Raw genomic sequence first — 57,671 nt, 5'->3', positions numbered from 1 at the left:
CCAGCGCGCGGTCCGCGTCGCCACGGCGCAGCGCGACCATGCCTTCGATGGCACCCAGCTCCGGGCTGTCAGGCTCCACCCGCGCGGCCATGCGGCCGAGGCGCTCGGCCTCGTCGATGTCCTCGCGGGCCAACGCCAGGTGCGCCTGCATCAGGTAGGCGGAGAATTCGTTGGGATTGAGCGCGGTGGTGCGCTCCAGTGCCTGCCCGGCAGCCTCGATGCGGCGCTGGGCCAGCAGCAGGCCGGCATGCTGCAGGTGCAGGTCGGCGTCGTCCGGCGCCAGTGCCAGGGCCCGCTCCAGGCTGGCCTGGGCGGCGGCGGCGTCACCCTGTTGCTGCAGGGCCAGCGCCAGCCAGCGGTGGGCCTGCGGTTGCTGCGGTTCGGCACCGACCCATTGCCGGGCCGCGGCTACGGCTTCGTCGGTGGCGTTGCGGCGCAGGGCGTTGATGATCGTGTCTTGCATGGCAGTCCGGCGTAGGCGCAAAACGCCATTGTAGCCGGGCTCTGCCCGGCACCCGCGCCCGGTCCGCCGTCCGCAGCGTCAGGAGCCGAGTGCGGGCACGGCATCGCCCGGGGCCTGCCGCGCGCCCACAGCGGCAGCCAGCCGTTGCGCCACCCAGCGCTCGGAGAAGCCGTCACCGCGCAGGTTCTCGATGAAGCCGCAGTGGCCGCCCCAGCGCGCGATTTCCAGCCGCGCGTGCACCGGCAGGCGCCAGTGGCGGAAGGAGGTGAACGGGATCACCGGATCGTCGCGCGCCATCAGGATGTCGGCCGGCACTTGCAGCGCGGACAGGCGCTGGCCGGCGATGGAGTAGCCGTCGAAGTAGTCCTGCAGCGTGGCGAAGGCGGTATGCCGTTCGACCAGCCAGCCGGTCAGTGCGCGGATCCCCAGCCTCAACACCGCATCGTCGCAGTCGGCCAGCTCCGGGAACAGTTCGCGCTTGCGGCGCAGCGAGCCGGTCCACTTGCGGCGGAAGTACCAGTCGTACATCGCCGGGCCGCGCTCGATGCTGTCCATCGTCTGCGCCGGGTCCAGCACCGGGCACACCGAGGCCACGTGGCGCAGCGGTACGCCGGCGGCCGGCGCGTGCAGGGCCAGGCGCAGCACGAAGTTGCCACCCAGCGAATACCCCGCAGCGACCAGCGGCAGCCCCGGGAAGCGGCTGGCCAGGTCGCCGGCCGCATGCACCACCTCGCCGATGCGGCAGGAATGGAAGATCCCCGGATTGAGGTGATGGGTGTTGCCGTGGTCGCGGAAGTTCAGCCGCACCACGTCGAAGCCCTGCTCGAGCATGCGCGCGGCGGTCATGCGCATGTAGCTGGACTCGGCGCTGCCCTCCCAGCCGTGCAGCAGCAGCGCCAGGCCAACCGGTGCATTGCCCGTCAGGCGGCTGTGCCAGGCCTGCAGGCGCACGCCGTCGCCGCCGTCGAGGATGAGTTCGCCGGTGACCGCGCCGCTGGACGCCAACAGCTGCTGGCCACGGCGCAGGCGCACGCCGCTGGACGCCAGCATCGACTGCAGGTGCGGGTTGCGCAGCCACGGCGGCGGCTGGTAATGGGCGACGCTCAACATGGTGCTCATGCTGCTCTCCCCCGGCGGGAGAGGGCGTGAACCGGCGCCGTGGGCCGGCAGGCGCTCACGGCTGGCCACAGCTGCGGGGCGCGCGCCACGCAAACACGCCGTTACGGGCCTTCCATCGCGGCGATGATGCGCGCGCGCGAGGTCTCGGCGATGCGCCGGCGCCCTTCAAGGTCGTGACTGGCGATCGGTTCCAGGAAGTGCACTTCGGCACGCCGTGCCGGTTCGCCCAGCAGGCGCAGGAAGTTGCCGAAGAAACTCTCGCCCGGCGCGAATGCGACCCGGGTCTGGGCGTCGCCGCGCACCCCGTAGCGCAATGCCACCGGCTGCACCGGCACGCCGGTTTCCACCGCCGCCTGGAAGATCCGCGCATGGAAGGGGCCGACCTCGTGGCCGCCGCGGGTGCGGCCTTCCGGGAACACCGCGACCGGCCGGCCCTCGCGCAGGCGCTTGGCCATCTCCTCCATCACCCCGCCCAGCGACTCGGTGTTGCCGCGCTGGTGGTAGATGGTGTGGCCACGGGTGGCGAGCCAGCCCACCAGCGGCCAGCCGGCGATCTCGCGCTTGGCCACGAAGCCGACCATCTTCTGGCTGTGGATCATGCTGATGTCGACCCAGCCGACATGGTTGGCGACAAACAGCACCGCACCCGGCAACGGCTGGCCGGTGCGCTGCAGGCGGAAGCCGAAGATCCACATCAGGCCGCCGGACCACCAGCGCACCACCTTGTGTTCGAGCGGATCGCTGGCTGCACCGAGGCGGCCGAACGGCGGCGCCATCAGCAGCAGGATCAGCGGCAGGAAAACCACGACGTGGACCAGCAGCAGCGGCACGCGGTACAGATAGCGGAACGCACGCGCCACGCTGCCCTGGCGGGCGGGACGGGGGGAAGTCATCCGCGCAAGATACCGGATGCGGTCCGGCTTCCGCCAGCACATGGCGGGGGGCCTGCCGGGCTCCTCACCCCGAGTCGCGGGCAACGCGGTATAAATCCGCTCACGCCTACAGGGGAGCGTGGACATGGAGCGGTTATCGCGGTCGCTGGCCGGGGACATGCTGCCGCTGTTGTCGGCGGCGCTGGAGCAGGTCGACAGCGGCGTGATCGTGTTCGATGGCCAGAACCGCATCGTGTACTTCAACAAGGCCATGGAAGCCCTGTCCGGCTGGTCACGCGACGAGGTGGCGGGGCGCAACCTGGGCTTCCTGGCCCCGGAGGTCATGCGCGAACGCTACGACAGCGACCTGCATCCGGGGTCGGCCAACCGCGTGCGCGAACTGGCCAGCCAGCCGCGCGACGTGCAGATGGTGCGCAAGGACGGGCAGACCCGCTGGATCAGCGTGGCGCTAGCGCGGACCCCGGCCGTGGACGGCCAGCTGCACATGGCCTTCATCCGCGACGTGACCACCCGGCGCCAGCGCCAGGAGCGCGAGCGGCTGCTGTCGCTCGGCTTCGACGAAACCCAGAGCGCGGTGCTGATCACCGACGCGCGCGGCCGCGTGGTGCATCTGAACAAGGGCTTCTGCCGCCTGTTCGGCTTCGATGCCAGCCAGGTCCTGCGCCGCCACGTCGCCGCGCTGCTGGTGCCCGACCGCGCGCGGCGCCGCACGACGCTGGCCCAGGCCGCGCGCCTGCTGGCCGGCGAGCCGGTGTGCTGCGACGAGCGCGTGGCCTGCCGCGACGGCCACCCGCTGTGGTGCGCGATCAGCATCAACCCGATCTTCGACGACTACGGCGCGCTGGCCAACCTGGTCATCGTGCTGATGGACATCACCCACACCAAGGTCCACGAGGTATTGCAGCACCGGATGCTGGATGCGCTGGTGCGCGAGGTTCCCACCAGCGAGGTGATGCAGATGATGTGCCGCGACGTCGAGCAGATCGCGCCGCAGGTGCTGTGCTCGGTGCTGCGGGTCGAGGATGGGCGGCTGCGCACGCTGGCCGCGCCCAGCCTGCCGGAGGCCTACACGCGACAGGTGGACGGCATCCCGATCGGGCCCGGCGTGGGCAGCTGCGGTACCGCCGCGCATACCGGGCAGACGGTGGTGGCGCGCGACATCGCGCTGGACCCGAACTGGCAGGGCATCAGCCACATGGCGCTGGCCCACGGCCTGGCGGCGTGCTGGTCCACGCCGATCAAGGCCAGCGACGGCCGCGTGCTGGGCACGTTCGCCTTCTACTACCACCGCCCGCACGATCCCGATGCCTTCCACCGCCGCCTGGTGGACGTCATCGTGCACCTGTGCGCGCTGGCGCTGGAGCGCGAGGAGGCCCGCAACCGCATCCGCCGGCTGGCCTTCTACGACGACCTCACCGGCCTGCCCAACCGCAACCTGCTGCATGCCCAGGCCGACCAGGCGATCGCCGCGGCCGCCGCCTCCGAACAGGCGCTGGCGGTGCTGTTCATCGACCTGGACAGGTTCAAGCAGATCAACGACTCGTTCGGCCACCCCGGGGGCGACCAGCTGCTGCGCGCGGTCTCGCACCGCCTGCAGGAAGAGGCCGGGCCGGCGGACATCGTCGGCCGCCTGTCCGGCGACGAGTTCGTGATGGTGCTCAACCCCTGCGACGCGCAATCCGCCGGCGAACGCGCCGAGCGCATCCTGCGCCGGCTGTCGTTGCCGCTGCAGCTGGACGACGTGCAGATCCGGCCGTCGGCCAGCGTCGGCATCAGCATGTTCCCGCACGACGGCCACGACACCGAGACCCTGCTGCACCACGCCGACGTGGCCATGTACCAGGCCAAGAACAGCGGCCGCAACGGCGCGCGGTTCTATTCGCGCGAGATGGACCACAACGCGCAGGAGCGGCTGGCGCTGGAAACCGCGCTGCGCGAGGCGGTCGAACAGCGCCAGCTGCACCTGCACTACCAGCCGCAGGTCGGCATCGACGACGGCCGCCTGCGCGGGGTGGAGGCGCTGGCGCGCTGGCGGCACCCGCGGCTGGGCGACGTGCCGCCGATGCAGTTCATCCCGCTGGCCGAGGAATGCGGGCTGATCGGCGACATCGGCCACTGGGTGCTGGAGGAGGCCTGCGCGCAGCTGGCGCGGTGGCGGCGTGCTGGGCTGCAGGTGCCTTCGGTGGCGGTGAACCTGTCGCCGACCGACTTCCACGATCTGGAACTGCCGCTGCGCATCGAGCAGGTGCTGCGGCACGAAGCGCTGGCGCCGGACGACCTGAAGGTGGAGATCACCGAGGACGTGCTGCTGGACACCGACCCCAGCACCCTGCGCACGCTGCATGCGGTGCACGCGCTGGGCGTGCGCCTGTCGATGGATGACTTCGGCACCGGCTATTCCAGCCTGAGCTACCTGCGCCTGCTGCCGATCAGCGAACTCAAGCTGGACCGCAGCTTCGTGCGCGGCATCGAGAACGACGAAGTGGCCAGCGCGCTGACCCGCGCCATCGCCCACATCGGCCAGAGCCTGCGGCTGACGGTGGTCGCCGAGGGCGTGGAAAGCGTCGAACAGCTGCGCATGCTCGGCGAGCAGGGCTACGGCATCGCCCAGGGCTACCACTTCACCCCGGCACTGCCCGCGCACGAACTGGAAACGTGGATCCACGAACGCCTGGCGGACACCGCGTTCGTGCACGCGTAGGCCGGCGGCATCGCGCCCGGGGGCGCGTCAGGCCGGCACCACCGCCAGGGTCAGGCGCGAGATGCACACCGGCTTGCCGGCCTCGTTCTCGATGCGGATTTCCCAGACCTGGGTGGTGCGCCCGACGTGCAGCGCGCGCGCGGTGCCGGTGACCACGCCGGTGCGGGCCGCGCGCAGGTGGTTGGCGTTGATCTCCAGCCCCACGCAGACCTGGCTGGCGGTATCCACGCACAGGTTGCCGGCGCTGCTGCCCAGGGTCTCGGCCAGCACCACCGAGGCACCGCCGTGGAGCAGCCCGTAGGGCTGGCGGGTGCGCTCGTCCACCGGCATGGTCGCCTGCAGCCAGTCCTCGCCGGCGCCGGTGAAGACGATGCCGAGGTGCTCGATCAGGGTGCCGCGACTGAGGCGGTTGAGTTCATCCAGCGAAACGGGGGCGCGGAAAGCCATGGCGATGACCGGTGTGGGATGCATCCCATTTTACGGTGCTGCGCGCCGCCCCGAGTCAGGCGAACAGATCGTCCTGCGCCGGCGGATAGCGCAGCCGGCCATCGACCACGCGCGCAGTGGCGGTGAGCACGTGTGCCGGTGCGTGGCCGGCATCGAGGATGTGTCGTACCCCGATGCCGTGCACGCTGAGCTGGTCGGCGATCAGCCGGCGGTGGCAGCGCCACCACAGCGCTTCGGCGCACATCAGCGCGGTGCGGCGGCGCACGGCCAGTTCCAGCAACCGCGCCAGCCCATCGGCGAACTCGGCGCTGTCCAGGTGATCGGCGTAGCCCTGGAAGGCGGCATTGCGCCAGCCACCGTTCGGTGAGCCGGGTTGCACGCGGCGACGCCCGCCCAGCTGCGGCAGCCACAGGTACTCCACGCCCGCCACCGGCAGGGTCTGCGCCAGGGTCTGGCCGGCGAACCACGGATGGCGCCGCGAACCCGGGAAACGACGCACATCGGCCACGGCCTGGATGCCGTAGCCGGCCAGCAGCGCGAGGAAGTCGTCCTGGCTGCGGGTGGAGTGGCCGATGGTCCAGACGGTGACGGCGCCACTCATGTCAGCCGATCTTCTCCAGTGCCGCGCCGCGGTGCATGGCGATGTGGTCGCTGCGGTCACTGCGGATCTCGTACTGCGGGTCGTTTTCGCTGCAACGGCGCACGTGGCCCTTGTACGGCGTGTCGCGGATATGCACCCGGATGACATGGCCGGTGACGTGGCCGGCTTCGGAATTCCAGCGCACGTGGTCGCCGACCTTGAAGGCGTGGTGCATGGTCGTCCTCGGTGCAGGCAGGGGGACGCCCATTGCAACCGAAGCCGCGTCCACGCGCCGTGTGCGCGCTACAGGATCGGCACCAGCCCGGCGCCGAACGCGGTCAACATGCGCACCAGCAGCCATTTCGGGCCGACGTCGACCTCGGGAAAGTCGCCCACCGGCGCGTAGCAGCGGCGGAAATCCGGGTCGTGCCGCGACAGCGGCAGCGGGCATTCCGGTCCGGGCTGGAACGCGTAGTTGGTGGCATAGCGCCACGGCCAGACATCGAGAATCGGCAGCGCCTCGGAGGCCTTGCCCAGGCTGTAGTTCAGGCCCGACAGCACCGGCGCCTTCTCGCGCGGCGCCACTGCCCAGGCGTTGTCCGGCGAAATGTCGCGCAGGATGCTCTGCGCCAGCTGCTCGGCGAATACCGGGTCGTCGATGATCACCGCGCCCTCGGTGTTGTAGTTCTCGCTGCGCGGATCGAAGTTGTGGGTGCCGACCACGCCGATGCGGCGGTCCACCACCAGCGACTTGGCATGCAGGCCCATGCGCGCGCCGCGGCGGGTGACCGGCAGCGGGCGGTTGGCCGCCTTGCTGCCGAGGAACGAGGGCCGGGTCTCGGTGCGCAGCACTTCGCGCTCGACCTCGCTGCCGTCGGCACCGGCGCGCCGCCCGGAGCCGCTGCCGCGCACGTTGCTGCCGGCCGCGCTTGCCCCGATCAGGCGGTGCGGCGGTGGCGGTACCTGCGTGTCGTCCAGCGCCGCGGACAACAGGTTGTCCGGGGCCACCGGCGCATCCAGCGGGAATGGCTTGTACTCGTAGATGTCGAAGCCCAGCACGCGCAGGTTGCGGCGCTTGTACTTGTAGGCCATCGCATAGACGATCGGGTTGTCGGTCGCCGCCAGGCTGTTGGTGGACACCACCACGCGCGGCGGTTGCGGGCGCGCGCGCAGGTCCTTGAACAGTTGCTGCGCCGGCTCGGACAGGACCAGGTACGGGGTCTGCAGCAGCACTTCGGACTGCGCGCCCGCGATCAGCGTGTCCAGCCGCGGTTCGGTGGCGTTTGGCAGCGGGTCGCCGCGGTGCTTGCGCGGCAGGTCGGCGACATAGGCCACCGAGCGCACCGGCAGAGTGGTGTCGACGAACGCCTCGGTGACGAACGCCGGGTCAGCGGCCTCGGCCGCCGCGCGTGCCACCCGCTCCGGGCGCCGGAAACGCGCCGCGGGCATTGCCGGCACGCCGTTCCGCAGCAGGGTGCGGCCGACATCGTTGAGGCGCTCGGCCGGCACGCTGCGGGGCGCGTCCCAGAACGCCTGGAAGTTGGCGGCCATCTCGCGCGCCTCGGGCCCGGCCACCACCACGTCGCGGTCGCGGAAGTTGTACTCGCGGTCCCAGTCGTAATAGTCGTCCTGGTAGTTGCGGCCACCCACCACCCCGACCACCCCGTCGACCACCAGCAACTTGTTGTGCATGCGCTGGTTGAAGCGGCGGAAGCAGCACAGCACGCTGCCGGCGTAGTCGAAGTAATTGAGCTTGGCCTTGCCGAACGCGGGGTTGTAGATGCGCAGCTCGAAGTTGGCGTGCGCGCCGGACAGCGCGGCGAGCATCTGCACGTCGGAGATCGCCGAGAGCTGGTCGATCAGCACCCGCACCCTGACCCCGCGGCGGGCGGCGTCCAGCAGCGCATCGATGATCATGCGGGCGCTGTCGTCGGTATCGAAGATATAGGTCTGCAGGTCGATGCTGCGGCTGGCGCTGTGGATCAGGTTCAGCCGCGCCACCAGCGACAGTTCGCCCTCGTCCAGGATCGTGGCGTAGTGCCGCGGCGCGCCGGCGGCGGCGGAGTCGGCGATGGCCTGGGCGCCAAGCGCGCGCAGCGGCGACCGCAGTGCGCAGCGGTCGGGACGGTCGCAGTCTAGGGCGGTCGGGCGCGCAGATACGGCAATGCCCTGCGCGCGGTCGCGCTGCTGCGCGGACAGCGACGCGCAGCCGCCGGCCAGCAGGGCCATGCCGAGCAGCAGCAGGCGCAGCAGCAGGTTCACGGCTGGGAGGCGCCCAACAGGCGCGTACGCAATATGAAGGTCACACGGTCACCCAGGGCGAACTGCCAGCTGTCCATGCCGTAACGACCGCGCTGGACGGTACCCCGGCTTACCAGGTCGCAATCATAGCCCGGCCTGGCGCATTCAGGCTGTTCCAGGTGCAGCACCTCGCGCCGGCTGATGCCGCGGATGGTCAACCGCCCCTCCACGCTGCCACCGCGCTCGACGATGTCCGGGTCGTAGGGATCGGACTCGAATTCGACCAGCGGGTGGCGCTGCGCGTCGAAGAAATCCTCGCCACGCATCCAGCCGGTGTAGCGCGGCTTGCCGGGAATCTCGACATACTGGGTGAACATGCGCAGGCGCACCTGGTGGCGGCCGTCGGGCAGCACCGTGATCCAGCCGTCGAAGCGCGGGAACTGGCCCTCGATCCGCTGCCCGAAGCGGGTACGGATCTCGAAACCGAAGCGCGAATGGGTGGTATCGAACTGCAGCGGCTGCGGCGCCGCGACCGCCGTGCCCGTCGCCGCCAGCCAGCTCAGCAGCAGTCCGCAACGCACCCACCGCATGCGTTCAGTCCCTGTCCACGGCCCCGGGACGGCGCGCGGCCACGCACGCGCGCCCGGCCGGCTTGCGGCTCATGCCACCGGGCATGCGTCCCGCCCTGGCGGGCGTGGCGTGCCGGCACCGTCGACGCAACGGGATCATCGGCTCACGGCCACCAGAAGGCCGCCAGGCGGGCGATGCCCGGTTCGATGGCCGCGGCCATCGGCAGCGACAGCACCGCGACCGAGGCGGTGGGCATGCCGCGGTAGTCGCCGGACTGGCCGCTGTGCATCAGCGCCACCAGCCGCTCCATGCCCGGGTTGTGGCCGACCAGCAGCAGGCGCTCGACCTCGCGGTGCTCGTCCACCAGCGCGGCCAGGGTGCCGGGGGTGGCGTCGTAGATCCGCTCCTCCAGGCGCTGCTCGACGTAGCCGGTCAGCGACAGCACCGCCTCCAGCGTCTCGCGGGCGCGCCGCGCCGGCGAGCACAGCACCCGGTCCGGCACCAGCCGCTGCTCCAGCAGCCAGCGACCGGCCGCCTCGGCTTCGGCCAGGCCATGCGGGGAAAGCGGGCGATCGATATCGGCCAGGCCATTGTCGGCCGGCTCGGCATGGGCATGTCGCAGCAGGATCAGTTCACGCATGAGGATTCATTAGCTCCGGGTCAGACCTTGTTCAACCATTTCAGAAGCGGCTCCCAGTCCTGCTGGTGTTCGCGGACCTGGGCGGAGTGGTAGTCGAACAGGCTGCGGCCCAGGCCGACCATGACCACGTAACTCTGGCTGTCGCGCAGCTGCGCGACCACCTCGTAGGGCCATTGCGCCAGCATCTGCCGCGCCTGCTGCGAGGTCTGCGTCCACGGCTTGGTGCGGTTGAGCACCAGGCCCACCGGCAGCGCGCGCGAGTGCACGCGCTTGACCCTGGCCAGACTGTTCAGGAAACCGACGATGGCCTCGATGTCCAGCGCCGACGGCAACACCGGCACCACCACCGCATCGGCCACGTCCAGGAAATGCTCGAGATCGTCCGCAAGCGCACCGGCCGGGGCATCGATGATCACCTCCTCGGCGCCATCGGGGATGTGCTTCTCCCAGGACTTCCTGCGGTGGACATCCACCGGCAGCACGGCACTGTCCAGGCCGGCGCGGCGCTCCGCCCAGCGCGTGCTCGACCCCTGCGGGTCGGCATCGGCGATCACCGTCGCCCTGCCCTGCAGCGCCGCATGCGCGGCCAGGTGCGTGGCGATGGTGCTCTTGCCCACACCGCCCTTGGAACCGGCCACCAGGATCGTCTTCATGCACGCCTCGTTTTGCGCGGGACTGCCCGCAGCGTACACCGGCGCGCGACGGCCGCGGTAGTCGGCGCGTGAGGACACCCCTGCCGGGACGGGATGCTTTGCTATCGTGGCGACCCACACCGGAGCCACCATGAGCGAACTGCAGGACCTGACCGCGCTGATCCGCGCCAATACCCCGCTGATCGTCATCGAAACCGCGGACGAGGCCCGCGTGGTGGACCTGTTCCGGCAGGCGCTGATGCACGTGTGGCGGGCGTTGTACCGCTGGTCGATCACCGAGGGCCTGCGCCGCATCGACATGGACCGCGAAGACGACGCCGTCGGGCCGCCCGACGCCAGCTCGGCGCTGCGGATGATCCAGGAGGCCGAGCAGCGGGGCATTTACCTGCTGCTCGATTTCCACCCCTACCTGGGCTACGCCAGCCACCAGCGCCTTCTGCGCGACATCGTGCAGCGCCGGCACAGCCAGCCGCACGTGCTGGTGCTGGTCGGCACCAAGGTCGAGCTGCCGGCCGAACTGGAGGCGCTGGCCACCCGCTTCAATCCGCGCCTGCCCGACGCCAACGCGCTGCTGAAGATGCTGCGCGAGGAAGCGGCCGCCTACGCCGGCGACAACGGCGGCCGCCGCGTGGAGGTGGACCAGGACGCGGTGCGGCAGATCCTGCGCAACCTGCAGGGCCTGAGCCTGCCCGACGCGCGCCGCATCGCCCGCCAGCTGATCTACGCCGACGGCGCGCTGCGTGCCGACGACCTGCCGCAACTGGCCAGGCTGAAGTTCGAACTGCTCAACCGCAGCGGCCACCTGCACTACGAATACGACAGCGCGCGCTTCGGCGAGGTGGCCGGTGCCACGCGGCTCAAGCGCTGGATCGAACAGCGCAGGGCGGTGTTCGTCGCCGGCGATGCGCCGCCCGGGCTGGATCCGCCGCGCGGCATGCTGCTGCTCGGCGTGCAGGGCTGCGGCAAGTCGATGCTGGCCAAGGCCACCGCGGCGGGCTTCGGCGTGCCGCTGCTGCGCCTGGACTTCGCCACGCTGTACAACAAGTACCACGGCGAAACCGAGAAGAACCTGCGCGACGCGCTGGCCTCGGCCGAACAGCTGGCGCCGTGCGTGCTGTGGATCGACGAGGTCGAGAAGGGCCTGGCCAGCAGCGGCGAGGACGGCGGCGTCTCGCGCCGGGTGCTGGGCTACCTGCTGACCTGGATGGCCGAGCGCAAGGCGCCGGTGTTCATCGTCGCCACCGCCAACCAGGTGCACGAGCTGCCGGCCGAACTGCTGCGCAAGGGCCGCTTCGACGAGATCTTCTTCGTCGACCTGCCCACGCCCGACACCCGCGTGGAGCTGCTGCGCCTGCACCTGGACAAACGTGGACTGGACGCCGAGGGCTTCGCCCTGCCCGCCCTGGCCGCCGCTGCCGATGGCTTTTCCGGCGCCGAGATCGAACAGGCGGTGGTCGCCGGCCTGTACGCCGCGTATGCCGAGCGCAGGCCGCTGGACACCGACCTGCTGATGGCCGAGATCCGCAGCACGCGGCCGCTGTCGGTGCTGATGGCCGAGCAGGTGCAGGCGCTGCGCGACTGGGCACGCGGGCGCACGGTACCGGCCGGGTGAGCCGGGCCGCGCTCAGCGCGGCGGCGACCAGGGCACCGACCCGGCCTGGTCCAGATACCTCACGCGCGTGGCACGGCCATGCTGCAGCACCAACCCCTCGCGCGCCGGCGGCAGCAGTACGGCAGTCGCATGGGTGGTGTTGGCCTGGTAGAGCCAGGCCACGCCACCGCGCAGATCGAGCAGCTCGATCTTGCCCTCGATACGGGCGCTGCCACCCGCCACACCGGCCAGTACCAGCCAATCCTCGCCGCGGGTGAAGCCGGCCTGGTGCAGGCCCACAAGCGAACTGGAATAGACATGTTCGCGCTGCCAGCCGGCCAGGTTCCAGCGCACGGTCTCGTGCTGCAGGCCCTGGTACAGGGGCGGCACATCGTCGTGCAGCGCCTGCGCCCGCACGGGTGAGCGCTGTACCGTCACCAGCCGGGTGCCCTTGTCGAGCAACATCACCGCCAGCATGTCGTTGCGCGGCCCCGGCGCATGGGCGGCATGACGGTCCACGACCTCCAGCCGCGGGATGGCCGCGTCGCGCTGCAGGCGCAGGAGCAGCACCACGCCCCTGTCGGTGCCGGCGGCGATCAGGCCCGAGGCCTCGTCCCAGTCCAGGCAGGTCACGCCGCCATCCCCCGGCACCCGCAACGGCGCGCCGACCAGCGCGCGGCTGGCATGGTCATAGATGTGCAGTTCGTCGTAGCTGGCCAGCAGGTACAGGCCGCGCAGTGGCGTGGCCGAAGCCGCGCCCGGCTTCCAGTGCCCCTCGCGGAAGGCGTGCAGCAATTCGCCACTACGGGCGTCCCAGACCTTTGGCCCGTTCTCGTACTGGACGATGTCGCCGACCTCGACGTTGCCGAAGCTGGAGCGGCTGATCACGATCCCGTCGGCAGGCCCGAAGGTGATGTCCTGGGTACGCAGTTCATGGGCCTGCAGCGCGATGCGCACATCCTTCCTGCGCGCATCCCAGAGCTCCAGCCGGCCCGAGTCACGACCGACCGCCAACAGCCCCATCTGCGGCGAATACGCCGCCGACCATGCGTCGTCGTCCAATCCACGGTTGGCGTCCACGAACGATTGGGTGAATTCCGGCCGGATGCCCACCGTGCAGGCTGCCAGCAGGACCGGCAGGAAAAACATCGCCATCCGGTATCTCATCGCCCCGCTCCCTGGTCGATCCAGCACCCGTTGTACCGATCCCGATGCCCGAGTCCCGCGAGGGCGGGGACGCCCGATCGTTCGTGCGGATGCGGGCCGTGCGGGTATCCCGCCGCTCCCCGCACCCTGCCGGCGTGGCTCAGGGCCAGGCCGGCGGATTGGCAGCCCAGGCCCGCTGCACTTCGGCCAGGCGCGCGCGCTCCTCGTCCGTCCATGCCGGCAGCAACTGGGCGAAGCGCGCCGGGTCGTTCCAGAGCTGCGGCTCGGTCCGCACCGCCGCCGCGTACCACTGCACGGCTTCGTCGCGGCGGCCCAGCGTCCACAGCGCCAGGGCCAGCGTTGGCGGCACCCATGCGACGTTGCCGCGGGTGGCCTGCGCAGCGGCGCTCCATTGCTGCAGCGCCGCCTCGGCATCACCGTGGCGGTACAGGCTCCAGCCCTGGTTCCAGCGGATGCCGCGGGCCTGTGACGAACTCTCCGAAACGGCGGCCAATGCCTCCTGGTAGAGCTTCTCGCCGATTTCCACCCGGTTCTCGGCATAGGCGACGCCGGCCAGCTGGATCGTGGCTTCCACGCCCTTGCGGCCGCGCTCGCGCAGTTTCATCAACTGCTCGACCAGCTCCGGCTGATCCGGCGGCAGCGCGTGCACCGGCCTGGCCGCGACATCGTCATCGAAATAGAACTCGGCGATCTTCGGCATCCCTTGTGCCCACGCCGTCGAACAGAACAGGCCGGCCAGCAGCATCAGGCCACCGGCCACGCCCCTTATCACCTGCATGTTGCAATCCCCATCATTCATGTTCCAGCAAGATCCGATCCTAACCGCTCGGCGGCCGCTCCGCGACCCCGGCCCCCGGACCTGGCCGGCCCTGGGAGCGCCTCCAGGGGTCGGCGCAGGGCCCCCGGCAGGGTGGCAAAACCCGCGCTGGTACAATCGCCGGCCGCGTGCGCGCCGCCCTGGCGCGGCAGCCGACGCCAGCCGTTCCTGCAATGGGCCAGCCATGACCAGTACCGCCGAACTCACCTCCCCCGCCTCCGCCAACACGCCGCTGATCGGCGTGCGCGACCGCGATTACACGCTCGAGCACAAGTACACCCGTACCGACGGGCGCATCTACCTGAGCGGCGTGCAGGCGCTGGTGCGACTGCCGTTGATGCAGCAGCAGCGCGACACCGCGGCCGGGCTGAACACCGGCGGCTTCGTCAGCGGCTACCGCGGCTCGCCGCTGGGCGGCTTCGACCTGGAGCTGTGGCGCGCCCGCCGGCACCTGGAGGCGGCCAAGGTGAAGTTCGTGCCCGGGCTCAACGAGGATCTGGGCGCCACCATGGTCTGGGGTACCCAGCAGGCCAACCTGTTCCCCGGCGCCAACGTCGATGGCGTGTTCGGCATGTGGTACGGCAAGGGCCCGGGCGTGGACCGGTGCGGCGACGTGTTCAAGCACGCCAACGCCGCCGGCACGTCCCGGCACGGCGGCGTGCTGGCCCTGGCCGCCGACGACCATGCCTGCCGCAGCTCGACCCTGCCGCACGGCAGCGAGGACGAATTCGTCAGCGCGATGATGCCGGTGCTCAACCCGGCCGGCGTGCAGGACATCCTCGACCTGGGCCTGGTCGGCTGGGCGATGAGCCGCTACACCGGGCGCTGGATCGGCTTCAAGACCATCGCCGAGACGGTCGAATCCTCGGCCTCGGTGGACGTCAACCCGTTCGCCCGCCGGATCATCCTGCCGGAGGATTTCGAGATGCCGGCGGCCGGGCTCAACATCCGCTGGCCGGATCCGCCGCTGGAGCAGGAGATGCGCCTGCACCGCTACGCGGTGAAGGCCGCGCAGGCGTTTGCACGCGCCAACGGCATCGACAGGGTGGTGATGGATTCTCCGCGCGCGCGGCTGGGCATCGTCACCACCGGCAAGAGCTACCTGGACGTGCTGCAGGCGCTGGAATACCTGGGCCTGGACGAGCGCGCCTGCGCCGAGATCGGCATCCGCGTCTACAAGGTCGGCATGACCTGGCCGCTGGAGCCGCAGGGCATCGGCGCGTTCGCGCGCGGCCTGGAAGACATCGTCGTGGTGGAGGAAAAGAAGGCCTTCATCGAGCGGCAGATGAAAGAGTACTTCTACAACTGGCCGGCCGGCTGGGGCGCGCGCCCGTCCATCGTCGGCAAGTACGACGAGCAGGGCGAGTGGATCCTGCCGTCCACCGGCGAACTCACCCCGGCCACCATCGCCGGGGTCATCGGCCGCCGCATCCAGCGTTTCTTCAACACCGAGTCCATCGAACAGCGCCTGCGCTGGATGGACGAGAAGGAAGCGGAGATGGCGCTGCCGCGCGCGCAGTTCCCACGCGTGCCGCACTACTGCTCGGGCTGCCCGCACAACACCTCCACCAACGTGCCGGAAGGGTCGCGGGCGATGGCCGGCATCGGCTGCCACTACATGGTGACGTGGATGGACCGCGACACCGACACCTTCACCCACATGGGCGGCGAAGGCGTCACCTGGGCCGGGCAGGCGGCGTTCACCGACACCGCGCACGTGTTCCAGAACCTCGGCGACGGCACCTATTTCCACAGCGGCTCGCTGGCGATCCGCCAGGCGATCGCCGCCGGCGTCAACATCACCTACAAGATCCTCTACAACGACGCGGTGGCGATGACCGGCGGACAGCCGGTGGACGGCACGCTCACCGTGCCGCAGATCGCCCAGCAGATGCGCGCCGAAGGCGTGCACACCATCGTGCTGCTGTCCGACGACATCGCCAAGTGGAAGCTGCGCCGCCACGAGTTCCCGGCCGACGTGGAGTTCCACGATCGCGCCGAGCTGGACGCGGTGCAGAAGCACCTGCGCACGGTGAAGGGCACCAGCATCCTGATCTACGAACAGACCTGCGCCACCGAGAAGCGCCGCCGCCGCAAGCGCGGCAAGCTGGTCGATCCGCCCAAGCGCACGATGATCAACTCGCTGGTCTGCGAAGGCTGCGGCGACTGCGGGCAGAAGAGCTTCTGCGTGTCGGTGCTGCCGAAGGAGACCGAGTTCGGCCGCAAGCGCGACATCGACCAGTCCAACTGCAACAAGGACTTCTCCTGCACCACCGGCTTCTGCCCGAGCTTCGTCACCGTGCACGGCGGCCAGCTGCGCAAGGGCCGCAGGAGCGATGCCGCCAGCCTGCTCGACAACCTGCCAAGCCCGGCGTTCCGCAGCGACCTGTCCCAGCCCTGGAACATCCTGATCACCGGCGTCGGTGGTACCGGCGTGGTCACCATCGGCGCGCTGCTGGGCATGGCCGGGCACCTGGAGGGCAAGGGCGCGACCGTGCTCGACCAGACCGGGCTGGCGCAGAAGGGCGGCGCGGTGACCACCCACATCCGCATCGCGCGCGCGCCTTCGGACATCCATGCCGTGCGCATCGCCGCCGGCGAGGCCGACCTGGTGCTGGGCTGCGACATGGTTGTGGTCAACGACTACTGGGCGCTGTCCAAGGTGCGCGGCGAACGTTCGCAGGTGGTGCTCAACACCTATGAGGCGATGCCCGGCACCTTCACCACGCACCCGGACATGCAGTTCCCGGCCGCCGACATCATCGCCGGGGTGAAGGTGGCCCTGGGCGGGCGCGACCCGATCCTGCTCGATGCCACCCAGCTGGCCACCGCACTGCTGGGCGATGCCATCGCCTCGAACCTGTTCATCCTCGGCTTCGCCTGGCAGCAGGGGCTGGTGCCGCTGTCGCTGGAAGCGCTGATGCGCGCCATCGAACTCAACGGCGCCGCCATCGAAATGAACCAGCGCGCCTTCGCCTGGGGCCGCCTGGCCGCGATCGACCCGCAGGCGGTGCAGCAGGCCGCCGGGCTGGTGCGCAACGCACCGACCGAAGCCGAGCGCACCCCGGGCACGCTGCGCGAGCTGCCGCCGGGCGAGTGGGAAGGCAGCGAAGCCGGCGCACCGTCGGCGCCGCGCAACCCGGGCAACGAGCCGGAAGTACGCGGCCTGCCCGCCAGCGACCCGCACCCGGGCGACACACCGTTCGCGACCCTGGACGACACCCGCCTGTCGCGCTCGCTGGACGAACTGATCGCACGCCGCAGCGGCTTCCTCGTCGATTACCAGGATGCCGCCTACGCCACCCGCTACCGCCAGCTGGTGGACGCGGTGCGCAAGGCCGAGCAGCGCGTGGCGCCGGGCAGCACCGCGCTGACCGAAGCGGTGGCGCGCTACTTCTTCAAGCTGATGGCCTACAAGGACGAATACGAGGTCGCCCGCCTGTACACCAGCGGCGATTTCCTCAAGCGCGTGGCCCAGCAGTTCGAGGGCGACTACCAGGTGCGTTTCCACCTGGCGCCGCCGCTGTTCGCCAAGCGCGACGAGCAGGGCCGCCTGCAGAAGAAGGAATACGGGCCGTGGATGTTCAAGGCCTTCGGCCTGTTGGCGCGGCTCAAGGGCCTGCGCGGCAGCCGCTTCGACATCTTCGGGCATACCGCCGAGCGCCGCGGCGAACGCCAGCTGATCGCCGATTACGAGCGCACCCTGCAGGAACTGCTGGGCTCGCTCGACGCCGGCCGGCTGGCGCTGGCGGTGGAGATCGCCAGCATTCCCGAGCACATCCGCGGCTACGGCCACGTCAAGGAAGCACACCTGCACGACGCCAGGGCGCGCGAGGCGGCGCTGCTGGCCACGTGGCGCAACCCCAAGGCGCTGCATATCGTGCAGGCGGCCTGAGCACTGCGGCGGCCGCTCGGCCCGGACGCCCCGCAGCGCGGTGCGTCCGGTTGATTGCATCGGCCGGCGTGTGGCCGCGACCGGCTCAACGCCGCGGCGCGAGGATCCTGCCCAGCAGGTCGGCGCGGCCGGGGATGCGGCGCAGGTGCGGGTAGCGCAGGCCGTCGCGGTAGTCGATGCGCACGCTGCGGAAGCTGTCGGCCTGGCGCACGATCAGCTCGATCGGGGTGCCGTCGCTGGCATCGGCCACGGCCTGCTTCAGGCGCCCGCCGGTGTAGGCCAGGCCGTTGACCGCCAGCACGGTGACGTCCTTCGCCAGCCCGGCCTTGAACGCCGGGCTGTCCCAGCCCACCCATTGCAGCACGCCGTCGCTGCCGGCCTTCAGGCCCAGCGAATACTGCAGGTCGACCAGGCCGCCGGCCTCGCCGTCGGCGATCACCGGGTTCGGCGTCTGGCTGTAGTAAAGCTCCCAGCCCGCGGCTTCCAGGCCATCCGGCACGCTGCCGTCGCGCGCCTCCAGGCGCTGGCCGATGAAGGCGTCCCAGGCGCCGGGCTGCACCGCTTCCAGCGCCTGCATCACGTCGCTGCGGTCGTACAGGCGGATCTCGCCCTGCGCACCGCCCTGGTGGAAGCGCCGGGCGAAGTCGTCCAGCGCCACCTTGCCCCTGGACAGCGTGCGCAGCCGCGCATCCACGCCCAGCCACAGCAGCGTGCTCTCGTTGTAGAACTCGAAGGCGCGCTGCCAGTCGGCCCAGGCCTGCGGCTTGGAATTGAAATCGAGGATGCCCTGGTGGACGGTGTCGTGCAGGTCGCGCCACTGCCGCCCCGGCTGGGTCGCATAGTTGGCCTGCAGCTGCGCCAGCATGGCCATGGCGTAGTCCGGCGCCCACAGGCCCGAACGCGCGGCCAGCACCACCGCCCAGTACTGGGTCTGGCCTTCGTACATCCACAACTCGTCGTTGTGCATCGGCGCGTTGTAGTGCGGCACCCAGGTCGGGCGCGGCCGCCACGCCTTGCCGATCCAGGCATGGGCGTATTCGTGCGGCAGCAGGTCGTTGTCGGTGTAGGGACGCTCGCCGCGCAGGTAACCGTCGTGCATGCCGTTCTCGCTGGACTGCGCATGCTCCAGGCCGATGCCGCTGAACACGTCCGACACCGCCAGCAGGAAGTCGTAGCGCGTGTACGGGCGCGCGCCGAACACCTTGTCGGCTTCATGCACCAGTGCACGGTGCGCATCGAGCACCTTCGGCTCGGCCTGCAGTCCCTGCGGGTTCTCGGCGACCACGTCCAGCCACACCGGCTGGGCGGACTTGTCGTCCAGCGCGAAGCGCCGGAACCAGCGCCCGGCGAATACCGGCGAGTCGATCAGCGTCATCAGCGACACCGGCGCATAGTGCTCGGCCGTGCCGTCGCGCCGGACCACGTCCAGCGCGGTGCCGCTGCGCCAGCCCTCGGGCAGGCGCAGGGTCGGCTTGACCTGGATGCCGCGCGCATCGTACCCGGCCGGGTACAGCACCACGCGGTGCCACTGCAGGTCGAGCAGGTTGGGCGTCATCGCCACCCGGCCCTGGTCGGCGGCGGTGGGCGACAGGTACTGGAACTCGACATCGAGCGCGTCCACGCCGGCGGGCACCTGCAGCCGGAAGGCGTACATGTCGCCGGGGTCGCGGCGCCACGGCAGCGGCTGGCCGTTGCCGCGGATCACCAGCCCGGCCATCTGGTTGATCGGCCCGGTCGGTGCATGGTTGCCGGGTATCCACTGCGGGTACCACAGGGTCAGCGGGCCGGGCGACACCGGGATGCGCTGGCGCACGCGCTGGATGCGCCGTTGCAGGTCGCTGGCATCCACCTCCAGTTCGATCACGCCCGGGTAGCTTGCCTGCACCTGCATCGCCGCCTGCCGTGCATCGCCGCCGTGCGCGTGCGCGCACGCCAGCGGCGCCAGCCCCAGCACCATCGCCAACCACCACTTGTGCGCGTACATCCGTCCCCCTGCCCCGTGTTGAAGTTTCCGCATCCTAGCCGTTCGGCAGCGGTGTCCGCTGCCACACAAGGGTGCGGTTGTTGGCCGGCATCGCCGCGTCCTCGCGCAGCTCCAGCCCCTGCGCGCGCGCAAGCGCGTCGATCGCCTCGAAATCGCGGATGCCCGAACGCGGGTCGCGTGCCTTCAGCCAGCCATCGAATACGCGGTTGCTGTCGCTGCTGAAGTCGCCACCGTAGTTGAACGGTCCGTAGGCGATGAACCGCGCCCCCGGCGCCAGCAGCGCCGGCAGCCCGGCGAACAGCGCCTGTACTTGGTCCCAGCCCATGATGTGCAGCGTATTGGCGGTGAACACGGCATCGAAACCGGCCACGCCATCGGCCACCGGCAGCGGCGGCGCCGGCTGCAGCCCGGCGCCGGCCACCGCCTGCAGTTCCAGCGCGGCCGGGGTATTGGCCAGCGCGGCCGCCTCCAGCCATTGGCCGATGCCGGGCAGGTGGTCGCGGTGATCGCTGGCCTGCCAGCGCAGCCACGGCATCGCCGCGGCGAAGTACACCGCGTGCTGGCCGGTGCCGCTGCCGATCTCAAGCACGCTGCGGGCATCGCCCAGGTGGCGCAGCAGCACCGCGAGGATCGGCTCGCGGTTGCGGTCGCAGGACGCGGCGTGGGGCTTGGCGGTCATCGCGGCGGGCGTAATGGGTGATCCGGGCGATTGTGCCGGAGTGCCGGCCCACGCCGCGCATGACCATGGTCACTTGTGCGCGCACCGCATGGCAGCCGAGATTCGGCTGTTATGCGCGGTGCGACCGCATCGCATCACCCAGGGAGTCCCGCATGCAACGCCGCCAGTTCCTCGCGCTTTCCGGCCTCGGCCTCGCCGGCATGATGCTGCCCAACGCGCGCCTGATCGCCGCCGAGGAACTGCTTGCCCCGGCCGACGTGGCGCGCAAGAAGGCACTGGCCGACACCGTGCTGGCACTGGCGCGCAGGGGCGGTGCCAGCTACTGCGACGTGCGCATCGGCCGTTACCTCAACCAGGCCATCATCACCCGCGAGGACAAGGTCCAGAACGTCACCAACAGCGAATCGGCGGGGGTGGGCATCCGCGTGATCGTCGACGGCGCCTGGGGCTTCGCCGCCAGCAACCAGTCCAGCGAACAGGGCGTGGCCGCGGCGGTGACGCAGGCGTTGGCCATCGCCCGCGCCAACGCGAAGATCCAGACCCGGCCGGTGCAGCTGGCGCCCACCCCCGGGGTGGGCGAGGTGCGCTGGCAGACGCCGATCCGCCGCAACGCCATGGCGGTTCCCGTCAAGGACAAGGTGGAACTGCTGCTGGCGGTGAACGCCGCCGCGCTCGACGCCGGTGCCAGCTTCATCAATTCACAGCTGTTCCTGGTCAACGAGCAGAAGTACTTCGCCTCCAGCGACGGCTCGTGGATCGACCAGGACGTGCACCGCATCTGGCTGCCGTTTACCGCTACCGCCATCGACAAGGCCAGCGGCAGGTTCCGCACCCGCAACGGGCTGTCGGCGCCGGCCGGCATGGGCTGGGAATTCCTCGACGGCGACGCCGTGGGCAAGTACCCGCTGCCCGGCGGCGTGATCGGTTACGGCCACTCCTATGACCCGGTGGAGGATGCCATCGCCGCGGCGAAGCAGGCGCGGCAGAAGCTCACCGCGCCGTCGGTGAAGCCGGGCAAGTACGACCTGGTGCTGGACCCGTCCAACCTGTTCCTGACCATCCACGAGAACGTCGGCCACCCGCTGGAGCTGGACCGCGTGCTCGGCTACGAGGCCAACTACGCCGGCACCAGCTTCGCCACCCTGGACAAGCGCGAGGCCGGCTTCCGCTGGGGCAGCGACATCGTCAACTTCACCGCCGACAAGACCGAGCCCTACAGCCTGGGCGCGGTGGGCTACGACGACGAGGGCGTGAAATGCCGGCGCTGGGACCTGGTCAAGGACGGCATCCTGGTCAACTACCAGGCCACCCGCGACGAGGTGCACATCCTCGGCGAGAACGCCTCGCACGGCTGCAGCTATGCCGACTCGTGGAAGAGCGTGCAGTTCCAGCGCATGGCCAACGTGTCGCTGGCACCCGGCAAGACGCCGCTGACCCCGGCGCAGATGGTCAAGGACGTGGAGAACGGCATCTACATCCACGGCCGCGGCTCCTACTCCATCGACCAGCAGCGCTACAACGCGCAGTTCGGCGGCCAGCTCTGCTACCAGATCAGGAACGGCGAGATCACCGGCATGGTCGAGGACGCCGCCTACCAGATCCGCACGCCGGAGTTCTGGAATGCCTGCTCGGCGATCTGCGACGCACGCGATTTCCGCCTGGGCGGCTCGTTCTTCGACGGCAAGGGCCAGCCGGGCCAGGTCTCGGCGGTGTCGCACGGCGCGGCGACGACCCGCTTCGACGGCGTCAACATCATCAACACCGCGCGCAGCCTGGGCTGAGCCGCGCGCGGCATGCCGGCGGGTTGCCATCGGCCGGTCGCATGGGTGCCCGGCCGTCGCACCGGTGAAAGCGGTACCGGTTCCTATGTCTAAAGTCACTACCGCGGCCAACCGCGTCCCGCAAGAATCGAACGGTTCGCGGAGCGCCGCGGAGCCACCGTCGTTCGTTGCCGTACCGCAACCGGAGAACTGCCTTGCAAAGACGTGACTTCCTCGCCCTGACCGGGCTCACCGCCGGCGGCCTGATGGTGCCGTCGTTCTTCGGCAAGGCGATCGCCGCCGAACAACTGCTCACCGCGATGGACCCGGCATTGAAGAAGCGGCTGGCCGACGATGCGATGAACGCCGCGCGCGCCGCCGGCGCCAGCTACTGCGACGTGCGCATCGGCCGCTACCTGCGCCAGTTCGTGATCACCCGCGAGGACAAGGTGCAGAACGTGGTCAACACCGAATCCACCGGTGCCGGCATCCGCGTGATCGCCAACGGCGCCTGGGGCTTCGCCGCGACCAACGACCTGAGCCCGGCCGGCGTGGTCAAGGCCGCGCAGCAGGCCGCCGCCATCGCCAAGGCCAACGCCCGGGTGCAGACCGCGCCGGTGCAGTTCGCCAAGGCGCCGGGCTTCGGCGAAGTGAGCTGGCGCACGCCGATCCGCAAGAACGCGATGGAAGTGCCGATCAAGGACAAGGCCGACCTGCTGCTGGGGGTCAACGCCGCCGCGCTTGCCGCCGGCGCCAGCTTCGTCAACTCGATGCTGTTCCTGGTCAACGAACAGAAGTACTTCGCCTCCACCGACGGCTCCTACATCGACCAGGACGTGCACCGCATCTGGGCGCCGATGTCGGTGACCGCCATCGACAAGACCACCGGCAAGTTCCGCACCCGCGACGGCCTGTCCTCGCCGATGGGCATGGGCTTCGAGTACCTGGACGGCGACGCCGGGCAGAAGTTCGTCTCGCCCAACGGCGTGGTCAACTACGGCCGCTCCTACGACATGCGCGAGGACGCCATCGCCGCGGCCCGGCAGGCGCAGGAGAAGCTCAAGGCGCCGTCGGTCAAGCCGGGCAAGTACGACCTGGTGCTGGACCCGTCGCACACCTGGCTGACCATCCACGAGTCGGTCGGCCACCCGCTGGAACTGGACCGCGTGCTCGGCTACGAGGCCAACTACGCCGGCACCAGCTTCGCCACCCTGGACAAGCGCGAGCAGCATTTCCAGTACGGCAGCGACAAGGTCGACATCTTCGCCGACAAGACCCAGCCCGGCAGCCTCGGCGCGGTCGGTTACGACGACGAAGGCGTGAAGTGCAAGCAGTGGGACCTGATCCGCGAAGGCAGGCTGGTCGACTACCAGACCATCCGCGACCAGGCGCACATCCTCGGCAAGACCGAGTCCGACGGCTGCTGCTATGCCGATTCGTGGTCGAGCGTGCAGTTCCAGCGCATGGCCAACGTGTCGCTGGCGCCGGGCAAGACCCCGCTGAGCGTGGCCGACCTGATCAAGGACGTGGAAAACGGCATCTACATCATCGGCGACGGCTCGTTCTCGATCGACCAGCAGCGCTACAACGCGCAGTTCGGCGGGCAGCTGTTCTACGAGATCAAGAACGGCCAGATCACCCGCATGCTGGAGGACGTGGCCTACCAGATCCGCACGCCGGAGTTCTGGAACGCCTGCAGCGCGGTGGCCGACGAGCGCGACTACCGCCTGGGCGGCTCGTTCTTCGACGGCAAGGGCCAGCCCGGCCAGGTCTCGGCGGTGTCGCACGGCTCGTCCACCGCCCGTTTCGACGGCATCAACGTCATCAATACCGCGCGCAGCCTCGGCTGACCGTCCAAGGAGTTCCTGAGCAATGAGCATCTTCACCGAACAGCAGGCCAAGGCCATCCTGGACAAGGTCATCGCGCTGTCCAAGGCCGACGAATGCACCGCGACCCTGGCCGGCTCCATCGACGGCAACATCCGCTTCGCGCTGAACAACGTCTCCACCAGCGGCATGGTCACCAACGCCGAACTGGCCGTGCAGGTGGCCTTCGGCAAGCGCGTGGGCACCGCCTCGATCAATGAATTCGACGACGCCTCGCTGGAGCGCGTGGTGCGCCGCGCCGAGGACCTGGCGCGACTGGCGCCGGAGAACCCGGAGTTCATGCCCATCATCGGCAAGCAGGACTACAAGCCGAGCCCGACCTTCAGCGAATCCACCGCCGCCATCGACCCGGAGTTCCGCGCCAGGGTCGCCGCCGACTCCATCGCACCGTGCCGCGGCCACGGCCTGGTCGCCGCGGGCTTCCTCGAGGACAGCCGCGGCTTCATCGCCATCGCCAACAGCAAGGGCAACTTCGGCTACCAGCGCACCACCTCGTTCGACTACACCTGCACGGTGCGTACCGAGGACGGCCGCGGCTCGGGCTGGGTCGGGCGCAACCTGAAGGACGCGGCCGATTTCCGCGCCGAGCAGGAGATCGAGATCGCCAAGCGCAAGGCGATCGAGTCGGCCGAGGCCAAGGCGCTGGAGCCGGGCAAGTACACGGTGATCCTGGAGCCGGCCGCCGCCGCCGGCCTGATCAGCTTCATGATGAATTTCTTCGACGCGCGCTCGGCCGACGAGGGCCGCAGCTTCCTGTCCAGGAAGGGCGGCGGCAACAAGCTCGGCGAGCAGGTCTACGACCCGCAGGTGAACATGTTCGCCGACCCGTGGCATCCGGACGCGCCGGTGCTGCCGTGGGACGGCGAAGGCATGCCGCGCGAGCGCATGGCCATCATCGAGAACGGCAAGGTGATGAACCTGAACTACTCGCGCTACTGGGCGCAGAAGCAGGGCAAGACCGCCAGCGCGCGACCGGGCAACCTGCTGATGAGCGGCGGCAGCAAGTCCATCGCCGACCTGGTCAAGGGCACGCAGAAGGGCATCCTGCTCACCCGCACCTGGTACATCCGCCTGGTCGACCCGCAGACCGTGCTGCTGACCGGCCTGACCCGCGACGGTACCTTCTACATCGAGAACGGCCAGATCAAGCACCCGGTGAAGAATTTCCGCTTCAACGAATCGCCGGTGATCATGCTCAACAACATCGACGAACTGGGCAAGCCGGTGCGCGTGGCCGGCGACGAATCCAGCTTCGTGATGATGATCCCGCCGATGCGGCTGCGCGACTTCACCTTCACCTCGCTGTCCGACGCGGTCTAGGCAAGCCCGCCCCTGGTTGCGCCGACGCGAAACCAGGGGTCCCGTGTTCCGGCCCTGCCGATTCCCCGCGGCCGCCGCCGCGCCCCCCTTCGCCAAAGGGGGGCTCCGTTCCCGAGATGTTCCCGCCTTTGTCACCGTCCCGGCTAACGCGTGCGCAATTCCTCCAGCTGCTGCTCGGCGGCGCGGCGGCGGCCGCGTTTCCCCGGCAGGCGCGCGCGCAGGCCAGCCGCTACGACTTCTGGTTCACCCGCCTGCGCTACGACTCCGGCGACTGGGACGTGGATGCGCGCATGCCGTCCAACCTGATCACGTCGCTGATCGACTACACCACGCTGCGCGTGGACCCGAACGAACACGTCGTCGCGCTGTCCGACCCGAAGATGCTGCGCGCGCCGTTCTGCTACCTGGCCGGGCACAAGCTGGTGGAGTTCAACCCCGACGAGCGCCGCAATTTCGAACGCTACGTGCGCAATGGCGGTTTCGTGCTGGTGGACGACTGCAACCACGACATCGACGGCCTGTTCGCCACTTCGTTCGAGGCGCAGATGCGTGCCATCTTCGGCGCCGGCGCGCTGAACAAGCTGCCCAACACGCATCCGCTCTACAGCAGCTTCTTCAGGTTTCCCGAAGGCCCGCCGGCGACCACGTTCGAGCTCAACGGCTGGGGCGACGACCTGGTGCACGACTACCTGAAGGGCATCGAGATCGACGGCCGCCTGGGCGTGCTCTACAGCAACAAGGACTACGGCTGCGAATGGGACTACGACTGGCGCAACAAGCGCTTCCTGGCCGAGGACAACACGAAGTTCTGCGTGAACATCGTGATGTACGCACTGACGCATTGACTCCACTGGTGACCGCATGAACACCCCCGCCCCCGATCTGGATTCCCTGCTGCCCCGCCTGGGCGACCTGCGCGCCGCGCTGGCGCAGGCCGTGGTCGGCCAGCAGGAAGTCGTCGAACAACTGCTGATCGGCCTGCTTGCCGGCGGCCACTGCCTGCTCGAAGGTGCGCCCGGGCTGGGCAAGACGCTGCTGGTGCGGTCGCTCGGCCAGGCCCTGGAACTGCAGTTCCGGCGCGTGCAGTTCACCCCCGACCTGATGCCCAGCGACATCCTCGGCACCGAGCTGCTGGAGGAAGACCACGGCACCGGCAAGCGCGTGTTCCGCTTCCAGCGCGGGCCGGTGTTCACCAACCTGCTGCTGGCCGACGAGCTCAACCGTACCCCGCCCAAGACCCAGGCCGCGCTGCTGGAGGCGATGCAGGAGCACACCGTCAGCTATGCCGGCACCACCTACGCACTGCCCGCGCCGTTCTTCGTGCTGGCCACGCAGAACCCGATCGAGCAGGCCGGCACCTACCCGTTGCCGGAGGCGCAGCTGGACCGTTTCCTGCTGCACGTGCGCGTGGACTACCCCAGCGAGGCCGAGGAGCGCGACATCCTCGCGCAGACCACCGGCCGCGGCGGCGGCACGGTGCCCAGAGTGATGGATGCCGATGCGGTGCAGGCGCTGCAGGCGGCGGTGCGCGACGTCCACGTCGGCGCCGACCTGCTGACCTGGATCACCCGGCTGGTGCGCGCCAGCCGGCCGGGCGATGGCGCGCCGGCCGAGGTGGACAACTGGATCAAATGGGGCGCCGGCCCACGCGCCGGGCAATCGCTGGTGCTGGCGTCCAAGGCGCGTGCGCTGCTGCACGGCCGCTTCGCCGCCACCCGCGAGGACGTGCAGGCGCTGGCCGCACCGGTGATGCGCCACCGCCTGCTGCTGTCCTTCGCCGCCGAGGCCGAGCAGAAGAACGCCGACGACGTGGTCGCCGCGCTGCTGCGCGCGGTGCCGTACCCGGCCTGAGCCAGCCCCGCGTTCGCCTTGGCCGCCGCCCCGCCCCCGCTGATTCCCGCCGACGTGCGCAGCCGCCTGCGCGGCCTGCGGCTGTTGCCGCAACGGGCCAGCGGCCGCCGCGGCATCGGCATGCACGCCAGCCGCAGCCGTGGCGCCGGCCTGGAGTTCGCGCAGTACCGCGCCTACGAGCCCGGCGACGAACCGCGGCAGATCGACTGGAAGCTCTACGCGCGCTCGGACCGCTTTTTCGTGCGCGAATCCGAGCGCGAAAGTCCGCTCACGGTGTGGCTGCTGCTCGACACCACCGCCTCGATGGCGCAGGCCGACCGGGCGCGCAGCGGCTGGACCCGCCTGCACGGCGCCTGTGCGCTGGCCGCATGCGTGGCCGAGCTGGCGCTGCAGCAGGGCGACGGCTTCGGCCTGATCGCGATCGGCGGCGACGGCGTGCGGCTGCTGCCGGCCGGGCATGGCCTGCGCCAGCGCGACCGCCTGCACCTGCAGTTGCATGCGCTGCGTGCGCACGGCCGGTGGCCGCCGCGCGAACGGCTGGCGCCGGTGTGGGAGCGCATCGCCGGCAACGACCTGGTGGTGATGATCGGCGACGGCTTCGACGACGACGCCATCGCCCTGGCCGAACGCCTGGCCAGGGCCGGCCGCGACGTCGTGCACCTGCAGCTGTTGACCGCCGAGGAGCGCGATTTCCCGTTCCGCGACGGCCACCGGTTCCGCGACCCGGAAACCGGCGACGAGCTGCTCGGCGACGGCAACGCGGTACGCGCCGGCTACCTGGCCCGCTTCGCCGAGGCGCGGCGCACGCTCGACGCGCGGCTGCAGGCCGCCGGCATCCGCCATGACACCGGCTTCCTCGACGAGGCCATCGATGCGCCGCTGCAGCGGCTGGCCGGTCACCGTGGGGGTCACCGCGGATGAGCCTGGCATGGCTGTTCCCGGCGGGGCTGGCGGCACTGGCGAGCCTGTTGCTGCCGTTGCTGATCCACCTGGCGCGGCGCGACGAGCAGCGGCTGCTCGACTTCGCCGCGCTGCGCTGGCTGGCGGCCCGGCCGCGCCCACGCCGACGCATCCGCTTCGACGACTGGCCGCTGCTGCTGGTACGGCTGCTGCTGCTGGCGCTGCTGGCACTGCTGCTGGCACGGCCGGCGCTGCACGGCGTCGAGGATGTCGCGCCGCGCGTCGCCGTGGCACCCGGCGTGGACATCGCCAGCGCACGCCGTGCCGTTCCCGGCGAGCAGGCGCAATGGCTGTGGCTGGCACCGGGCTTTCCCGCGCTGGATGCGCCGGCGGTGCCGGCATCGCCGCAGCCGCTGGCCAGCCTGCTGCGCGAACTCGATGCGACGCTGCCACCCACCGTGCCGCTCACGGTGGTGGTGCCATCGGTGCTGGACGGACTGGATGGGCAACGGCCGCGGTTGTCGCGCAGCGTGCGCTGGCAGGTGATCGAAGCCGCGCCGGCGGCTGCCGAGCGCAGCGAACTGGCGCCACCGCGCCTGCACATCCGCCATGACCAGGCCGGTGCCGCCGCGCTGCCATGGTTGCGTGCCGTTGCCCAGGCATGGAACGCCGCCACGCCGCTCGACATCGCCGGCGACGAGCATCCGTTCGCCGACGGCGATGGCATCCGCGTGTGGCTGTCGGCCAGGCCGGTTCCGGCGGCAGTGCAGGCATGGGCCGGCGCTGGCGGTCGGCTGCTGGTCGACGCGCGCACGCCGTTGCCGGCTGCCACGCAGCACCTGCCGCTGTGGCGCGACGATGGCGGCGCGGCGGTGATCGAGCAGGTGACTGGCGACGCCGGGCAATGGCTGCGCTGGGCCGCCCCCCTGCAGCCCGCGGCAATACCGGCGCTGCTCGATGCCGGCTTTCCGCAGCACCTGCGCGGGCTGCTGCAGGCGCCGCCCGCACCGACCCGGGCATGGGCCGCGGCAATGCAGCCGGACACGGGGGCCGCCACGTGCCCGCAGCCGGCCTACGAACCCGTGCCCTGGCTGGTCGCCGCCATCGCCATGCTGTTCCTGCTGGAACGCTGGCTGGCCAGCGCGCGCCGGCGCCGGGGGCAGGCATGAACCCGCTGGCACTGCTGCGCGGCGCGCGGCGCCGGCTGCTGCTGATCACGCTGGCCGGTGGCGTGCCGCTGGCACTGGCGCTGGGCGTGCTGGCGCTGCGCGTGGCCGGGTTCGACGCCGGCAGCGTGGTGCTCACCCTCGCCCTGCTCGCGGTTGCCGCCTTCGCCACCTGGCGCGCACGCCGGCTGGATGCACGCTGGCTGGTCGCGCGCCTGGACCAGCAACCGCGCTTGGAGGACAGCGCCGACCTGCTGTTCGCCGCGCCGCAGGCACTGAACCCGCTGCAGCAGCGCCAGCGCGCGCGCATCGAACAACGCCTGCGCACGGCGCCACCCGACCTGCGCCCACGCTGGCAGTGGCCGCGCCTGCTCGCCTGCATCGGCGCCGCGCTGCTGGTCGCCGGCGGCGCGGTACTGTGGCCGCGCGCCACCGGGGTCGCGCCGCCCGGCCGCCACGACGAGCGCCCGGCAGCGGCCACGGCGGCCAACCCGCCCGCGCTGCGCGGTACCCGGCTGGAAGTGACCCCGCCGGCCTATACCGGCCAGCCCGCCCGCGCCGGCGAGATCCTCGACGCGCGCGCCCTGCAGGGCAGCCACCTGCGCTGGCAGCTGCGCCTGTCGCCGCAACCGCAGCAGGTGTGGCTGCAGTTCCACGACGGCCGCCGGCTGCCGCTGCAGCGCGAGGGCGACTACTGGCAGGCGAGCCAGACGCTGCAGCGTTCCGGCCTGTACCGGATCGTCGCCGAACCCGCGCTGGCCGGTGCCGGACGCGCCTGGCGGCTGCAGGTGGTGCCCGACCGGCCGCCACAGGTGAAGGTGATCGAGCCGGCGCAGACGCTGACCCGGGCCGCGCCACGGCAGCGCCGCTGGGCGCTGCGGTTCGAGGCCAGCGACGACTTCGGCGTCGCCGCCGACGCGGTGCTGGAGCTCACCAGCGCCAAGGGCAGCGGCGAGAACATCGACTTCCAGCAGCGCCGCATCACGCTGGCCGGCAGCGGTCCCGCCAGCGCCCGCCGCTTTGCCTACGACGTCGACCTGGACGCGCTGAGCGTCGGCGCCGGCGATGAAGTGGTCGCGCGCCTGGGCGTGCGCGACAACCGTGCGCCGCAGCCGCAGGAAGCACGCAGCCCCAGCCTGATCCTGCGCCTGCCCAGCGCGCAGGAAGTGCAGACCAGCGACCTGGAAGGCGCGATCAAGAAGGTGATGCCGGCCTACTTCCGCAGCCAGCGCCAGATCATCATCGACGCCGAGGCATTGCTGAAGCAGCGCGGCGCGCTCGACGCCGACACGTTCACCCGGCGGGCGGATGCCATCGGCGTGGACCAGCGCATCCTGCGCCTGCGCTATGGCCAGTTCCTCGGCGAGGAGGCCGAGGGCGGTGCCAAGCCGCCGCCCACCGCCGACGCCCCGGCCGGCGCGCACGCCGACGACGATGGCCACGATCACGACCATGGCGCCGCCGGCAACGAAGGCGACGCCGCGGCCTTCGGCAGCGCCACCGACGTGCTCGCCGAGTACGGCCACACCCACGACCACGCCGAGGCCGCGACCCTGCTCGATCCGCAGACCCGCGCCATCCTCAAGGCGGCGCTCGACCAGATGTGGCAGTCCGAGGGCGCGCTGCGCCAGGGCCATCCCGACAAGGCATTGCCCTACGCCTACAAGGCGCTGGGCTTCATCAAGCAGGTGCAGCAGGCCGAGCGCGTCTACCTGGCGCGGGTCGGTCCCGAGCTGCCGCCGATCGACATGGCGCGGCGCATGGGCGGCAAGCGCGACGGCCTGGGCAACCGCGACCTGCGGCTGCCGCGGCGGGCAGCGGGCGACACCACCCCGGTCGACGCCTGGCGGGCACTGGCGACGGCCGGGGCCGCGGTCGACCTGGACGCAGTGTCGCGCTGGCTGGAGGCGCATCCGCAGGCCGTACCCGACCCGCTCGACATCGCCGCCGCCATCGACGCACTGCGCCAGCAACCCGATTGCGACGCCTGCCGGCAACGCCTGCGCGACCAGCTGTGGCCGGCGCTGCCGCGCGCACCGGGCCCGCCGGCACGGCGCGAGGCGGCCGACGCCATGGGCCGGCGTTATCTGGATGCGCTGGCCGCACCACAGGAAACCGCTCGATGACCGCGTGGCTGCCGCTCGTCCTCATCGCCCTGGCCGTGCTGCTCGCCAGCCTGCGCCTGTGCCTGCCGCCGCGCCCGCCGCTCGCGCGCCTGTCGCTGTTGCTGGCGCTGCAGCTGGCCGCGGCGTTGCTGCTCGGGCTGACCCTGTTCCCGCCACGGCAGCCGGTGCCCGCCGATACGCTGCTGATCGCCAGCGCCGGCACCACCGCGGCGGCGCTGGCCGCCACCCCTGCCGGCATGCGGTTGCGCCTGCCCGAAGCGCCGGCACTGGCGGACGTGGCCCGGGTACCGGATCTGGCCACAGCGCTGCGCCGGCATCCGGGTACCCGCGAACTGGTTGTCGTCGGCCAGGGCCTGCCGGCGCGCGACCGCGATGCCGCACTGCCGCCGCTGCGCTTCCTGCCCGCCGCCGCGCCGCGGGGACTGGTGGAACTGCAGGCGCCGGCGCCGCTCGCCGCCGGCGCACGCTTCGAGGTCGGCACGCGCGTACAGGGCCTGGCACGGGCGCGGGTGGAGCTGCTCGACCCGGCCGGGCATCGTGTCGCCATCGGCGTGCCCGGTGGCGACGGCCGCGTCCGCCTGGCGGCCAGCGCGCGCGAAGCCGGCGACGTCGAGTTCACCCTGCGCGCGCTCGACCGCGACGGCAAGGTGCTCGACCAGTTGCCGGTGCCGGTGCGCGTGCGCCCGCTGCCGGCGCCCGCGCTGCGCCTGCTTGCCGGCGCACCCGGGCCGGAACTGAAGTACCTGCAGCGCTGGGCCACCGATGCAGGCGCGCGCGTACAGACCGGCATCGATGTCGGGGGCGGCGTGCAGCTGGGCGATGCACCGCCGGCGATCGACCCGGCCGGCCTCGCCCGGCTCGACCTGCTGCTGCTCGACGAGCGCCGCCTGGCCGCCTTGTCGGTGGCGCAGCGCGCGGCCATCACCGCGGCGATGCGCGACGGCCTCGGCGTGCTGGTGCGCATGGGCGGCGCGCTGGACGGCAATGCCCGCCGCACCCTGCGCGACTGGGGGCTGGACCTGCGTGGCGGCGAACGGACCGCAACGGTGAAGCTGCGCGACGCCGGTGCCAACATGGGCGCGGGTACGGGTGCGGATGCAGGTACTGGCGGTGAGCGCGCGCCCGCGGCGCCGGCCATCGAGCGCTTCGACCTGGCGTTCGCCGATCCCGGCGTGGTGCCGCTGCTGCGCGCCGCCGACGACAGCGCGATCGGCGGCTGGCGCGCCTTCGGGCGGGGACGCATCGGCCTGCTGCCGATCGCCGACAGCTACACCCTGGTACTCGCCGGTCATGCCGACATCCATGCCGAACTGTGGAACCAGGTGCTGGCGGTGCTGGCGCGGCCGCTGCCGGCATCGCCGCTGGCACGGCTGCCCGCCTGGGCCTGGGCCGGCGAACGCGTCGCGCTGTGCGGGCTGCCGGACGGCGCGCGGGTGCAGGCGCCCGATGGCGACACCACCGCGCTGCTGGCCGATCCACGCGCCGGCAACTGCAGCGGCTGGTGGCCGCGGCAGGCCGGTTGGCACCGGGTCGTCGTCGGCGACGCCAGCGCCGGGGTGCGGGTCATCGACCCGGCCGCCGCACGCGCCCTGCATGCCCAGGCCACGCGCGAGGCCACCGCGGCCCTGCGCGGCGGCAGCGCCCCTGCCGGTACCCGCGCGCTGCCGGTACCCGGCCCGCGCTGGCCCTGGCTGCTGGGCTTCATCGGGGTGGCCGGCCTGTTGTGGTGGCTGGAACGCCGCACCCGCCCCGCCACGTAGCGCCACGCGCATGCGCATGCGCGACGGAGCAGCCAGCAGGCGCATTGCGCGCCCGCGACGGTCGGCGCTACCGGCGATCACCCGTTGCCGATGCAGGCGAGCGACCGCCGGCGGCGGCGGTCACTTCCTGGCGCTGAAGATCGGCGTCAGGTAGTCGGGGGTGCCTTCGATGCGCTGCAGCGACGGGTAACGCAGGCCGCCGCGGTAGTCGATGGCAAGCGTGCGGTACACGTCCATGTCCTTGACCAGCAGGCGGATCGGCTGCTTGCCGTCCTTCGCCGCACGCACCGCCTCTTCCAGCTCGTCGGCGCTGTACTGCAGGTCGTTGACCGCCAGCACCTGCATGCCGCTGCCGAGGCCGGCGTTGAAGGCCGGGCTGTCCCAGCGCACCTCACCGATGCGGCCATTGCCATCCAGCGACAGGCCCAGCGAGTAGATGAAGCTGGCGCCGCGGCCCTTCATCGTCGCCTTGTAGTAGGCGCTGGGCGTGTCGCCATAGACCAGCTTCCAGCCGGCCGCCTCGATGCCGCCGGTCAGGCCCACCCGGCGCTCGAGGCGGTCGCGCAGGAATTGCGCCCAGTCGCCGGTGGGCTGCACCTGTTCCAGGGTCGCGGTGACATCCTCGAAGGTGTACGTGTCGGGCCGTTCCCACTGGCCGTCGTTCTTTCCGAAGAACGCGCGGGCGAAATCGTCCAGGCTGCGCTTGCCGCTGCTCAGCCGGCGGATGCGCACGTCCGCTTCCAGCCACAGCATCTGCCCGCCCTGGTAGTAGTCCTCGCTCATCTGGTAGCCGCGGTAGGGCTTGGGTTTGCGTCGCGCGATCACCGGGTCGTTGGTGGTGTCGCCCAGCGAGCGCCACTCCAGCCCGGGGCGGTTGTCGGCATAGGTGGCCGCGACCAGCGCCAGCGCATCGCGCGAGGCATCCATCGGGCGGATCCCGGAGCGCGCGGTCAGCACGTTGCCCCAGTACTGGGTCTGGCCCTCGTAGACCCACAGCAGGCTGCCCTGCATCGGCACGTTGTAGTTCAGCGTGGCCAGGTCGGCCGGGCGCCGGTACTTGCCGTCCCACGAATGCGTGTACTCGTGGCCGAGCAGGTCGCTGCTGCCGACCTTGGCGTTCCAGCCGCTGAAATAGTCGCGGTCCTCGCTGTTCTCGCTGGAACGCTGGTGCTCCAGGCCGATGCCGCCGAGCTGGCTGGTCACCGCGAACAGGAAATCGTAGTGGTTGTAGTGCTCGGCCCCGAACAGCCGGCGCGCCTGGGTCACCAGCGCGCGGTGCTGCTCGATGTGCTCGGGCCTGGCCTCCAGGTCCTTGGCGCGGTCGGCGAACACGTTCAGGCGCACCGGGCGGGTGCCGGCCGGGGCCAGGTCGATGCGGCGGTGGTAACGGCCGGCGAACACCGGCGAATCGACCAGGATTTCCAGGTTGGTCGGTGCGTAATGCACGGTGTCGCCGTCGCGGCGCTCGACCTCCAGCGCGCTGGCCGCTTCCCAGCCCTGCGGGTAGCGGGCGCTGGCGCGGTAGCTGATGGCGTGCGCGGCGTGGCCGGCCGGGTACAGCACCATCGCGATCCACTGCAGGGTGAGCATGTTCGGGGTCATCACCGTGCGCCCCTGCGCGGCATCGGTGGGGCTGAGGAACTGGTAGTCCATGCGCAGCTCGGCCACGCCTTCGGGCACCTGCACGTTGAAGGTGAAGACGTCGAGCGGGTCGCGGGTCCATTCCAGGCGCTGGCCGTTGCCGGTGACGACCAGCCCGGCCAGCTTCTCGATCGCGCCACTGGCGGCATGGTTGCCCGGCAGCCACGCCGGATAGTGGAAACGCTGCAGCCCGGGCCGTACCGGCACGGTCTGGCGCACCTTGAACACCCGCTGGCCGAGGTCGGTGGCATCCACGTCCAGCAGGATCGTGCCCGGATACGCCGCCTCGCTGATGGCGACGCCGCGGGCGTCGGTGGTGGGCACGTCGGGGGCGGCATGCGCCAGGCCCATGGCGGCCAACAGTGCCAGTCCCAGCAGGGCGGGGCGGATCGGGTGCATCGGCGGGTCTCTCGTCGGTTCGGGTCGACGGATGATCGCCCGGGCATGCGCTCCGCCACACGGGCCGTTAGCCATGCCCCGGCCTGCGAGAACCCGGCTCAGGTACGCACGAAGATCTCGACCCTGCGGTTGAGCTGGCGGCCGCCGGGATTGTCCCTGCCATCGACCTCGTTGGGCGCCACCGGCTGCGTCTCGCCGTAGCCGCGCGCGCTGGCATCCTGCGCCACGCCACGCTGGCGCAGCGCCGCCACCACCGCCTGCGCGCGGCGTTCGGACAGATCCTGGTTGTAGGCGTCGCTGCCCTTGGCGTCGGTATGCCCGCGGACCTCGATGGCGCGGGCGGGAACCTTGGCCAGCGCGCCGGACAGCCCGTCCAGCACCTCGCCCGCATCGGCACGCACCTGCGCCTTGTCGAAGTCGAACAGCACCTTGTCGCTGAGAGTCACCACGAAGCCGCATGGCGCGCCCGAGGGCCGGAATCTGTCCAGCAGCGGGAAGCGCCCGGCCGGCGGCAGCGGCGGCAACGGCGCCATGCGCACCTCGCGCGCGACCGCACCCACGGTGCCGGTGCCGTCGCCGCGGTTCTCGGCGATGCCTTCGGGCCCGCCGATCCAGCGCCCGGAGCCATCGGCGCGCACCTCGATGCTGCCTTCCTCACCCACCCAGAGCCCCGAGCCATCACCGTGGTTCTCGATGTTGCCGAAGTCGCCCACCCAGGTGCCGCCGCCCTTGCCGTCCAGCGCGATATGGCCGAACTCGCCGACATAGGTACCGGAGCCATCGGCCTTCACCTCGAAGGTACCGGCGCTGTTGACGATGCTGCCGCTGCCGTCCGGATTGACCCGCACCACGTCCTCGCCGGTCACCGCCAGGCCGCTGCCGTCGGCGGCCACGTCGAACACGCCCTCACTGGCGACGCGCTGCAGGTTGCCGGCGGCGTCGACGTTGGTGAAGCCGCTCTCGTTGACCAGGGCACCGTTGGTGGAGCAGTTCGCCGGGCGCACGCTGATCCCGGCCAGCGGGTCGATCAGGGCCTGCATCGACGATTCCAGCTGCCGCTGCGCCGGGCCGCTGCCGACGATGCTGGGCACCATGATCTGTGGGATCGCCGGGAACTCGAAACCGGCATCGGCCGCCGCCGCATCCTGCTCCTCCGTGGCCGCGGCGCCCGCCTCCGCTTGCGCGGCGGGCGGCGGTGATGGCGGGCTGCATGCCGACAGCAGCACGCTCAGGCAGGCCAGCGACAGGGGGACGATGCGCATGCAGCAGCTCCTGGGAGGGGGAGCCGTACTTTCGACGAAGCCGCGTTCAGGCATCGTGACCGGACCAATGGCGCATTCGGCCGCAGCCTATGATGCGGGAGCAATCCATGACCGGCCCGCACACATCGTTCCTACCCCGCCAGCCACCGCGTCCTGTGCGCGGCAGGGTGGAAGGTCCAGGCGACGAAACGGCTCTGCTTGCTGCCCTGCGCCATCGCCACTTCACGCACGTCGAGCGCGCCGGAGCGGGCCAGCTGCCGATGGATGTCGGCCAGGTGCTCGCGCTTGGCGACCAGCGCGCTGAACCACAGCACCTGCGCCTGCACGTCCACGCTTTCGCGGATCATCCGCCGCAGGAACGAGGCCTCGCCACCGGTACACCACAGTTCGTTGGCCTGGCCGCCGAAGTTCAACAGCGGCGGCTTGCCGCGCGGCGCGCTCTTGTCGCCGCCAAGGTTGCGCAGCTTGCGCTGGCTGCCCTGCGCGGCCTCCCTGGCCGAGGCGTGGAACGGCGGGTTGCACAGGGTCAGGTGGAAGCGGTCCTGTGCCTGCACCACGCCGGCGAACAGGCTGCCGCGCGCGTGCTGCAGGCGCAGTTCGATCAGCCCCTCGAGGCCGTTGCCGCGCACATTGGCGGCGGCCGACTGCAGGGCGGCGCCGTCGATGTCGCTGGCGACGAACGACCAGCCGTACTCGGCCTGCCCGAGCAGCGGGTAGATGCAGTTGGCGCCCACGCCGATATCGAGCACGCGCACCCCGGGGCCGCGCGGGATCGCGCCACCGGCATCGGCGGCAAGCAGGTCGGCCAGGCCGTGCAGGTAATCCACCCGGCCTGGCACTGGCGGGCACAGGTAGCCGGCGGGGATGTCCCAGCGGGCGATGCCGTAATCGCTGGCCAGCAGCGCGCGGTTGAGTTCGCGCACCGCCAGCGGATCGCTGAAATCGATGCTCTGCCCGCCATCCGGGGCGCGCCGCAGGTGCGTGCGCAGCGCCGGGTTGGCCGCCACCAGCCGGGCCATGTCATAGCGGCCCTGGTGGCGGTTGCGCGGATGCAGGCGCGCGGCCACCGGCGCGGGGCGCCGCGTTGCCGGGTGCGGAGGCGTCGGCATGGCGGTGGCGGGCGGTCAGCGGCCGGTGGCCGGCACGGCGTCCTGCCCGTGGAAGCGTCGCAGCGGCCCGCCCTGCCCATCCGCGCGCCGGGCCAGCGCGGTGGCGATGGCCGCACGCGCGTCACCCATCACCTCGGCCTCGCTGCGGCTGGCGTCGATCACCTGCTTCCCGGGGAGGTCCAGCTGCTGGAAGATCGCCCGGCAGCGCTCCAGGTTCTGCGCCGTCTCGAAATGGTTGGGCACGTCGCCGCGGGCGCGGATGCGCGCCAGCCCGGTGGCCGGCGGCAGGTCCAGCAACAGCAGCAGGTGCGGCCGCGGCGCGAAGGCGTTGAGCTGCAGCAGTTCGTCCACCGGCAGCCCGGCGGCGCCCTGGTAGGCCACCATCGACGGGAAATAGCGGTCGAGGATGACCACCGCACCGCGCGCCAGCGCCGGCACCACCAGTTCCTCGACGTGCTGGCGGCGGTCGCGCAGCAGCAGCTCCACCTCTTCCTGCGGACTCAGCCGGCCGGTCGCCGCCGAGGCCCGCAGCTGCGTGCCCCACGGCCCGTTGGTCGGCTCCTTGCTCAGCACCACCTCGGCGCCGGCCTGCTCCAGCGCATCGGCCAGCCCCCGCGCCAGCGTGGACTTGCCGGCACCGTCGATGCCCTCGATGGCGATCAACAGGCCGCCGGGAATGTGCTCTTTCGTCATCGCGCTACTGTAGCCCAAGCGGTCCGGCGGACCCACCCTTGGGGTGCCGCCGCGGCCGGGTGGCCGGCCGCGGGCCAGTGACCATCGGCCCATGGCGCGCGCGGTGGCGGCCGGCACACTGCCGCGACCTGGGAAGGAGCCGGCCATGCCGTCAGCCGCGATGCGCTTTTTGCTACTGGGAATGCTGTGGGTCGCCGGCAGCGCCGGCGCGACGCCACCGGACGCGGCCACCCTGCAGGCCATCGAGGCCACCGCCTACGACTACATGGACGGACAGCTGGAGGGCGACCCGGCGCGGGTGGCGCGTGCGCTGCACCCGGACCTGGCCAAGCGCAACGTCGTGGCCAGGCCCGACGAGACCTTCGGGCTGGGCCGGATGAGCGCGGACGAACTGGTCCGCCTTACCCGCGAAGGCGCGTTGAAGACCCCGCGTGAACAGTGGCAGCGCACGGTGACCGTGCTGCAGGTGGACCAGGACATCGCCACGGTGCGGCTGGAGAGCCCGTGGTTCATCGACCACCTGCAGATGGGTCGCTTCGACGGCCGTTGGGTCATCGTCAACGCGCTCTGGCACCGCAAGCCGCGTCCGCGCAGCTGACCGCGCCGGCAATGCCCGCTATCGTGTCGCGTCCCGCCTACCGCCCGCGCTCCCGATGAACCCGACCCCAGACAACACCGCCGTTGCCGAGGTTCCCGCCGTCGTCGAGGCGGCGCACGGGCATGGTGCCTGCGACAACTGCCAGGCGGCGCTGCAGGGCCATTACTGCCACCACTGCGGGCAGTCGGCGCACAACCCGCTCAAGCACGTGGGCCATGCGATCGAGGAAGTGTTCGAGTCGTTCTGGCACCTGGACGGGCGCATCTTCCGCACCCTGCGCGACCTGCTGGTGCCGGGCCGGGTCGCGCTCAATTACCTCAAGGGCCAGCGCGTGGGCTACGTGCAGCCACTGCGGCTGTTCGTGATCCTCACCCTGTTCACCTTCTTCGTCGGCAAGCTGACCCTGCATGTCGACGACATGACCCTGAACGGCGGCGACAACGCACTGTTCGCCACCGCGCAGACCGCGCAGGAAGTGGAAGCGATACGCGCGGCGCAGCAGGCCGCGATCGAGCGCCAGTTGGCGGCGTCGCCCGCGGCCACGCCGGCATTCACGATGGCCATGGCCGCGCTGAACACTGCCGCCGCGCAGCGGACCGCCGAACTGGAAGGGCAGGCGCAGGGCACCACCGCCTCGGCGATGACACGTGCCGCGCAGGCTGCGGGCCAGGCCGCGGGGCGCCAGCACGGCACTTTCTTCGACTCCGACATCAACGGCAAGCCGTGGGATGCGCAGGCCAATCCGGTGGTGGTGCCGGGCATGCCGGCGTTCGCCAACCAGTGGCTCAACCGGCGCCTGGCCAACGGCCAGGCCAACGTGGAGCGCATGGGCGGCAAGACCGACCTGTACGTGCAGGCGTTCCTCACCGCGCTGCCCGGCGCGCTGTTCTTCCTGATGCCGGTGTTCGCGCTGGTGCTGCGCGTGGCCTATGCGGGCCGCCGCATCGGCTACCTGGAGCACCTGGTGGTGGCGCTGTACAGCCATGCGTGGCTGATGCTGGTGCTGCTGGCGACGTTCCTGACGCTCGGCGTCACCGGTGCCATCGGCAACACCGTCGTGAACGCCATCGGCGACTGCATCCTCGTGGCGCTGTGGCTGGCGGTCCCCGTCTACCTGCTGTGGATGCAGCAGCGCGTGTACGGCGGCCGCGGGTGGGCGACGCTGGCGCGCTACGTGTTCATCGGTGGCATCTACTTCTGGCTGGTGCTCGTGGGGGTGATGTACGCGGCGCTGGCCGGGGTGTCGTCCTGAGCGGCCGGGCGCGGCCTCACACCCAGCCCTGGTCCACCAGCTCGCGCTTGACGTAGGCGTAGAACACCGGCGCCGCGACCAGGCCGGACAGGCCGAACGCCGCCTCCATCACCAGCATCGCCAGCAGCAGTTCCCAGGCATGGGCGCGGATCTCGCCGCCGACGATGCGGGCGTTGAGGAAGTACTCCAGCTTGTGGATCACCACCAGGAACAGCAGCGCGGCCACGGCGACGTAGAACGAGACCGACAGCGCGACGATGGTGATCACGGTGTTGGAGATCACGTTGCCCACCACCGGCAGCAACCCGGCGAGGAAGGTGATCAGCACCAGGGTCTTGGCCAGCGGCAGGTGCACGTCCAGCAGCGGCAGCACGCCCAGCAGGAAGATCGCCGTGAACAGGGTGTTGAGCAGCGAGATCTTGACCTGGGCGAACACCACCTGGCGGAACGCGGTGGCCAGGTGGCTGGTACGGCCGACCAGTTCCCGCGCCAGCGGTCCCATGCGTGGCAGCGGCAGTTCGTCGTACAGCGCGATCATCGCGCCGAGCACCATGCCGATCAGCATCCGTACGCCGATCTGCACCGCCGAGGTGCCGGCGACACCCAGCTGGCGGCGGTGCTCGGCGACCCATTCGTTCACCCCGGTGCGCAGCGCCTGCATGTCCTCGGGGATATACGGCTGCAGCAGCGCCGGCACCTGGTGCCGCGAGGTGTTGAGGATCTCCATCAGCTGCGCCAGCAGCGCGTCCGGGCCGCCGGTCTCGTTGCGGAAGAAGGACGCCACGGCGATGATCGCCAGGCTCAGCAGGCCGACCACCGCCACCGAAAGCACCCCTACCGCGATCGCCCGCGCCCGGCCCGGCGGCAGCCGGCCTTCGACGGTCGACGCCAGCACGTGGCTGAGGTGGAACACCAGCAGGCCGGACAGCAGGGTCACCACCAGGCCCAGCTCCAGCGCCGCCCACATGCCCAGCAGCATCAATACCCAGGCGGCGATGCGCGCCGGCGGCGGCGCGGATTTCGGGAGGAGGGGTTCGTTCACTGCGGCAGGCCCGGCGGGGAAGCGCCATGGTAGGCGATCAGGCGGGCGCGACAGCCACGGTCAGTCGCCGGGCGGGACCTGGCAGCCTTCCTGCTGCGCGCAGAAGCGCAACGCGCGGCGGCGCTGGTCCTCGCTCAGCTCCGGCGGTGGGCGGGCGATGGCCGACTGGATCTGGTCGCGGCCGCCGGTCAGCTTGTGCAGGCCCTTGGCGGCGGCCATCAGGCCGTAGCTGATGCCCATCAGCACGTAGCCGCCGCTGCGGCTGACCTGCTCGGGCGTAGGCGGCTCGCTCCATGAACGGCTGAAGCGGTTGGGCTCGACCTTCACCGGGTTGCGGAAGCCGTACAGGTCCAGCGGCGTGTCGTCCTCGGGCTTGAGCGCGCGCACTTCCTCCAGCGTCCTCACCGCATCCGTGGACGCCGCCGCGGAGTCGGCCGCGGGGTCGGCCGCAGGTACCGGATCCACGGCCGGTGGCGACGCCTGCTGCGCCTGCGCCGCGCCCACCAGCACCATCCCCGCCAACACCATTGCATACCATCGAGGCCTTGCCACCGTTCCTGTCCCTGCCGGTTGCCGAAGGGCGCAGCATACGGTTGCCACCTTCAGATTGCGTTCGCGGGCGCGGGCGGCGTTCAGCTTGCATGGGTCTCACAGGCTGAGACGGCGCTGTGCTTCCATGCCGGTCTTTCGATCGGCACTACCGGCATGGCGTTCTCCCTCGCTCCCCGCACCGAAGCCAGCGAACGGGCGCTGGCGACCACCGACGGCCTGCCCTCGCGCGACGGTGCGCTGCTCGGCCAGCGGCTGGCACGGCGCTATGGCGACCGGGTCACCGGCAGCTTCACCATCCCCGGCCGCGAGGGCAGCCATGCGCCTATCCCCGACGACGTGCCCGCGCCGCTGAAGGCCGCGCTCGAGGCGCGCGGCATCGAGCAGCTGTACTCGCACCAGGCCCAGGCCTGGGCCGCCACCCAGCGCGGCGAGCACGTGGCCATCGTCACGCCCACCGCTTCGGGCAAGTCGCTGTGCTACACCCTGCCGGTGGTGAGCGCGGCCATGCAGGGCAACGCCAAGGCGCTGTACCTGTTCCCGACCAAGGCGCTGGCGCAGGACCAGGTGGCCGAACTGCTGGAACTCAACCGCGCCGGCGACCTGGGCGTGAAGGCCTTCACCTTCGACGGCGATACGCCCGGCGACGCGCGCCAGGCGATCCGCCTGCACGGCGACATCGTGGTCAGCAACCCGGACATGCTGCACCAGGCGATCCTGCCGCACCACACCAAGTGGGCGCAGTTCTTCGAGAACCTGCGCTACGTGGTGATCGATGAGATCCATACCTACCGCGGCGTGTTCGGCAGCCACGTCACCAACGTGATCCGCCGGCTCAAGCGCATCTGCGCGTTCTACGGCGTGCGCCCGCAGTTCATCCTGTGCTCGGCCACCATCGGCAACCCGCATGCGCATGCCGAAGCGCTGGTGGAAGAACAGGTGCATGCGATCACCGAGAGCGGCGCACCCAGCGGCCCCAAGCACGTGCTGCTGTGGAACCCGCCGGTGATCAACCCGGACCTGGGCCTGCGCGCCTCGGCGCGCTCGCAGGCCAACCGCATCGCCCGCATCGCCATCAAGAGCGGGCTGAAGACGCTGGTGTTCGCGCAGACCCGGCTGATGGTGGAAGTGCTGACCAAGTACCTGAAGGACATCTTCGACAACGACCCGCGCAAGCCGGCCCGGATCCGCGCCTACCGCGGCGGCTACCTGCCCACCGAACGCCGCGAGGTGGAGCGCGCCATGCGCGCCGGCGACATCGACGGCATCGTCAGCACCTCGGCGCTGGAGCTGGGCGTGGACATCGGCGCGCTCGACGTGGTGGTGCTCAACGGCTACCCCGGCAGCGTGGCGGCGACGTGGCAGCGCTTCGGCCGCGCCGGTCGCCGCCAGCAGGCCGCGCTCGGGGTGATGGTGGCCAGCAGCCAGCCGCTGGACCAGTACGTGGTGCGGCACCCGGATTTCTTCGCCAACGCCACCCCCGAGCACGCGCGCATCGCCCCGGACCAGCCGCTGATCCTGTTCGACCACATCCGTTGCGCGGCGTTCGAGTTGCCGTTCCTGAGCGGGGAGCCGTTCGGGCCGATCGACCCGCTGGTGTTCCTGCAGGCGCTGGCCGAGACCGGGGTGGTGCACCAGGAAGGCGACCGCTGGGAATGGATCGCCGACAGCTACCCGGCCAACGCGGTGAGCCTGCGCGCGGTGGCCGATGGCAACTTCGTGGTGGTGGACCGCAGCGACGGGAAGCAGCAGATCATCGCCGAGGTGGACTATTCAGCCGCCGCGCTCACCCTGTACGAAGGCGCCATCCACATGGTGCAGAGCACGCCCTACCAGGTCGAGCGGCTGGACTGGGACGGGCGCAAGGCCTACGTCACCCGCACCCACGTGGACTACTACACCGACAGCATCGACTTCACCAAGCTCAAGGTGCTGGACCGCTTCGACGGCAATGCCGCCGGACGCGGCGATTCGCACCACGGCGAGGTGCACGTGGTGCGGCGCGTGGCCGGCTACAAGAAGATCCGCTACTACACGCACGAGAACATCGGTTACGGCCCGGTCAACCTGCCCGACCAGGAGCTGCACACCACCGCGGTGTGGTGGCAGCTGCCGCAGGCCACGCTGTTGCGCAGCTTCGCGCAGAAGCAGGATGCGCTCGACGGCTTCCTCGGCGCGGCGTACGCGCTGCACATCGTCGCCACCGTGGCGGTGATGGCCGACGCGCGCGACCTGCAGAAGGCGGTGGGCAACGGCGATGGCGCGTGGTTCGCGGTGGCCGACCAGAGCGGCCGCGGCCAGCTGCGCGGCAACGAGGGCGGCGAAGGCGCGGTGGAACTGATGCAGAGTTTCGTGCCGACCGTGTACCTGTACGACAACTTCCCCGGTGGCGTGGGCCTGAGCGAGCCGCTGTGGCAGCGCCAGGGCGAACTGGTGCAGCGCGCGCTCGAACTGGTGGAACGCTGCGACTGCAGCGCCGGCTGCCCGGCGTGCGTCGGCCCGGTGCTGGCCGCACAGGAAGAAGCCCGGGGCGGGACGCCGCGCGCGCTGGCGTTGAAGGTGCTGTCGCTGCTGTCGGCCGAACGCTGCGAACAGGTGCCGGCGGTCACGGCCGATGCGGTGGACGAGGCGCTCGACCTGCTGCCATGAGCATCAGCCTGGACAAGCTGAAGGCGCTGCGCAGGCAGGCCGGGCATGCCGATGGCGCCGTTGCCGGCCCCACGGCTGCGACGACGCCCGATGGCGCCGCGTCCCCGGCCGCGGAGCCGGCCCGGCCAGCGGCCCCGGCAATGCCCGCGCCTGCGGCTGCAGCGGGCGCTTCACCAGCACCGGAAGCGCCATCGGCGTCGCCGCGGGTGCCGCCGTCACCCAGTCACGACGATGCGCCGCGGCCGGCACCGCCGCCACGCGGGGACTCGGTGTTCGGCTGGGTCGAGCAGATCCGGCACAAGCCCGCGGCCGTGCCACCGCGCACGCCGGACGGCGATGGCCTGCGCCGCCTGCTGGTCACGCGCGGGCGCGCGGTGGCCGCGGCGCCGCGCCTGCCGCGCAACGGCCCGGTCGATCGCGGGCTTCCGGGCACCGAGATCGCGCCCGGCCTGCATCTGATCGAGGCCTTCCTGCCGCAGCCGATTCCCGCGCAGCCACTGTCGCTGGCTTTCAGCAGACGCCCGGACGACAGCGTGCGGCCGCAGGACCTGCTGTTCTTCGACACCGAGACCACCGGCCTGGCCGGTGGCACCGGCACCCGCGCCTTCATGATCGGCGCCGCCGACTGGCATCGCGATGCGGCGCGCGGCGAAGGGCTGCGCGTGCGCCAGCTGCTGATGTCCACGATGGGCGCCGAAAGCGCGATGCTGGACGCGTTCTCCGCATGGCTGGCGCCGACCACGGTGCTGTCCAGCTACAACGGCCGCTGCTACGACGCGCCGCTGCTGAAGACGCGCTACCGGCTGGCGCGGCGCGGCGACCCGCTTTCCGCGCTGGATCACGTCGACCTGCTGTTCCCGACCCGGCGCCGTTACCGCGGCACCTGGGAGAATTGCCGGCTGGCCACCATCGAACGCCAGTTGCTGCGCATCCAGCGCGAGGACGACCTGCCCGGCTCCGAAGCACCGGGCGCCTGGCTGGACTACCTGCGCGGCGGCAGCGCGCGCAACCTGCGCCGCGTCGGCGAGCACAACCACCAGGACGTGGTGACCCTGGCGCAGTTGTTCCTGCGCCTGGTGCAGGCCGAGGCCGACGAGCGGCTGGCACCACCGGCGCCGTAAGCGCAGGCCCCGGTCCGCGGGCGTCTCGGCAACGCCACGCCCGCGAGGCCGGCCTGCGGCTGGCGAAGTCCGCTCAACCGCGGACCGGCTGCGCCAGGCCCTCGCGGATGGCCTGCTGGATCAGGCGTTCGGCCTCGCGCTGGGCACGGACGCTGGCGTCGGCCTGCTGGCGGCCCAGCTCGGCCTGCTGCCTGCCCAGTTCCGCCTGCCGGCGTGCCAGCTCCCGCATTTCCTCGCGCATCGCCGGCGTGTCCATCTGCGCGCGCAGCTTTTCCGCCTCGCGACGTGCGGATTCGGCCTGCTCGCGGGTCAGCGCGCCCCCCTTGGCGTGCGCGGCCAGTGCCAGTTCGGCCTGGCGGGCGGCCAGTTCGCCGATACGGGTACCGATTTCACCCATGCGCTCGCCGATCTCGCCCTGGCGTTCGCCCAGCTTGCCCTGCCGCTCACCGAGGCGGCCCTGCTGTTCGCCCAGCCGCGTGGTCTCGGCGAACGCCTGCTCGAACCGCGACAGCACGCCGGCATCGCGCACCACATAGGCGCGGCCGTCGCGACGCAGCAGCAGCACGCCCTTGCCGTCGTCCAGCCGGCGCGCCTGCTCCAGATCGGCGACCGAGCCATTCATCACGTTGTGGTCGTCTTTCAACAGCACGTAGCCGTTGCTGCTCGGGCTCTGCGAAAGGTGGATCACGCCATGGGTCGAAACTGGCGGCGCCGGAGGTGCCGGCGGGGCCTTGGGTGCAGCCGGTGCGGCCGGCGGCGGCGGAGCGGGCAGCACCGGCGCGGTGCCCTTGGCCCTGATCACGGTGTGCACCACCGAGTGGTCAGCCTTCGGCACGGCGGGCGGCGTCGGCACGGCGGGTACCGCGGGCACCGGCGGTGGCGCGGGCGGCGCCGGCGGGCCCGGCATGGCCACCAGGCGCATCGGCAGCACGCCGACCAGGGCCACCGCGGCGACGATCAGGCCCGCACCCAGGCGCGGGAAGGAAGAGGTGTTCTGCAGCATGAGCAGTCTCCGCTTGAGGCTCAGGTAGGTGGGCGAGGCGCTGGCGAGACCGGCGCCGGGCCGGGGGCTGACGCCCAGCTGCAGCAGCAGGCGTCCGTAGTGCTGGCGGCAATGGCGGTTGCCGGCGACCACCGCGGCATCGACCGCGGCTTCGCGGGCAATGGCGTACTCGCGGGCCGCCAGGTGCACCAGCGGGTGGAAGAAGAACAGGTGCTGGGCCAGGGCCGGCACCAGGCCCAGCCACAGGTCGTGGCGCTGCAGGTGCACCAGTTCGTGGGTCAGCGCCATGTCCAGGTCATCGTCGCCCATGCGCGGCAGGCCACGCGCCGGCAGCAGCAGTACCGGCCGCCAGGGGCCGACCAGCTGCGGCGAGTCGATGGCCGCGCTGAGCATCAGCCGCGGCGCGCGGCGCAGGCCATGCGCTTCGGCGGCCAGCTGCAGCGCTGCATCCAGGCGCCGGTCGTCGCAGGCCCGTGCCGTGCGCAGCAGCGCGCGGCTGCTGCGCCAGGCCGACGCGGTGCGCAGCGCCATCACCAGTACCCCGGCCAGCCACAGCGCCATCGCCACGTGCAGCCACGACCAGCCGCTTTCCAGCGGCAGTGGCTGCATCACGATCAATGGTGCGACGGTGGCCTGCGGCTGCGCGGCAGCGGCCTGTTGCACCACGTCGACGGTGGTGTCCATCACCGGCAGTACCGGCAGCCGCAGCGGCGCGCTCCAGACCAGGCCGACCACCGCCTGCAGCGCCACCAGCCACCACAGACCGCACTGGGTGGCCGCCGGCAGTCGCCGCACGAAGCGGCACAACGCCCAGACCAGCGCGGTGAGCACGACGGTCTGCACGCTGGTGGCGAGCAGGCGGTTGCCCAGCAGTTCGAACAGACTGTCCATGATCAATCCTCCCGGCGCTGCGATTGCAGCCTGCTGACCAGCGCTTCGAGTTCGGCCAGTTCGTTGTCGCTGACCTCGGCCTTTTCCGACATCCACGCCACGAACGGCGAGATCGACCCCTGCAGGGTCTTTTCGACAAAGCTGCCGACCGCGCTGCTCACCACCTCCTGCTGCTGCGCGGTGGACTGGTAGCGGTATACGCCCTGGTGCTGGGCGCGCTGCAGGTAGCCCTTGCTGCGCAGGCGCTCCATCATGGTCAGCACGGTGGAGCGGGCCAGGCCGCGCGCCTCGCCGAAGCCGGCGGCCACTTCGCCGACACTGGCCGGCTCGTTCTCCCCGATGTACTGCAGCAGGGCCAGCTCCTGGTCCCCGATGGTCTTGCGGCGCATGGTCGACTCCGTGACTACATTTGTCGCCACGGTAGCCATGACTACAAATGTAGTCAATAGCCCGATGGGCATACCGCCCTTTGTCGGGCTGAATGCTTCAGGTTGCGGTGCCGGCTCAGGACACCTGGCTGTCGATCTGCCAGCGCGCGAATTCGGCCTCGAATTCCGGCAGGTCCAACAGGCCCAGGCACGCATGCGCGCCGACCGGCAGCGGTTCGCCACGCGCCAGGCGCCGCGCCAGCAGCACCGCGGCGAAAGTAGGGATCTCCGGCCCGTGCAGCATCGGCGCGGTCAGGTCCCAGTGCACCCGGTGGGCGACCCCTTCGCGCTGGCCACGCAGGGTCACGCGCATGCCGCCCAGGTCGGTACCGAAACGATCGAAGCAACGCCCGGCGCGGGCGAACACACCCGCCAGCGCCGCCATCGGCAGTGGCAGGCCGCGGCGGCGCAGCCAGGCCAGGGCGGCCAGGCAGCGCGACAGCAGCGGCAGTTCCAGCGCGGCACGGAAACGCACCGTGGACACGCCCGGGTGGCGCTGCACCAGCAGGTCGTGGTCGGGCACGTCGCAGGGCGAGGCCAGCCGCGGCGCGATGCGCGCGAACGTGACCGGCTGCGGGTCGGCCCAGCCGACGACGGCCTGCCAGCGCCCGTCGATCCAGCAGCGGAACGGCTGCCCGCAGTACGACAGCACCGCACGCACCGTGGCCATGCCCAGTGGCGTGGCCTGCGCCGGCGCGATCACGATGTCGATGGACTGCAGTACGTCGAAGCGGTCGCGCAGCGCATCGACCACCGCGCCGGACAAGGCCGGCAGGGTGCTGGCGCCACTGATCGCGCTGCGTCCGTGCCGGCGCGCCATGGCATCGAGCTGCGCGGGGAAATCACGCACGAAATCGCGGCCGTCGGCCAGGTCGATGTAATGCATGCCCGCCTCCAGGCACGCACGCGCGACGCCGTAGTCCTGCCCCTGGAACGGGCCGGCGGTATGGATGACCAGATCGGCACCGGTGGCGCGCAGGTCGGCGGCGAATGTCGCGGCGGCCGTATCCAGCCGCCGGCATTGCACCGGCGCCATTTCCACGCCGGGCAGGTTCGCCGCCGCGCGCTGCGGGTGGCGCCCGGCGGCGATGACGCTGATGCCCGGGGTCGCCGCCAGCGCACAAACGATGCGTGCGCCGAAATGCCCGTACCCGCCCAGCACCACGACCCGGCAGCCTTCCTGTTGCGACATCGATCCACTCCGCGCACGGTGATGCACGCATTATCGGCGGGCGGCGGTGCGGCCGTCGCGGCCGGCTTTCATCGCCTGCACACGGCGGTGGCGGCAGGCTCGTCCCATCGCCTCGACGTGGAGTCCGCCATGTACCGCAGCCTGATCCTCGCCGGCGCCGTCGTGCTGGCCGCCACCGCCTGCAGCAGCGCGCCGGTCGCCGGCATCCAGCCCATCGACGGGGTCGTCTCCGGCCAATGCCACACCGACATGGTGCTCGGCGCGGCCGGGCTGGCCGCCTCGCCGGCCACGGTGGAACGCGCGCGCGTGGACAGCGACAGCCTGCACGTGCAGACAGTCCGCGACGGCACGCGACAACCGGCCACGCCGGCCAGCGCCACGTCCGGCGGCGACCGCCTCACCATCCACGTCGGCCGCAACAACGCGATCACCGCGCTGCGCTGCGGCTGAAAGCGATGCCGGCGAATGCACCGGGGATGACGCGCTGCGACGGTACACGCCCGGACCCAGGCGATATGCTTTGGTGTCTTTCACCAGCACTGGAGTTCCGATGCGAATCCCGACGATGCCGCGCGCCGTACGCCGCCCCACCGCCCTGATCGCTGCCCTTTCGCTCGTGCTCGCACTGGGTGCCTGCACGGGCCCGGCCCCGGAAGAACAGGAGCAGGCGCTGGACCAGGCCAAGCAGGCCGCCGATGCCGCCGCCACGCCGGATCCGGGCGTCGCCACCACCCCGCCGCCGGTGGGCACCTGCGACGCCAGCCAGGTCGAAGGCCTGGTCGGCCAGGCGTACACCGAGGCATTGGCCGAACAGGCACGGCAGGACGCCGGTGCGGCCAAGGTGCGCATGCTCAAGCCCAACCAACCCGTCACCATGGAGTTCCTGGGCGAGCGCCTGAACATCGAAGTGGACGACAAGAACCTCGTCAGCGGCGTGCGCTGCGGCTGATCCAAATTCGCCAGAAGCCTTGCCGCGCAAGGCTTTGGTTGCTGCCGCAACCATGCGTTGCGGCACCGCAACATCTGTGATCTAGTCGAGCACATCCGGTGGCCTCGACGCTGCACTCCAGTGACAGGCATGCCGTGCACGGGCCGGAACCACGGCCATGCATGGCCTGCCGCGGTGGAGAAGGGAGAGGTGTCGCCGCTCACCCGACATCGCCACGAGGCACAGATGACCCTCCGCAACCGCCAGGGGCTCTACGACCCGCAGGACGAACGCGACGCCTGCGGTTTCGGCATGGTCGCGCAACTGGACGACCAGCCCTCCCGGCTGCTGGTGGACACCGCGATCGCCGCGCTCTCGCGCATGACCCACCGCGGCGGCGTCGCCGCCGACGGCCTCACCGGCGACGGCTGCGGCCTGCTGCTGCGCAAGCCCACCGCGTTCCTGCGGCGGCTGGCGGAGGAAGCGGGCATCGCGCCCGGGCCCAACTTCGCCGCCGGCGTGGTGTTCCTGCCCCATGACGCGCAGGCCGCGCAGCGTTGCCGCGACGAACTCGACGCACGCCTGCGCGAAGCAGGCTGCGCGCCGCGCGGCTGGCGCGTGGTGCCCATTGACGCGGGCGTCTGCGGCGAGCTGGCGCGCGCCACGCTGCCGCGCATCGAGCAGGTGTTCGTCGACGCCGGTCCCGCGCAGAGCGCCGAACAGTTCGCGCTGGCGCTGTTCCTGGCGCGCCGCCGCAGCGAGCAGGCGCTGCGCGATGTGGCCGACTACTACGTCACCACGCTCAGCGCCGAGGCCATCAGCTACAAGGGCATGGTGCTGCCGGACAAGCTGAGCACGTTCTACCCGGACCTGCAGCGCCACGAGCTGGCTTCCAGCGTGGTGGTGTTCCACCAGCGCTTTTCCACCAACACCCTGCCGCGCTGGCCGCTGGCGCACCCGTTCCGGATGCTCGCCCACAACGGCGAGATCAACACCATCGAAGGCAACCGCCACTGGGCGCAGGCGCGCAGCAGGGTATGGAAGACGCCGAAGTTCGACATCGCCGAGTTCGACCCGGTGATCTCGATGCACGGCTCGGATTCGCAGAGCATGGACAACATGCTCGAGCTGATGGTGGCCGGCGGCATGGAGCTGATCCAGGCGCTGCGCATCCTGGTACCGCCGGCGACGCAGTCGCTGGAATTCAAGGATGCCGACCTGGCCGCGTTCTACGAGTTCTACGGCCTCAACAGCGAGCCGTGGGACGGCCCGGCCGGCATCGTCGCCTGCGACGGCCGCTATGCTGCCTGCACGCTGGACCGCAACGGCCTGCGCCCGGCGCGCTGGATGCTGACCTCGGACCGCCATTTCCTGGTCGCCTCCGAGGCCGGCGTCTGGGAAGTGCCGACCGAACGCGTGGTGCAGAAGGGCAAGCTCGGGCCGGGGCAGATGATGGCCATCGACCTCAAGCGCGGCGACCTGCTCGACTCCGACGCCATCGACCGCATCAACCGCGCGCGCGCGCCGTACAAGCAATGGCTGCACCAGGGCGTGACCTACCTGCAGACCGAGCTGATCGACCCCTCGCTGGCCGAGGAACCTTTCGACGAGGCCACGCTGCTCAGCTACCACAAGCTGTTCCAGCTCACCTCCGAGGAGGTCGAGCAGGTACTGCGGCCGCTGGCCGAGACCGGCCAGGAAGCCACCGGCTCGATGGGCGACGACACCCCCATCGCCGTGCTCAGCCGCCACACCCGGCCGCTGTACGACTATTTCCGGCAGGCGTTCGCGCAGGTCACCAACCCGCCGATCGATCCATTGCGCGAAGACTGCGCGATGTCCCTGACCACCCAGCTCGGCAGGGAGACCAACATCTTCCACGCCGGCCCGGAGACGGTGAATCACGTCATCCTCAATTCGCCGGTGCTCAGCCAGCGCAAGCTGCGCCAGCTGCTGAAGATGGAGCAGTACGTCGAGCGCAACCGCCTCATCGACCTGTCCTACGACATAGAGGAAGGGCTGGCCGCCGGCATCGAGCGCATCTGCGCGCAATGCGAGCAGGCCGCGCGCGAGGGCGCGGTGATGCTGCTGCTGTCCGACCGCTACCCGGTTCCCGAGCGCCCGATGGTGCATGCGCTGCTGGCCACCAGCGCGGTGCACCACCACCTGTCGAAGCGCGGCCTGCGCTGCGACGTCAACCTGATCATCGAGACCGGCACCGCGCGCGACGCGCACCACATGGCCTGCCTGCTCGGCTTCGGCGCCACCGCGGTGTACCCGTACCTGGCGTACCAGACGCTGTTCGACATGGGCCGGCGCGGCATCCTGCTGCTGAAGAAGGGCGGCGAGGTCTCGCAGATCGGCCGCAGTTACCGCAAGGGCATCTACAAGGGCCTGAGCAAGATCATTTCCAAGATGGGCATCTGCACCGTGGCCAGTTACCGCGGCGCGCAGTTGTTCGAGATCGTCGGCCTGGACCCGGACGTGGTGCGGCTGTGCTTCCCCGATGCCACCGCGCGCATCGGCGGCGTCGGCCTGGCGCGCCTGGATGCCGAGGCCCGCGAGCTCGCCGCCCGCGCATGGAACCCGCTGGCGCCCACCGAAATCGGTGGCCTGCTCAAGTACGTGCACGACGGCGAGTACCACATGTACAACCCGGACGTGGTTCTGACCCTGCAGCGCGCCGCGCGCACCGGCAAGGCCGAGGACTGGCGCCGGTACACCGATGCGGTGCATGCGCGGCCGCCGTCGGCGCTGCGCGACCTGCTGCGGCTCAAGCCGGCGGCCACGCCGGTGCCGCTGGCCGAAGTGGAGCCGGCAGAGGCGCTGTTCAGGCGCTTCGACACCGCCGCCATCTCGCTCGGCGCGCTGTCGCCGGAAGCGCATGAAGCACTGGCCATCGCCATGAACCGCCTCGGCGGGCGCTCCAACTCCGGCGAAGGCGGCGAAGACCCGGTGCGTTACGGCACCGAGAAGCGCTCCAAGATCAAGCAGGTCGCATCCGGCCGCTTCGGCGTCACCGCCGAGTACCTGGTCAATGCCGAGGTGCTGCAGATCAAGGTCGCGCAGGGCGCCAAGCCCGGCGAGGGCGGCCAGCTGCCCGGCCACAAGGTCAACGAGCTGATCGCGCGGCTGCGCTACGCCAAACCGGGCATCGGCCTGATCTCGCCGCCGCCGCACCACGACATCTATTCGATCGAGGACCTGGCGCAGCTCATCTACGACCTCAAGCAGGTCAACCCCGAAGCGCTGGTATCGGTGAAGCTGGTATCGCATGCCGGGGTCGGCACCATCGCCGCCGGCGTGGTCAAGGCCGGCGCCGACCTGATCACCGTATCCGGCCATGACGGCGGCACCGGCGCCTCGCCGATCAGCTCGATCCGCTACGCCGGCGTGCCGTGGGAGCTGGGCGTTGCCGAATCGCACCAGGCGCTGGTCGGCAACGACCTGCGCGGTCGTACCCTGCTGCAGACCGACGGTGGCCTGAAGACCGGGCTGGACGTGGTCAAGGCCGCGCTGCTGGGCGCGGACAGCTTCGGCTTCGGCACCGGCCCGATGATCGTGCTGGGCTGCAAGTACCTGCGCATCTGCCACCTCAACAACTGCGCCACCGGCGTGGCCACCCAGGACGAGCGCCTGCGCGAAGGCCATTTCACCGGCATGCCGGAACGGGTGGAGAACTTCTTCCGGCTGCTGGCCGAGGAAGTGCGGCAGTGGCTGTCGTACCTGGGCGCGCGCTCGCTGGACGAGATCGTCGGCCGCACCGATCTGCTCGAGCAGCTGGACGTGGCGCCACGCGAAGGGGTCAAGGTCGACCTGTCGCGGCTGCTGGCGCCGGCCCGTTACGAAGGCTCGCACTGCGCGGCGCAGCGCCTGTACCAGTCGCCGGACAGCCTGGCCACCCAGCTGGACGGACTGCTGGCCGGGGCCATCGCGCACAAGCGCGGCGGCGAACACCGCTTCCTGATCCACAACACCGACCGTTCGGTGGGCACCCGCCTGGCCGGCGCCATCGCCCGCGCGCACGGCAACCATGGCATGGACGATGCGCCTCTGAACCTGCGTTTCCGCGGCACCGCCGGGCAGAGCTTCGGCGCGTTCAACGTCGGCGGCCTGAACCTGGAGGTGGAGGGCGAGGCCAACGACTACGTCGGCAAGGGCATGGCCGGCGGCCGGCTGGTGGTGCGCCCGCCGCGTGGTGCGCGCTTCGAGGCGCGCAACACCGCCATCGTCGGCAACACCTGCCTGTATGGCGCCACTGGTGGCGAACTGTTCGCCGCAGGGCGGGCCGGCGAACGCTTCGGCGTGCGCAATTCCGGCGCGCTGGCGGTGATCGAGGGTGCCGGCGACCACTGCTGCGAATACATGACCGACGGCATCGTCGTCGTGCTCGGCAAGGTCGGCCTCAACTTCGGTGCCGGGTTCACCGGCGGACTGGCCTACGTGCTCGACGTGGACCGCGATTTCGTGGACCGCTACAACCACGAGCTGATCGACATCCACCGCATCTCCGCCGAGGGCTTCGAGAACTACCGCCAGCACCTGCACGCCCTGATCGGCCGCCACCGCGAGCTGACCGGCAGCATCTGGGCGCAGCAGATCCTGGACGAGTTCCGCGACTACGTCGGCAAGTTCTGGCTGGTCAAACCCAAGGCCGCGAGCATCGAATCGCTGGCGGCCGCGCTACGCAACGCCGCATGACGCCAGGAGTTCCCTTCCCGCACGCGGAAGGGGATGGAGACGGGAAGGCCCCGGCCGCATTCCCGCTCCGCCCCCTCCCCCTCTCCACGAGTCGCCCATGAGCCGCAAGCAAGCCTTCCAGTTCCTCGACATTCCCCGCACCATGCCGCGGCGCATTCCGGTGGAACTGCGCACGTCCGGCGACTGGGGCGAGCTCTACGGCAGGTTCGACAAGGCCGATGCGCAGTACCAGGCCGGCCGTTGCCTGGACTGCGGCAACCCGTACTGCAGCTGGAAGTGCCCGGTGCACAACGCCATCCCGCAGTGGCTGCAACTGGTGCAGGAAGACCGCATCCACGAGGCCGCGACGCTGTGCCATTCGACCAACCCGCTGCCGGAAGTCTGCGGCCGCGTGTGTCCGCAGGACCGCTTGTGCGAGGGCAGCTGCACGCTGGAGGAGTTCGGCGCGGTGACCATCGGCGCGGTCGAGAAGTACATCGTCGACACCGCGCTGGCCAGCGGCTGGAAGCCGGACCTGCAGGCGGTGCAGCCCACCGGCAGGCGCGTGGCCATCGTCGGTGCCGGCCCGGCCGGGCTGGCCTGCGCCGATCGGCTGGCGCGCGCCGGCATCCAGGCGGTGGTGTTCGACCGCTACGAACAGATCGGCGGCCTGCTGCAGTTCGGCATTCCCAGCTTCAAGCTGGAGAAGAGCGTGATCGGGCGCCGTCGCGAAGTCCTCGAAGGCATGGGCGTGCAGTTCCGGCTGGGGGTAGAGATCGGCCGCGACACCACCATCGAGCAGCTGCAGGCCGACTACGACGCCGTGTTCCTCGGCACCGGCGCCTACCGCTACACCGATGGCGGGCTGGTCGGCCAGGACCTGAAGAACGTGCTGCCGGCGCTGCCGTTCCTGGTACAGAACGGGCGCATCGTCGGGGGCGGCCATCCGCAGGGCCGGCCGATCGCCGGCTGGGAGGACCAGATCGCGCTGCCGGACCTCAACGGCAAGCGGGTGGTGGTGCTCGGCGGTGGTGACACCGGCATGGACTGCGTGCGCAGCGCGATCCGCCTGGGCGCGGCGCGGGTGACCTGCGCCTATCGCCGCGACGAGGCCAGCATGCCCGGCTCCGCGCGCGAGGTGGCCAACGCCCGCGAAGAGGGCGTGCGCTTCCTGTTCAACCGCCAGCCGCTGGCCATCGAAGCCGGCGCCGACGACGAGGTGATCGGCGTGACCGTGGTGGAGACCCGCCTGGGCGAACCGGATGCGAACGGCCGCCGCAACGCGGAGCCGGTCGAGGGCAGCGAGTCGCTGCTGGAAGCCGACGTGGTGATCATCGCCTTCGGCTTTTCGGCCACCCTGCCCGACTGGCTCGCGGCGCAGGGCGTGGAAGCGACCGGCACGGGACGCATCGTCACCGGCGGCGCCGGCCGACTGCCCTACCAGACCCACAACCCGCGCTTGTTCGCCGGTGGCGACGCCGTACGCGGTGCCGACCTGGTGGTGACGGCGGTTGCCGAAGGCCGCGACGCCGCGGCCAGCATCATCACCCTGCTGCTGCACTGAGCCAAGCCTCCCGCCGGCGCGCACGGCCAGCACGGCCAGCACGGCCAGCAACCGGGAGCGTCGGCCGCGGGCAGGATGGCGTGTCCATCCGCCCGCCTGGCCGTTCGCGGTACCGGTGGAATCGCGTACACCGCCAGCGCTTAAACTCGTCGTTCCCCCCTCCAGCGAGATCCCCATGCGCATCGGCCTGGCTGCCAACCGCCTGCATCACGAGCGCGCCGACGCCGCGCTGTTCCGCTGGTTGCGCGCAAGCGCCATCGGCCTGCGCGAGCTTGGCGTCGAGCTGCATGCCGTCGGCCGTACCCACGACGCGATCGTCGCCGCCCTGCCGGCTGGCAGCCTGCCCGGGCTGACCCGCTACCCGAATGGCCGCGAAGGCGGATTGATGAAACTGGTCGCCGAAGTCGTCGGCATGGGTACGCCCGAACGCACCCTGGATGGGGCGATCTACCTGATCGACCCGGTGGACCCGTCCTCGGTATTCCCCGAGGCCATCGCCCTCAAGCGCCAGTGCGTGATCCACGGCAAGCCGTTCATCTCCACCGTCGCCAGTGCCCGCGACTGGGTCGAGATGGAACGCATCCACGCGGGCTTTCCCGCCGACCCCGGCGCCGACGATCTCCACGACTTCGGCCGCCAGACCCTGGCGCTGATCGCCCACGACGCGCGCAAGCCGCAGATGCTGGCGTTCGTCGCCGAGCATTTCGACGTGCTGTCGCAATTCCGCGAGCGGATCGGCACCGGCACCACGGGGCAACAGCTGAACGCTTTGGCCTGGAGCCGCGGCTGGCCGCGTGACCAGGCCTGGATCCAGCGTTTCCAGAGCGGTCCGCTGGGAGGCGACGCACAGATCGCCGACCGGGTGCTGGAAGGCCACTGCCAGCGGGCGATATTTTTCGAGGACCCGCACGTGGCGCGCCAGCACGAAGCGGACATCCAGCTGTTGGAGCGTGCGGTAACCACCGTGACCGATACCGCGGTCTGCATCACCGCCCCCAACATCGCCGCCCGCTGGGCCCTGGCCGCCCGACAACGCAATGCCGCCCCCGTGCGGACGCCCGGTCATGGCCCAGCGACCGGTACGCCATCGCAGGGGGCCTGAACCGGGTAGCTGCCGCTATCTGGTACAAGGCAGCGTGCACGAGGCGATCTTCTGCCTTCTGATGATGCGAGACGGCTTCATGGCCGGCTCTGCGAACATCGAGACGCTGGATCCGCGCGCCGAGGGCTTCCCGATACTCCGCCAGACGCAGGAAGCACGTCTTGAGACGGTGATGTCCAACAGCTTTGGTTTTGGGGGTACGAACGCGACGCTGGTGTTTGGCCGGGTGTAAGGGCGGGACATCGAGGAGGTTCAAGCAACGGCGCCAACAGGCGCCGTTCTGGTTTATGCGACATCCGGGTTTTGGATGCGGAAAAAAAGCAAACCCCCGCTGCATAGGCAGCGGGGGTTTGGGGAT

At 70.9% G+C, this 57,671-nt stretch carries 43 protein-coding genes and 2 pseudogenes (1 of these 45 running past the window's edge); 22 read left to right on the top strand and 23 right to left on the bottom strand.

The features are described 5' to 3' along the window. The 3 genes from ABB33_RS14250 to ABB33_RS14240 form a co-directional block, all read right to left on the bottom strand. Nucleotides 1-463: the 5' portion of a tetratricopeptide repeat protein gene (locus ABB33_RS14250; RefSeq protein ID WP_056932545.1), read on the bottom strand. Its footprint begins 1,607 nt before the window's first position; the window shows 463 of its 2,070 coding nt (coding positions 1-463); its start codon is at nt 461-463; its stop codon lies off the left edge, out of view. Between the two features lie 78 nt (nt 464-541). Then, nucleotides 542-1,573, bottom strand: a complete 1,032-nt coding sequence (locus ABB33_RS14245; RefSeq protein WP_056932565.1) for a YheT family hydrolase — start codon at nt 1,571-1,573, stop codon at nt 542-544. A gap of 110 nt (nt 1,574-1,683) precedes the next feature. After that, the gene (locus ABB33_RS14240; protein ID WP_056932544.1) at nt 1,684-2,475 is read right to left on the bottom strand and encodes a lysophospholipid acyltransferase family protein; all 792 of its coding nucleotides are present in this window, start codon (nt 2,473-2,475) and stop codon (nt 1,684-1,686) included. A gap of 124 nt (nt 2,476-2,599) precedes the next feature. On the opposite strand from ABB33_RS14240, the gene ABB33_RS14235 reads away from it, so the two are divergent. Then, a complete protein-coding gene (locus tag ABB33_RS14235) occupies nt 2,600-5,176 on the top strand; it encodes an EAL domain-containing protein (protein ID WP_082595108.1) in 2,577 nt (858 codons plus the stop codon). Between the two features lie 27 nt (nt 5,177-5,203). Here ABB33_RS14235 and ABB33_RS14230 read toward each other — a convergent pair whose 3' ends face one another. The 7 genes from ABB33_RS14230 to ABB33_RS14200 all read right to left on the bottom strand — a co-directional run bounded on the left by ABB33_RS14230 (nt 5,204) and on the right by ABB33_RS14200 (nt 10,307). Then, on the bottom strand, nt 5,204-5,623 hold the full coding sequence (locus tag ABB33_RS14230) for a hotdog fold thioesterase (protein ID WP_056932542.1): 420 nt from the start codon (nt 5,621-5,623) through the stop codon (nt 5,204-5,206). Between the two features lie 55 nt (nt 5,624-5,678). After that, complete coding sequence (locus ABB33_RS14225) at nt 5,679-6,224, bottom strand: DUF488 domain-containing protein (protein WP_056932541.1); 546 nt, start codon at nt 6,222-6,224, stop codon at nt 5,679-5,681. A gap of 1 nt (nt 6,225) precedes the next feature. Next, entirely contained in the window at nt 6,226-6,438 is a 213-nt protein-coding gene (locus ABB33_RS14220) for a hypervirulence associated TUDOR domain-containing protein (protein ID WP_056932540.1), read from the bottom strand. 68 nt (nt 6,439-6,506) lie between these two features. After that, entirely contained in the window at nt 6,507-8,465 is a 1,959-nt protein-coding gene (locus ABB33_RS14215) for a phospholipase D family protein (RefSeq protein WP_056932539.1), read from the bottom strand. Then, a complete protein-coding gene (locus ABB33_RS14210) occupies nt 8,462-9,034 on the bottom strand; it encodes a YceI family protein (protein ID WP_082595107.1) in 573 nt (190 codons plus the stop codon). Before ABB33_RS14210 ends, ABB33_RS14215 begins: the two co-directional genes overlap by 4 nt. Before the next feature lie 143 nt (nt 9,035-9,177). Then, nucleotides 9,178-9,654 carry a SixA phosphatase family protein gene (locus ABB33_RS14205; protein WP_054662172.1) on the bottom strand — a complete coding sequence of 159 codons (477 nt, stop codon included), beginning with the start codon at nt 9,652-9,654 and terminating at the stop codon, nt 9,178-9,180. Nucleotides 9,655-9,674: 20 nt separating this feature from the next. Then, nucleotides 9,675-10,307 (bottom strand): ParA family protein, encoded by a 633-nt coding sequence (locus ABB33_RS14200; protein ID WP_054668550.1) that lies wholly within the window; start codon nt 10,305-10,307, stop codon nt 9,675-9,677. 130 nt (nt 10,308-10,437) lie between these two features. On the opposite strand from ABB33_RS14200, the gene ABB33_RS14195 reads away from it, so the two are divergent. Further along, complete coding sequence (locus ABB33_RS14195; RefSeq protein WP_056932538.1) at nt 10,438-11,919, top strand: AAA family ATPase; 1,482 nt, start codon at nt 10,438-10,440, stop codon at nt 11,917-11,919. A gap of 12 nt (nt 11,920-11,931) precedes the next feature. On the opposite strand, the gene ABB33_RS14190 is transcribed toward ABB33_RS14195, so the two are convergent. Beyond that, on the bottom strand, nt 11,932-13,065 hold the full coding sequence (locus tag ABB33_RS14190) for a WD40 repeat domain-containing protein (RefSeq protein WP_152985100.1): 1,134 nt from the start codon (nt 13,063-13,065) through the stop codon (nt 11,932-11,934). A gap of 139 nt (nt 13,066-13,204) precedes the next feature. Next, nucleotides 13,205-13,843, bottom strand: coding sequence for a tetratricopeptide repeat protein (locus tag ABB33_RS14185; RefSeq protein WP_054662163.1), 639 nt, complete (start codon nt 13,841-13,843; stop codon nt 13,205-13,207). 223 nt (nt 13,844-14,066) lie between these two features. Between ABB33_RS14185 and ABB33_RS14180 the strand changes: the two genes are divergently transcribed. Continuing rightward, on the top strand, nt 14,067-17,777 hold the full coding sequence (locus ABB33_RS14180; protein WP_054662160.1) for an indolepyruvate ferredoxin oxidoreductase family protein: 3,711 nt from the start codon (nt 14,067-14,069) through the stop codon (nt 17,775-17,777). Between the two features lie 85 nt (nt 17,778-17,862). Here the strand turns inward: ABB33_RS14180 and ABB33_RS14175 are convergent, their stop codons facing one another. Continuing rightward, complete coding sequence (locus tag ABB33_RS14175) at nt 17,863-19,761, bottom strand: M61 family metallopeptidase (RefSeq protein ID WP_056932536.1); 1,899 nt, start codon at nt 19,759-19,761, stop codon at nt 17,863-17,865. Between the two features lie 34 nt (nt 19,762-19,795). Then, the gene (locus ABB33_RS14170) at nt 19,796-20,440 is read right to left on the bottom strand and encodes a DUF938 domain-containing protein (protein ID WP_056932535.1); all 645 of its coding nucleotides are present in this window, start codon (nt 20,438-20,440) and stop codon (nt 19,796-19,798) included. 152 nt (nt 20,441-20,592) lie between these two features. Here ABB33_RS14170 and ABB33_RS14165 point away from each other — a divergent pair, with 152 nt between their 5' ends. From ABB33_RS14165 to ABB33_RS14125, 9 genes are all read left to right on the top strand, one after another. After that, a complete protein-coding gene (locus tag ABB33_RS14165; RefSeq protein ID WP_056932534.1) occupies nt 20,593-22,221 on the top strand; it encodes a TldD/PmbA family protein in 1,629 nt (542 codons plus the stop codon). A gap of 194 nt (nt 22,222-22,415) precedes the next feature. Further along, nucleotides 22,416-24,050 (top strand): TldD/PmbA family protein, encoded by a 1,635-nt coding sequence (locus ABB33_RS14160; protein ID WP_056932533.1) that lies wholly within the window; start codon nt 22,416-22,418, stop codon nt 24,048-24,050. Between the two features lie 22 nt (nt 24,051-24,072). Continuing rightward, entirely contained in the window at nt 24,073-25,407 is a 1,335-nt protein-coding gene (locus ABB33_RS14155; protein ID WP_054662147.1) for a TldD/PmbA family protein, read from the top strand. A 116-nt stretch (nt 25,408-25,523) separates the two neighbouring features. Then, complete coding sequence (locus ABB33_RS14150; protein ID WP_056932532.1) at nt 25,524-26,252, top strand: DUF4159 domain-containing protein; 729 nt, start codon at nt 25,524-25,526, stop codon at nt 26,250-26,252. 16 nt (nt 26,253-26,268) lie between these two features. Next, on the top strand, nt 26,269-27,258 hold the full coding sequence (locus ABB33_RS14145) for an AAA family ATPase (protein WP_056932531.1): 990 nt from the start codon (nt 26,269-26,271) through the stop codon (nt 27,256-27,258). A gap of 18 nt (nt 27,259-27,276) precedes the next feature. Further along, nucleotides 27,277-28,179 carry a DUF58 domain-containing protein gene (locus ABB33_RS14140; RefSeq protein WP_056932530.1) on the top strand — a complete coding sequence of 301 codons (903 nt, stop codon included), beginning with the start codon at nt 27,277-27,279 and terminating at the stop codon, nt 28,177-28,179. Beyond that, nucleotides 28,176-29,327 (top strand): BatA domain-containing protein, encoded by a 1,152-nt coding sequence (locus tag ABB33_RS14135; RefSeq protein WP_056932529.1) that lies wholly within the window; start codon nt 28,176-28,178, stop codon nt 29,325-29,327. The genes ABB33_RS14140 and ABB33_RS14135 overlap by 4 nt, the downstream gene beginning before the upstream one ends. Then, on the top strand, nt 29,324-31,450 hold the full coding sequence (locus tag ABB33_RS14130) for a hypothetical protein (RefSeq protein ID WP_056932528.1): 2,127 nt from the start codon (nt 29,324-29,326) through the stop codon (nt 31,448-31,450). The genes ABB33_RS14135 and ABB33_RS14130 overlap by 4 nt, the downstream gene beginning before the upstream one ends. Further along, nucleotides 31,447-33,210 carry a hypothetical protein gene (locus ABB33_RS14125; protein WP_056932527.1) on the top strand — a complete coding sequence of 588 codons (1,764 nt, stop codon included), beginning with the start codon at nt 31,447-31,449 and terminating at the stop codon, nt 33,208-33,210. The genes ABB33_RS14130 and ABB33_RS14125 overlap by 4 nt, the downstream gene beginning before the upstream one ends. Nucleotides 33,211-33,330: 120 nt before the next feature. Here the strand turns inward: ABB33_RS14125 and ABB33_RS14120 are convergent, their stop codons facing one another. The 4 genes from ABB33_RS14120 to tmk form a co-directional block, all read right to left on the bottom strand. Then, nucleotides 33,331-35,250 (bottom strand): M61 family metallopeptidase, encoded by a 1,920-nt coding sequence (locus ABB33_RS14120; RefSeq protein WP_056932526.1) that lies wholly within the window; start codon nt 35,248-35,250, stop codon nt 33,331-33,333. A 98-nt stretch (nt 35,251-35,348) separates the two neighbouring features. Continuing rightward, nucleotides 35,349-36,512 (bottom strand): OmpA family protein, encoded by a 1,164-nt coding sequence (locus ABB33_RS14115; protein ID WP_056932525.1) that lies wholly within the window; start codon nt 36,510-36,512, stop codon nt 35,349-35,351. Between the two features lie 131 nt (nt 36,513-36,643). Beyond that, nucleotides 36,644-37,621, bottom strand: a complete 978-nt coding sequence (gene rlmF, locus ABB33_RS14110) for a 23S rRNA (adenine(1618)-N(6))-methyltransferase RlmF (RefSeq protein ID WP_056932524.1) — start codon at nt 37,619-37,621, stop codon at nt 36,644-36,646. 15 nt (nt 37,622-37,636) lie between these two features. Then, the gene (gene tmk / locus ABB33_RS14105; RefSeq protein WP_152985099.1) at nt 37,637-38,314 is read right to left on the bottom strand and encodes a dTMP kinase; all 678 of its coding nucleotides are present in this window, start codon (nt 38,312-38,314) and stop codon (nt 37,637-37,639) included. A 145-nt stretch (nt 38,315-38,459) separates the two neighbouring features. Here tmk and ABB33_RS14100 point away from each other — a divergent pair, with 145 nt between their 5' ends. Further along, nucleotides 38,460-38,912, top strand: coding sequence for a nuclear transport factor 2 family protein (locus tag ABB33_RS14100; protein ID WP_054668548.1), 453 nt, complete (start codon nt 38,460-38,462; stop codon nt 38,910-38,912). 55 nt (nt 38,913-38,967) lie between these two features. After that, entirely contained in the window at nt 38,968-40,164 is a 1,197-nt protein-coding gene (locus tag ABB33_RS14095; RefSeq protein WP_054662118.1) for a DUF3667 domain-containing protein, read from the top strand. A 16-nt stretch (nt 40,165-40,180) separates the two neighbouring features. Here ABB33_RS14095 and ABB33_RS14090 read toward each other — a convergent pair whose 3' ends face one another. Both ABB33_RS14090 and ABB33_RS14085 read right to left on the bottom strand, forming a co-directional pair. Continuing rightward, nucleotides 40,181-41,206: an AI-2E family transporter gene (locus ABB33_RS14090; RefSeq protein WP_082393784.1), complete on the bottom strand. Its 1,026-nt coding sequence runs from the start codon at nt 41,204-41,206 to the stop codon at nt 40,181-40,183. 60 nt (nt 41,207-41,266) lie between these two features. Then, nucleotides 41,267-41,719: a hypothetical protein gene (locus tag ABB33_RS14085; RefSeq protein ID WP_056932523.1), complete on the bottom strand. Its 453-nt coding sequence runs from the start codon at nt 41,717-41,719 to the stop codon at nt 41,267-41,269. 192 nt (nt 41,720-41,911) lie between these two features. Here ABB33_RS14085 and ABB33_RS14080 point away from each other — a divergent pair, with 192 nt between their 5' ends. Both ABB33_RS14080 and ABB33_RS14075 read left to right on the top strand, forming a co-directional pair. Then, nucleotides 41,912-44,404, top strand: a complete 2,493-nt coding sequence (locus ABB33_RS14080; protein ID WP_056932522.1) for a DEAD/DEAH box helicase — start codon at nt 41,912-41,914, stop codon at nt 44,402-44,404. Continuing rightward, a pseudogene (locus tag ABB33_RS14075) lies at nt 44,290-45,525 on the top strand (ribonuclease H-like domain-containing protein); the annotation flags it as partial. The gene ABB33_RS14080 and the pseudogene ABB33_RS14075, both read left to right, overlap by 115 nt. Nucleotides 45,526-45,598: 73 nt before the next feature. Here the strand turns inward: ABB33_RS14075 and ABB33_RS14070 are convergent. The 3 genes from ABB33_RS14070 to ABB33_RS14060 form a co-directional block, all read right to left on the bottom strand. Continuing rightward, nucleotides 45,599-47,419, bottom strand: coding sequence for a M56 family metallopeptidase (locus tag ABB33_RS14070; RefSeq protein ID WP_056932521.1), 1,821 nt, complete (start codon nt 47,417-47,419; stop codon nt 45,599-45,601). Nucleotides 47,420-47,421: 2 nt separating this feature from the next. Then, the gene (locus tag ABB33_RS14065; RefSeq protein ID WP_056932520.1) at nt 47,422-47,808 is read right to left on the bottom strand and encodes a BlaI/MecI/CopY family transcriptional regulator; all 387 of its coding nucleotides are present in this window, start codon (nt 47,806-47,808) and stop codon (nt 47,422-47,424) included. Between the two features lie 115 nt (nt 47,809-47,923). Beyond that, nucleotides 47,924-49,039 carry a saccharopine dehydrogenase family protein gene (locus tag ABB33_RS14060; protein WP_056932519.1) on the bottom strand — a complete coding sequence of 372 codons (1,116 nt, stop codon included), beginning with the start codon at nt 49,037-49,039 and terminating at the stop codon, nt 47,924-47,926. Nucleotides 49,040-49,168: 129 nt separating this feature from the next. Between ABB33_RS14060 and ABB33_RS14055 the strand changes: the two genes are divergently transcribed. The 6 genes and pseudogenes from ABB33_RS14055 to ABB33_RS14030 all read left to right on the top strand — a co-directional run. Beyond that, complete coding sequence (locus ABB33_RS14055; RefSeq protein WP_056932562.1) at nt 49,169-49,489, top strand: hypothetical protein; 321 nt, start codon at nt 49,169-49,171, stop codon at nt 49,487-49,489. Between the two features lie 115 nt (nt 49,490-49,604). Continuing rightward, entirely contained in the window at nt 49,605-49,988 is a 384-nt protein-coding gene (locus ABB33_RS14050) for an I78 family peptidase inhibitor (protein ID WP_054662095.1), read from the top strand. 225 nt (nt 49,989-50,213) lie between these two features. Then, entirely contained in the window at nt 50,214-54,668 is a 4,455-nt protein-coding gene (gltB, locus tag ABB33_RS14045; RefSeq protein WP_056932518.1) for a glutamate synthase large subunit, read from the top strand. Between the two features lie 97 nt (nt 54,669-54,765). Further along, the gene (locus tag ABB33_RS14040) at nt 54,766-56,211 is read left to right on the top strand and encodes an FAD-dependent oxidoreductase (RefSeq protein ID WP_054662089.1); all 1,446 of its coding nucleotides are present in this window, start codon (nt 54,766-54,768) and stop codon (nt 56,209-56,211) included. 175 nt (nt 56,212-56,386) lie between these two features. Next, nucleotides 56,387-57,313, top strand: a complete 927-nt coding sequence (locus ABB33_RS14035) for a methylglyoxal synthase (RefSeq protein ID WP_056932517.1) — start codon at nt 56,387-56,389, stop codon at nt 57,311-57,313. Between the two features lie 31 nt (nt 57,314-57,344). Then, nucleotides 57,345-57,545, top strand: a pseudogene (locus tag ABB33_RS14030) (beta-ketoacyl-ACP synthase I); the annotation flags it as partial. Nucleotides 57,546-57,671 lie beyond the last annotated feature (126 nt).

The organism is Stenotrophomonas acidaminiphila (assembly GCF_001431595.1).
Taxonomy (GTDB): domain Bacteria; phylum Pseudomonadota; class Gammaproteobacteria; order Xanthomonadales; family Xanthomonadaceae; genus Stenotrophomonas; species Stenotrophomonas acidaminiphila.
This window is presented reverse-complemented; position numbering and strand designations above follow the sequence as displayed.

Excerpts from the sequence above, each read along its gene's own strand:
- ABB33_RS14240 (WP_056932544.1), bottom strand. The coding sequence starts at position 2,475 with ATGACTTCCCCCCGTCCCGCCCGCCAGGGCAGCGTGGCGCGTGCGTTC.
- ABB33_RS14245 (WP_056932565.1), bottom strand. The coding sequence starts at position 1,573 with ATGTTGAGCGTCGCCCATTACCAGCCGCCGCCGTGGCTGCGCAACCCG.
- ABB33_RS14180 (WP_054662160.1), top strand. The coding sequence starts at position 14,067 with ATGACCAGTACCGCCGAACTCACCTCCCCCGCCTCCGCCAACACGCCG.
- ABB33_RS14055 (WP_056932562.1), top strand. The coding sequence starts at position 49,169 with ATGTACCGCAGCCTGATCCTCGCCGGCGCCGTCGTGCTGGCCGCCACC.
- ABB33_RS14130 (WP_056932528.1), top strand. The coding sequence starts at position 29,324 with ATGAACCCGCTGGCACTGCTGCGCGGCGCGCGGCGCCGGCTGCTGCTG.
- ABB33_RS14155 (WP_054662147.1), top strand. The coding sequence starts at position 24,073 with ATGAGCATCTTCACCGAACAGCAGGCCAAGGCCATCCTGGACAAGGTC.
- ABB33_RS14145 (WP_056932531.1), top strand. The coding sequence starts at position 26,269 with ATGAACACCCCCGCCCCCGATCTGGATTCCCTGCTGCCCCGCCTGGGC.
- ABB33_RS14195 (WP_056932538.1), top strand. The coding sequence starts at position 10,438 with ATGAGCGAACTGCAGGACCTGACCGCGCTGATCCGCGCCAATACCCCG.
- ABB33_RS14165 (WP_056932534.1), top strand. The coding sequence starts at position 20,593 with ATGCAACGCCGCCAGTTCCTCGCGCTTTCCGGCCTCGGCCTCGCCGGC.
- ABB33_RS14185 (WP_054662163.1), bottom strand. The coding sequence starts at position 13,843 with ATGCAGGTGATAAGGGGCGTGGCCGGTGGCCTGATGCTGCTGGCCGGC.
- ABB33_RS14125 (WP_056932527.1), top strand. The coding sequence starts at position 31,447 with ATGACCGCGTGGCTGCCGCTCGTCCTCATCGCCCTGGCCGTGCTGCTC.
- ABB33_RS14085 (WP_056932523.1), bottom strand. The coding sequence starts at position 41,719 with ATGGTGCTGGTGGGCGCGGCGCAGGCGCAGCAGGCGTCGCCACCGGCC.
- ABB33_RS14150 (WP_056932532.1), top strand. The coding sequence starts at position 25,524 with ATGTTCCCGCCTTTGTCACCGTCCCGGCTAACGCGTGCGCAATTCCTC.
- ABB33_RS14095 (WP_054662118.1), top strand. The coding sequence starts at position 38,968 with ATGAACCCGACCCCAGACAACACCGCCGTTGCCGAGGTTCCCGCCGTC.
- ABB33_RS14060 (WP_056932519.1), bottom strand. The coding sequence starts at position 49,039 with ATGTCGCAACAGGAAGGCTGCCGGGTCGTGGTGCTGGGCGGGTACGGG.
- rlmF (WP_056932524.1), bottom strand. The coding sequence starts at position 37,621 with ATGCCGACGCCTCCGCACCCGGCAACGCGGCGCCCCGCGCCGGTGGCC.
- ABB33_RS14100 (WP_054668548.1), top strand. The coding sequence starts at position 38,460 with ATGCCGTCAGCCGCGATGCGCTTTTTGCTACTGGGAATGCTGTGGGTC.
- ABB33_RS14135 (WP_056932529.1), top strand. The coding sequence starts at position 28,176 with ATGAGCCTGGCATGGCTGTTCCCGGCGGGGCTGGCGGCACTGGCGAGC.
- ABB33_RS14230 (WP_056932542.1), bottom strand. The coding sequence starts at position 5,623 with ATGGCTTTCCGCGCCCCCGTTTCGCTGGATGAACTCAACCGCCTCAGT.
- ABB33_RS14120 (WP_056932526.1), bottom strand. The coding sequence starts at position 35,250 with ATGCACCCGATCCGCCCCGCCCTGCTGGGACTGGCACTGTTGGCCGCC.
- ABB33_RS14235 (WP_082595108.1), top strand. The coding sequence starts at position 2,600 with ATGGAGCGGTTATCGCGGTCGCTGGCCGGGGACATGCTGCCGCTGTTG.
- ABB33_RS14220 (WP_056932540.1), bottom strand. The coding sequence starts at position 6,438 with ATGCACCACGCCTTCAAGGTCGGCGACCACGTGCGCTGGAATTCCGAA.
- ABB33_RS14175 (WP_056932536.1), bottom strand. The coding sequence starts at position 19,761 with ATGTACGCGCACAAGTGGTGGTTGGCGATGGTGCTGGGGCTGGCGCCG.
- ABB33_RS14035 (WP_056932517.1), top strand. The coding sequence starts at position 56,387 with ATGCGCATCGGCCTGGCTGCCAACCGCCTGCATCACGAGCGCGCCGAC.
- ABB33_RS14210 (WP_082595107.1), bottom strand. The coding sequence starts at position 9,034 with ATGCGGTGGGTGCGTTGCGGACTGCTGCTGAGCTGGCTGGCGGCGACG.
- ABB33_RS14065 (WP_056932520.1), bottom strand. The coding sequence starts at position 47,808 with ATGCGCCGCAAGACCATCGGGGACCAGGAGCTGGCCCTGCTGCAGTAC.
- gltB (WP_056932518.1), top strand. The coding sequence starts at position 50,214 with ATGACCCTCCGCAACCGCCAGGGGCTCTACGACCCGCAGGACGAACGC.
- ABB33_RS14225 (WP_056932541.1), bottom strand. The coding sequence starts at position 6,224 with ATGAGTGGCGCCGTCACCGTCTGGACCATCGGCCACTCCACCCGCAGC.
- ABB33_RS14205 (WP_054662172.1), bottom strand. The coding sequence starts at position 9,654 with ATGCGTGAACTGATCCTGCTGCGACATGCCCATGCCGAGCCGGCCGAC.
- ABB33_RS14170 (WP_056932535.1), bottom strand. The coding sequence starts at position 20,440 with ATGACCGCCAAGCCCCACGCCGCGTCCTGCGACCGCAACCGCGAGCCG.
- ABB33_RS14200 (WP_054668550.1), bottom strand. The coding sequence starts at position 10,307 with ATGAAGACGATCCTGGTGGCCGGTTCCAAGGGCGGTGTGGGCAAGAGC.
- ABB33_RS14115 (WP_056932525.1), bottom strand. The coding sequence starts at position 36,512 with ATGCGCATCGTCCCCCTGTCGCTGGCCTGCCTGAGCGTGCTGCTGTCG.
- ABB33_RS14080 (WP_056932522.1), top strand. The coding sequence starts at position 41,912 with ATGGCGTTCTCCCTCGCTCCCCGCACCGAAGCCAGCGAACGGGCGCTG.
- tmk (WP_152985099.1), bottom strand. The coding sequence starts at position 38,314 with ATGACGAAAGAGCACATTCCCGGCGGCCTGTTGATCGCCATCGAGGGC.
- ABB33_RS14190 (WP_152985100.1), bottom strand. The coding sequence starts at position 13,065 with ATGAGATACCGGATGGCGATGTTTTTCCTGCCGGTCCTGCTGGCAGCC.
- ABB33_RS14040 (WP_054662089.1), top strand. The coding sequence starts at position 54,766 with ATGAGCCGCAAGCAAGCCTTCCAGTTCCTCGACATTCCCCGCACCATG.
- ABB33_RS14070 (WP_056932521.1), bottom strand. The coding sequence starts at position 47,419 with ATGGACAGTCTGTTCGAACTGCTGGGCAACCGCCTGCTCGCCACCAGC.
- ABB33_RS14050 (WP_054662095.1), top strand. The coding sequence starts at position 49,605 with ATGCCGCGCGCCGTACGCCGCCCCACCGCCCTGATCGCTGCCCTTTCG.